Origin of the sequence: Rhodococcus sp. IEGM 27 (assembly GCF_033142305.1) — a bacterium.
In the GTDB taxonomy this organism is placed as follows: Bacteria; Actinomycetota; Actinomycetes; order Mycobacteriales; family Mycobacteriaceae; genus Rhodococcus_F; species Rhodococcus_F oxybenzonivorans.
This window is the reverse complement of the sequence record NZ_JAWLSG010000012.1, coordinates 57672-115342: the sequence shown is the minus strand read 5'-3', so window position 1 is coordinate 115342 and position 57671 is coordinate 57672. Positions and strand designations below refer to the sequence as shown.

Annotated in this window: 50 protein-coding genes, 2 tRNA genes and 1 pseudogene (2 of these 53 cut by a window edge); 18 read left to right on the top strand and 35 right to left on the bottom strand. The window is 65.4% G+C overall.

Translation table 11 applies throughout. From position 1 onward, the window contains the following. On the top strand, nucleotides 1-1038 hold the 3' portion of the coding sequence (gene pknB / locus R4P95_RS28875; protein ID WP_109325350.1) for a Stk1 family PASTA domain-containing Ser/Thr kinase. The gene continues 882 nt to the left of window position 1, outside the view; only the last 1038 of its 1920 coding nucleotides appear in the window; its start codon lies beyond the left edge, outside the window; the stop codon is at nucleotides 1036-1038. A 60-nt stretch (nucleotides 1039-1098) separates the two neighbouring features. On the opposite strand, the gene R4P95_RS28870 is transcribed toward pknB, so the two are convergent. Next, entirely contained in the window at nucleotides 1099-1752 is a 654-nt protein-coding gene (locus tag R4P95_RS28870; RefSeq protein WP_317747281.1) for an aminodeoxychorismate/anthranilate synthase component II, read from the bottom strand. 54 nt (nucleotides 1753-1806) lie between these two features. After that, complete coding sequence (locus R4P95_RS28865) at nucleotides 1807-2508, bottom strand: DUF881 domain-containing protein (RefSeq protein WP_317747280.1); 702 nt, start codon at nucleotides 2506-2508, stop codon at nucleotides 1807-1809. Between the two features lie 120 nt (nucleotides 2509-2628). Between R4P95_RS28865 and crgA the strand changes: the two genes are divergently transcribed. Both crgA and R4P95_RS28855 read left to right on the top strand, forming a co-directional pair. Then, complete coding sequence (gene crgA, locus R4P95_RS28860) at nucleotides 2629-2892, top strand: cell division protein CrgA (RefSeq protein WP_109325346.1); 264 nt, start codon at nucleotides 2629-2631, stop codon at nucleotides 2890-2892. Between the two features lie 73 nt (nucleotides 2893-2965). Next, nucleotides 2966-3421 carry a PH domain-containing protein gene (locus R4P95_RS28855; protein WP_159918462.1) on the top strand — a complete coding sequence of 152 codons (456 nt, stop codon included), beginning with the start codon at nucleotides 2966-2968 and terminating at the stop codon, nucleotides 3419-3421. Here the strand turns inward: R4P95_RS28855 and R4P95_RS28850 are convergent. Next, a complete protein-coding gene (locus R4P95_RS28850; protein WP_317747279.1) occupies nucleotides 3415-4356 on the bottom strand; it encodes a rhomboid family intramembrane serine protease in 942 nt (313 codons plus the stop codon). The genes R4P95_RS28855 and R4P95_RS28850 overlap by 7 nt on opposite strands. 12 nt (nucleotides 4357-4368) lie before the next feature. Beyond that, nucleotides 4369-4896 carry a peptidylprolyl isomerase gene (locus R4P95_RS28845; RefSeq protein WP_109325333.1) on the bottom strand — a complete coding sequence of 176 codons (528 nt, stop codon included), beginning with the start codon at nucleotides 4894-4896 and terminating at the stop codon, nucleotides 4369-4371. A gap of 102 nt (nucleotides 4897-4998) precedes the next feature. Between R4P95_RS28845 and R4P95_RS28840 the strand changes: the two genes are divergently transcribed. Beyond that, nucleotides 4999-5436: a hypothetical protein gene (locus R4P95_RS28840; RefSeq protein ID WP_317747278.1), complete on the top strand. Its 438-nt coding sequence runs from the start codon at nucleotides 4999-5001 to the stop codon at nucleotides 5434-5436. 164 nt (nucleotides 5437-5600) lie between these two features. Next, the gene (locus R4P95_RS28835; protein WP_109325329.1) at nucleotides 5601-6065 is read left to right on the top strand and encodes a hypothetical protein; all 465 of its coding nucleotides are present in this window, start codon (nucleotides 5601-5603) and stop codon (nucleotides 6063-6065) included. A 46-nt stretch (nucleotides 6066-6111) separates the two neighbouring features. Here the strand turns inward: R4P95_RS28835 and R4P95_RS28830 are convergent, their stop codons facing one another. Continuing rightward, nucleotides 6112-6693, bottom strand: a complete 582-nt coding sequence (locus tag R4P95_RS28830) for a chorismate mutase (RefSeq protein ID WP_317747276.1) — start codon at nucleotides 6691-6693, stop codon at nucleotides 6112-6114. A gap of 146 nt (nucleotides 6694-6839) precedes the next feature. Here R4P95_RS28830 and R4P95_RS28825 point away from each other — a divergent pair, with 146 nt between their 5' ends. From R4P95_RS28825 to R4P95_RS28815, 3 genes are all read left to right on the top strand, one after another. Then, nucleotides 6840-7871 carry an iron ABC transporter substrate-binding protein gene (locus R4P95_RS28825; RefSeq protein WP_317747275.1) on the top strand — a complete coding sequence of 344 codons (1032 nt, stop codon included), beginning with the start codon at nucleotides 6840-6842 and terminating at the stop codon, nucleotides 7869-7871. Nucleotides 7872-7951: 80 nt separating this feature from the next. Further along, nucleotides 7952-9460 (top strand): iron ABC transporter permease, encoded by a 1509-nt coding sequence (locus R4P95_RS28820; RefSeq protein WP_317747305.1) that lies wholly within the window; start codon nucleotides 7952-7954, stop codon nucleotides 9458-9460. Beyond that, nucleotides 9457-10497, top strand: a complete 1041-nt coding sequence (locus R4P95_RS28815) for an ABC transporter ATP-binding protein (protein ID WP_317747273.1) — start codon at nucleotides 9457-9459, stop codon at nucleotides 10495-10497. Before R4P95_RS28820 ends, R4P95_RS28815 begins: the two co-directional genes overlap by 4 nt. A 15-nt stretch (nucleotides 10498-10512) precedes the next feature. Here R4P95_RS28815 and R4P95_RS28810 read toward each other — a convergent pair whose 3' ends face one another. The 20 genes from R4P95_RS28810 to dnaA form a co-directional block, all read right to left on the bottom strand. Continuing rightward, entirely contained in the window at nucleotides 10513-13080 is a 2568-nt protein-coding gene (locus R4P95_RS28810; RefSeq protein ID WP_397517771.1) for an AMP-binding protein, read from the bottom strand. 152 nt (nucleotides 13081-13232) lie between these two features. Then, nucleotides 13233-13305: transfer RNA gene (locus R4P95_RS28805), tRNA-Ala, on the bottom strand. Nucleotides 13306-13425: 120 nt separating this feature from the next. Continuing rightward, nucleotides 13426-13499: transfer RNA gene (locus R4P95_RS28800), tRNA-Ile, on the bottom strand. A gap of 108 nt (nucleotides 13500-13607) precedes the next feature. After that, nucleotides 13608-14729, bottom strand: a complete 1122-nt coding sequence (locus R4P95_RS28795) for a DUF3566 domain-containing protein (protein WP_397517770.1) — start codon at nucleotides 14727-14729, stop codon at nucleotides 13608-13610. A 263-nt stretch (nucleotides 14730-14992) separates the two neighbouring features. Next, on the bottom strand, nucleotides 14993-17515 hold the full coding sequence (gene gyrA, locus R4P95_RS28790; protein WP_213575421.1) for a DNA gyrase subunit A: 2523 nt from the start codon (nucleotides 17513-17515) through the stop codon (nucleotides 14993-14995). 149 nt (nucleotides 17516-17664) lie between these two features. Then, entirely contained in the window at nucleotides 17665-18507 is an 843-nt protein-coding gene (locus R4P95_RS28785; RefSeq protein ID WP_317747267.1) for an MHYT domain-containing protein, read from the bottom strand. An 11-nt stretch (nucleotides 18508-18518) separates the two neighbouring features. Beyond that, nucleotides 18519-19070, bottom strand: a complete 552-nt coding sequence (locus R4P95_RS28780; protein ID WP_109334763.1) for a GTP-binding protein — start codon at nucleotides 19068-19070, stop codon at nucleotides 18519-18521. Between the two features lie 13 nt (nucleotides 19071-19083). Continuing rightward, nucleotides 19084-19458 carry a DUF742 domain-containing protein gene (locus R4P95_RS28775; protein WP_109325322.1) on the bottom strand — a complete coding sequence of 125 codons (375 nt, stop codon included), beginning with the start codon at nucleotides 19456-19458 and terminating at the stop codon, nucleotides 19084-19086. Nucleotides 19459-19465: 7 nt separating this feature from the next. After that, nucleotides 19466-19882 (bottom strand): roadblock/LC7 domain-containing protein, encoded by a 417-nt coding sequence (locus R4P95_RS28770; protein ID WP_109325319.1) that lies wholly within the window; start codon nucleotides 19880-19882, stop codon nucleotides 19466-19468. Beyond that, nucleotides 19879-22746 carry a sensor histidine kinase gene (locus tag R4P95_RS28765; RefSeq protein WP_317747266.1) on the bottom strand — a complete coding sequence of 956 codons (2868 nt, stop codon included), beginning with the start codon at nucleotides 22744-22746 and terminating at the stop codon, nucleotides 19879-19881. The genes R4P95_RS28770 and R4P95_RS28765 overlap by 4 nt, the downstream gene beginning before the upstream one ends. A gap of 416 nt (nucleotides 22747-23162) precedes the next feature. After that, nucleotides 23163-25205, bottom strand: a complete 2043-nt coding sequence (gene gyrB, locus R4P95_RS28760) for a DNA topoisomerase (ATP-hydrolyzing) subunit B (RefSeq protein WP_159918449.1) — start codon at nucleotides 25203-25205, stop codon at nucleotides 23163-23165. Between the two features lie 222 nt (nucleotides 25206-25427). Then, nucleotides 25428-26351, bottom strand: coding sequence for an alpha/beta fold hydrolase (locus tag R4P95_RS28755; RefSeq protein ID WP_213575426.1), 924 nt, complete (start codon nucleotides 26349-26351; stop codon nucleotides 25428-25430). A gap of 40 nt (nucleotides 26352-26391) precedes the next feature. Continuing rightward, complete coding sequence (locus R4P95_RS28750; RefSeq protein ID WP_317747264.1) at nucleotides 26392-27510, bottom strand: PDR/VanB family oxidoreductase; 1119 nt, start codon at nucleotides 27508-27510, stop codon at nucleotides 26392-26394. Continuing rightward, a complete protein-coding gene (locus tag R4P95_RS28745) occupies nucleotides 27507-28421 on the bottom strand; it encodes a metal-dependent hydrolase (protein WP_317747262.1) in 915 nt (304 codons plus the stop codon). Before R4P95_RS28745 ends, R4P95_RS28750 begins: the two co-directional genes overlap by 4 nt. A gap of 123 nt (nucleotides 28422-28544) precedes the next feature. Beyond that, nucleotides 28545-29105 carry a DUF721 family protein gene (locus R4P95_RS28740; protein WP_109325312.1) on the bottom strand — a complete coding sequence of 187 codons (561 nt, stop codon included), beginning with the start codon at nucleotides 29103-29105 and terminating at the stop codon, nucleotides 28545-28547. Then, nucleotides 29089-30330 carry a DNA replication/repair protein RecF gene (recF, locus tag R4P95_RS28735; RefSeq protein ID WP_213575429.1) on the bottom strand — a complete coding sequence of 414 codons (1242 nt, stop codon included), beginning with the start codon at nucleotides 30328-30330 and terminating at the stop codon, nucleotides 29089-29091. Before recF ends, R4P95_RS28740 begins: the two co-directional genes overlap by 17 nt. Further along, entirely contained in the window at nucleotides 30331-31308 is a 978-nt protein-coding gene (gene gnd, locus R4P95_RS28730; protein WP_283254081.1) for a phosphogluconate dehydrogenase (NAD(+)-dependent, decarboxylating), read from the bottom strand. Beyond that, nucleotides 31305-32489: a DNA polymerase III subunit beta gene (gene dnaN / locus R4P95_RS28725; RefSeq protein ID WP_109325305.1), complete on the bottom strand. Its 1185-nt coding sequence runs from the start codon at nucleotides 32487-32489 to the stop codon at nucleotides 31305-31307. The genes gnd and dnaN overlap by 4 nt, the downstream gene beginning before the upstream one ends. Nucleotides 32490-32838: 349 nt before the next feature. Further along, nucleotides 32839-33093, bottom strand: a complete 255-nt coding sequence (locus tag R4P95_RS28720) for a hypothetical protein (RefSeq protein ID WP_317747260.1) — start codon at nucleotides 33091-33093, stop codon at nucleotides 32839-32841. Between the two features lie 57 nt (nucleotides 33094-33150). Then, nucleotides 33151-34737, bottom strand: coding sequence for a chromosomal replication initiator protein DnaA (gene dnaA / locus R4P95_RS28715; protein WP_213575432.1), 1587 nt, complete (start codon nucleotides 34735-34737; stop codon nucleotides 33151-33153). Between the two features lie 706 nt (nucleotides 34738-35443). Here dnaA and rpmH point away from each other — a divergent pair. The 9 genes from rpmH to R4P95_RS28670 all read left to right on the top strand — a co-directional run bounded on the left by rpmH (nucleotide 35444) and on the right by R4P95_RS28670 (nucleotide 43563). Beyond that, complete coding sequence (gene rpmH, locus R4P95_RS28710) at nucleotides 35444-35587, top strand: 50S ribosomal protein L34 (protein WP_005263481.1); 144 nt, start codon at nucleotides 35444-35446, stop codon at nucleotides 35585-35587. A gap of 27 nt (nucleotides 35588-35614) precedes the next feature. Beyond that, nucleotides 35615-35980, top strand: a complete 366-nt coding sequence (rnpA, locus tag R4P95_RS28705) for a ribonuclease P protein component (RefSeq protein ID WP_213575433.1) — start codon at nucleotides 35615-35617, stop codon at nucleotides 35978-35980. 6 nt (nucleotides 35981-35986) lie between these two features. Continuing rightward, on the top strand, nucleotides 35987-36379 hold the full coding sequence (yidD, locus tag R4P95_RS28700) for a membrane protein insertion efficiency factor YidD (protein ID WP_213575434.1): 393 nt from the start codon (nucleotides 35987-35989) through the stop codon (nucleotides 36377-36379). Between the two features lie 4 nt (nucleotides 36380-36383). Beyond that, complete coding sequence (gene yidC, locus R4P95_RS28695; RefSeq protein ID WP_213575435.1) at nucleotides 36384-37493, top strand: membrane protein insertase YidC; 1110 nt, start codon at nucleotides 36384-36386, stop codon at nucleotides 37491-37493. 19 nt (nucleotides 37494-37512) lie between these two features. Beyond that, entirely contained in the window at nucleotides 37513-38067 is a 555-nt protein-coding gene (locus R4P95_RS28690; protein ID WP_109334759.1) for a protein jag, read from the top strand. A gap of 1820 nt (nucleotides 38068-39887) precedes the next feature. Beyond that, complete coding sequence (gene rsmG / locus R4P95_RS28685; protein ID WP_213575436.1) at nucleotides 39888-40571, top strand: 16S rRNA (guanine(527)-N(7))-methyltransferase RsmG; 684 nt, start codon at nucleotides 39888-39890, stop codon at nucleotides 40569-40571. A 69-nt stretch (nucleotides 40572-40640) separates the two neighbouring features. Next, a complete protein-coding gene (locus R4P95_RS28680) occupies nucleotides 40641-41654 on the top strand; it encodes a ParA family protein (protein ID WP_159926747.1) in 1014 nt (337 codons plus the stop codon). Further along, nucleotides 41651-42712, top strand: coding sequence for a ParB/RepB/Spo0J family partition protein (locus R4P95_RS28675; RefSeq protein WP_213575437.1), 1062 nt, complete (start codon nucleotides 41651-41653; stop codon nucleotides 42710-42712). The genes R4P95_RS28680 and R4P95_RS28675 overlap by 4 nt, the downstream gene beginning before the upstream one ends. A gap of 155 nt (nucleotides 42713-42867) precedes the next feature. Beyond that, on the top strand, nucleotides 42868-43563 hold the full coding sequence (locus R4P95_RS28670; protein ID WP_250774045.1) for a GNAT family N-acetyltransferase: 696 nt from the start codon (nucleotides 42868-42870) through the stop codon (nucleotides 43561-43563). A 4-nt stretch (nucleotides 43564-43567) separates the two neighbouring features. Here R4P95_RS28670 and R4P95_RS28665 read toward each other — a convergent pair whose 3' ends face one another. The 5 genes and pseudogenes from R4P95_RS28665 to R4P95_RS28645 form a co-directional block, all read right to left on the bottom strand. Beyond that, nucleotides 43568-44767 carry an N-acetylmuramoyl-L-alanine amidase gene (locus R4P95_RS28665; RefSeq protein ID WP_213575439.1) on the bottom strand — a complete coding sequence of 400 codons (1200 nt, stop codon included), beginning with the start codon at nucleotides 44765-44767 and terminating at the stop codon, nucleotides 43568-43570. Nucleotides 44768-44935: 168 nt separating this feature from the next. Further along, the gene (gene trxA / locus R4P95_RS28660; protein ID WP_109334752.1) at nucleotides 44936-45259 is read right to left on the bottom strand and encodes a thioredoxin; all 324 of its coding nucleotides are present in this window, start codon (nucleotides 45257-45259) and stop codon (nucleotides 44936-44938) included. A 48-nt stretch (nucleotides 45260-45307) separates the two neighbouring features. Continuing rightward, complete coding sequence (gene trxB / locus R4P95_RS28655) at nucleotides 45308-46291, bottom strand: thioredoxin-disulfide reductase (RefSeq protein ID WP_213575440.1); 984 nt, start codon at nucleotides 46289-46291, stop codon at nucleotides 45308-45310. A gap of 108 nt (nucleotides 46292-46399) precedes the next feature. Next, a complete protein-coding gene (nox, locus tag R4P95_RS28650) occupies nucleotides 46400-47587 on the bottom strand; it encodes a 4,4'-dithiodibutanoate disulfide reductase (RefSeq protein ID WP_213575441.1) in 1188 nt (395 codons plus the stop codon). A 36-nt stretch (nucleotides 47588-47623) separates the two neighbouring features. Beyond that, nucleotides 47624-48594 (bottom strand): annotated as a pseudogene (locus R4P95_RS28645) (NAD-dependent epimerase/dehydratase family protein). Nucleotides 48595-48682: 88 nt separating this feature from the next. Between R4P95_RS28645 and R4P95_RS28640 the strand changes: the two are divergent. Continuing rightward, complete coding sequence (locus R4P95_RS28640; protein ID WP_317747259.1) at nucleotides 48683-49240, top strand: helix-turn-helix domain-containing protein; 558 nt, start codon at nucleotides 48683-48685, stop codon at nucleotides 49238-49240. A gap of 11 nt (nucleotides 49241-49251) precedes the next feature. On the opposite strand, the gene R4P95_RS28635 is transcribed toward R4P95_RS28640, so the two are convergent. From R4P95_RS28635 to R4P95_RS28615, 5 genes are all read right to left on the bottom strand, one after another. Then, nucleotides 49252-49995, bottom strand: coding sequence for a hypothetical protein (locus tag R4P95_RS28635; protein ID WP_317747257.1), 744 nt, complete (start codon nucleotides 49993-49995; stop codon nucleotides 49252-49254). 78 nt (nucleotides 49996-50073) lie between these two features. Further along, a complete protein-coding gene (gene sigM / locus R4P95_RS28630) occupies nucleotides 50074-50655 on the bottom strand; it encodes an RNA polymerase sigma factor SigM (protein ID WP_213575445.1) in 582 nt (193 codons plus the stop codon). A gap of 47 nt (nucleotides 50656-50702) precedes the next feature. Further along, a complete protein-coding gene (locus R4P95_RS28625) occupies nucleotides 50703-54629 on the bottom strand; it encodes a lipid II flippase MurJ (RefSeq protein ID WP_317747304.1) in 3927 nt (1308 codons plus the stop codon). 113 nt (nucleotides 54630-54742) lie between these two features. Next, nucleotides 54743-57133, bottom strand: coding sequence for a DUF6049 family protein (locus R4P95_RS28620; protein WP_317747303.1), 2391 nt, complete (start codon nucleotides 57131-57133; stop codon nucleotides 54743-54745). Between the two features lie 2 nt (nucleotides 57134-57135). After that, nucleotides 57136-57671, bottom strand: partial view of an NUDIX hydrolase gene (locus R4P95_RS28615; RefSeq protein ID WP_213575446.1) — the 3' portion only. Its footprint extends 40 nt past the window's final position; only the last 536 of its 576 coding nucleotides appear in the window; its start codon lies off the right edge, out of view; the stop codon is at nucleotides 57136-57138.

The window sequence follows — 57671 nt, the reverse complement described above, 5'->3', positions numbered from 1 at the left end:
ACCATCCTCGGTGCCGTCGACACCGGCGCCGGGCACTACCGCCGCCCGCCCGCACCGGTACCGGGTCCCGCCACGAGGAGTGAGCCGGCCGAACCGGAGAAGAAGAACAACGCCCTGCGCATGGCACTGCTCGCGTTGGCCGGCCTGATCGTCGTCGGCATCGTCGGCGCCTTCCTGTGGTCCGTCGGACCGGGCTCGGAGGCCGACCAGGTGACCATGCCGGATGTGACGAACCAGAACGCGGACGAGGCGGAGACGACTCTGCAGAACCTCGGCTTCCGGGTAGCCAGGCAGCAGAAACCGGACGCTGTCGTGGCGACCGGCAACGTCATCACCACCCGTCCCGTCGGCGGCGTCCAGGTGGACGAGGGCAGCACGATCACACTCGAGGTGTCGAGCGGTCCCGAACAGGTGAAGGTGCCGCGACTCGCGGGCCTGAGCCAGCAGGAAGCGCAGCAGGAACTCAACGCGGTCGGGCTACGCCTCGATACAGCGGTAGCCCGTGCGCCGTCGTCGCCGTCGGAGATCGACACGGTGATCGACCAGAACCCGTCTTCGGGGGCGAGTATCGCACTCGACTCCGTGGTGGCCATCACCCTCGGCAGCGGGCCGGAGCAGATTCGGATTCCCGACGTGACCGGGCAGAAGGTCGAGGTGGCGCAGGCCAACATCGAGGGCGCCGGATTCACCGCGGTCATCCAGCAGATCGACTCCGGTCAGCCCAAGGGTGAAGTGGTGTCCACGGATCCCGTCGGTGGCTCGACCGCAGCCAAGGGCGACACCATCACGATTCGCGTGTCGAACGGCGACAACATCGCGATGCCCGACCTCACGGGCAAGACGGTGTCGCAGGCGCTGGCCACTCTCCGCAGTGCGGGCTGGAGCGGCTCGTCGAGCTCACTGGCCCAGACGCAGACATCGACGCTCGACCCCGACATGGTCGGGAAGGTTCTCACTCAGCAGCAGCCGCCGGGATCCGAGATCGCCAAGGACGCGGTCGTGTCCGTCGGTGTGGGCACGCTCGGCATCCCGCGGTAGGCGGCTCCGCCGCCTGTGAGTGGTTGACGAGTCTCAGCACTCGTCAACCACTCACGGGGGCTACGCCCCCAGCGCCTCCGCGACCTCGGCCTCGAGGGTGTCGACCAGCGAGTCCTGCGGGGCGTCGCCGCACACGGTGAGCCAGTTGGCCAGCATCCGGTGCCCGCCCTGCGTGAGCACGGACTCCGGGTGGAACTGCACACCGTGGATGGGAAGATCCCGGTGTCGCATAGCCATGACAATGCCGCTGTCCGTGTGGGCCGTCACCTCGAGTTCGTCCGGGATGGTGTCCTCGAGAACGGTGAGTGAGTGATAGCGCGTGGCGGTGAACGGATCGGGCAGGCCGGCCAGGACACCGCTCCCGCTGTGGTGGACGACGCTGGTCTTGCCGTGCAGCAGTTCCGGTGCCCGGTCCACGGTGGCACCGAACGCGGCTCCGATGGCTTGATGGCCGAGGCAGACTCCGAGCAGCGGGGTGCGGGAGTCGGCGCAAGCCTTCACGAGGTCCATCGTGGCGCCCGCCCGCTGCGGTGTGCCGGGTCCGGGACTGAGCAGGATGCCGTCGAAGTCGGCTGCTGCGGCCGCTATCGCCTTCGGCCCGGTGAGGTTCGGATCGTCGTTGCGCCAGACCACGGCCCGTGTTCCCAGCTGCCCGAGGTACTGGACCAGGTTGAACACGAAGCTGTCGTAGTTGTCGACGACGAGAATCCTCATGGGACCAGGGTATTCTGCGCCCTTTGTTCGGTACGCACCCGGGACCGCTGAAACTCAGTGCCCCGCGTATCCGGGCACGGTCAACTGGCCGGACGCCGTCTGCGAATAGCCGAGGCCGAACCGCGTGGCGTACTGCTTGAACACCCGGATGCCCGGCTCATTGGCCAATGCCGCCTCGAGGCGGGCCGGGTCGCCGATCGCCGACATCACGTACGGCGGACTGTAGGTGCGTCCGTGCAGCAACAGCGTGTTGCCGATACACCGCGGCGCCGACGTGTTGACGATCCGCTGGTCCTGCATGCCGACGGCCTCGGCACCGCCCACCCACAGAGCGTTCAGCACGCTCTGGACATCCTGCTGGTGCACGACGAGATCGTCCGGGGCTGCGTCCACCGGATACTTCCCGTCCGCCGCGCGGGGGGCGTCGGTGAGAGTGACGGTGACTCCAGGCCCGGTCATCGGGGTGAGCCCGGCGTCCGTGGCAAGGGCTTTGGTGTCGGCGAGCACCTGCGCGACCCCGGTGTCGGAGGCGGCGGCCTCCTGCTGCAGCGACTCCACCTCGGCTGCCAGCCGGTCGCGTGTCTCGGCCACGTCGTCCGTCTCGGCCTGGGCGTTGCGGACGAGGTCGGACAGTCGAGTGGAGTCACCGGCGCGAATCTCGTTGCCGTGCGACACCTCCCTGGTGGTGGCCACCAGCAATCCGGCCACCAGACACACCACCAGCACGGCGATCCGCCACAAGTTGGACCTGGTCACCGGTTTTTACGTCCCCTCGTCCTCGCCCTGTGAATCGCGGCTACGTTAGCGTGTACAGCAACGCAGGTAGTTCGAATCTACCTGCACACATTCCTGTAGAACCGCACGAACGAGGACGTCATGCCGAAGTCGAAGGTCCGGAAGAAGACCGATTACACGATCAACCCTGCGAGCCGCACACCGGTGAAGGTGAAGGCAGGTCCGTCGAGCACGCTGTACGTCTCGGTGATGCTGGGCTTCATGCTGGTCGGGCTGGTCTGGCTGCTGGTCTACTACCTGGCCGCCGATCAGCTCACCTGGATGAACGACCTCGGGGCCTACAACTTCCTCATCGGGTTCGGCTTCATGGTGGTGGGTTTGATCATGACGATGCGCTGGCGCTGAGACAGCCAATTACACCGATGTCATTCATCCCCAATGTGGACAACCCCTGTGGATAACCGCAGGTCGGCCGACCATGACTGAAGACGCGCCGCTGCAGTGGTCCACTCCGCTCAGCGCTGTTGCCGCCCTCGCGATCGGCGGAGTGGTGCTGGGCGCCGCGGGCCTGTTGGTGTCGACGGAACCGGCGGGGCGACTTCTCGTGTCCGTGGCCGCCCTCGGCCTACTTCTGACGGCGGCGTCTGCGGGACGTCAGCGCCCCCGGCTCGCGGTGGATCGGAACGCGGGACGCATCGTGGTGGGCCGCTTGAGCGGTCGCCGCACGTACCACCGGTCTGACATCGAGCGCGCGCGAATCGTCCGCTACCCGCGGCTGGGACGCCGGGTGCCGATGCTCGAGATCGACGTTCGGGCCCCCGACGGCACCGAACGCCTGCTGATCTTCGGGCGGTGGGATCTGGGTACCAATCCGGAAGATGTGTTCGATGCCCTTTCCGTTCACCGCCTGGTAGGCCCGGAGTCCCGTCAGTAGCCGAGTTGGGCGCGCAGCTGCACGATGCGCACGGCGATCACGCCCAGCGTCGCAATAAGAACCGCGCCGAGGCAGAGCCAGCCGACGGTGACGGCGCGCTCCCGGTTGTTGCCGACACCGAGCACCTGAGGACCGTAGAGAATTCCGGCGGTGGCGAGAGCGCCGGCGACCAGGCCGCCGAGGTGCCCCCAGAACGAGATTCCGGGGATCGACAGGCTGATGATCACGTTGATGGCGATCACCGACACGATCGGGGCGGGGCTGCGACGCAAGCGGAGCAAGATGATGGCCTGGGCACCCATCAGGCCGAAGATTGCGCCCGATGCGCCGGCAGTCCAACTCAATCCGCCACCCGAAGAGAAGACGGATTGAAACGCCATCACGGACGCCGACCCGCCCAGAAGCGACACGAGGTACACCGCCGTGTAGCGGGCGCGACCGAGGATCAGTTCGGTATCGCGGCCCAATATGTAGAGGGCGAACATATTGACGGCCAGATGGATCAGACCGAAATGAAGGAAGCCGCTGCCGAGCAACCGGATCCACTGGCCGTCGGCCACCAACCCGGGATTGAGCGCCCAGTCGGAGAACAGCGGCGACGGACTCTCGTTGTGCAGGATGCTGCGTGACTGCGCCGCAGTTGCGAGGAAAGCGAGAACGTTGAGGCCCATCAGCGTGTACGTGACGATCGGCGTCACACGGCCGGGCACCACCGTGTTCCCGGCGACACCCCGCACGGGCCGGACGTCGCGCCGGCCGGCGGCGACACAGTCGACGCAGTGATAACCGACCGAGGCCTCACGCAGACAGTCGGGGCACGACGGGCGGCCACACCGATTGCAGGACAACGCGGTGGGACGGTCGGGATGCCGGACGCACCGCGGCTGGGGCGGCGTGCCCTCGTTCGCAGCACCGCCCCAGCCGGGGTTGGTCATGTCTGGTGTTCCTTACGCGATCGAAACGCTGTTGATCACGACCGGCTCCAACGGGCGGTCGGACCGGTCGGTGGCGGTGGAGGAGATGGCGTCGACGACCTTCTTCGACTCCTCGTCCACAACCTCACCGAAGATGGTGTGACGACGGTTGAGGTGCGGCGTCGGGCCGGTGGTGATGAAGAACTGCGAGCCGTTGGTGCCCGGGCCCGCGTTGGCCATGGCCAGCAGGTAGGCGCGGTCGAACTGCAGCTCGGGGTGGAACTCGTCACCGAACTTGTAGCCCGGACCACCGGCGCCGGTGCCCGTGGGGTCACCGCCCTGGATCATGAAGCCGTCGATGACGCGGTGGAAGACGGCGCCGTCGTAGAACGGGCCGGAGTTGGTGCCGCCTGCGTTGGCGGTGGTGTACTCCTTCGACCCCTGCGCGAGGCCGACGAAGTTCTCGACGGTCTTCGGAGCGTGGTTGCCGAAGAGCGCGATCTTGATGTCGCCGCGGTTGGTGTGCAGCGTTGCGGTTGCGGTCTGATGTGGTGAAGTCACCCCACCATCGTGCCATTGTGCGGTTGCCGGTGGTTCCTCCGCGGTGGGATCGGGCGCCTTTCGATCCGTTCGCGAGCCCCCGTCTTGTGACAAAGTGGGGACATGACACGAGCGACGGAGTACTCGACGAAATCAGAGGCTGTCGATCAGGCCCTGCGTGTGGCACGTTCGGCCGCTCTCACTGCGGCCACCGGAACCGGATCGGCCGGCCTGTTCCTGGGCCGCCAGGGTGTTTCGTTGGCGAAGAAGGGCTACACCCGCGCGCGAACCACCCCGGTGAAGAAGGCAGCGCAGGGCGTCGTGGGGTCGCTGACCCCCGGAGACTCGACGGCGACGCGAACGAAGTCGGCGCGGGGACGCCGCCTCGCGATCGGTGTCCTCATCGGTTCCCTCATCGCAGGCGGCGCCGTGCTGTTCAAGATCAGCCGCCGTGAACATCCCCCGATCGCTACCGCTCCGCCGCGCCTCGAGGATCTCGAAGAGCAGAACTCGGCCAAGCTCGCCTCCCCCGACATCACGTCGGCACCCACCACGAACTGACGCGTCACTCGCCGACCACCACCGCGCGTATCCGGTGGAGGTCGGCGGGACTCCAGTCGGACGGCTGAAGGATCGGACCACCCTTTCGGGCAACCCTGTTTCATGCGTTGTACCAGGGGTATCCCCAAGCGAATCATCCGCGAGGACCGTTCCGAGGAGTCGTCATGACCGTCGCACGTTTCGTCCACCGCATCGCCGCCATCACCTTTCCGGTCGCCGCCTGCGCCACCGTGTTGTCCGCCGGCACCGCTGCGGCCGACCCGCCTCATCCGTTCGGTGGTCCGGCCCTCACCATCGGGTGTCCGAACCAGGGCAGCTTGATGTCGCTGACGGCGCTCACGGGGCAGTCCGGACCGGAGGCGTCGCCGCCGATCGCCGACGGCGACATCCGTTTCGAATCGCGCCCCGCCGCTCCGCCGATTCCCGCCGCCGCGCAGATCACCGTCGCCTGGGTGAACACGGACAACGGCCGCTCCGGGATCGTCGATCTGCGTGGCGTGTACCCGTTCCTGTCGGCCACGGTGAACACCGGCGTGGGCAACGTGATCGCGACGGCATTCGGCTCGATCAACTTCGGTAGCAGCCCGATCTGTCAGGCGAATCCGGCGATCGGAACGTTCATCGCGTGACGGGCTGACGGGCGTCGATCTCTCGAAACGGTTGTGTAGGACCCAGTTACGGTGCGACCGGACCGCAGAGGGAGACGAGTGCACGCGCCAACGTCGCTTGGTGCAGCGGGCCGAGAGTCTGCCCGACTGCACCAGCGGCGTCGAGAAGTGCGGGTAGACAGCCGGTTCCGGCCAGCACTGCCTTTTGCTCCTGCATCTGATCGAGAATCCGAGTGTTCTGCCGGTCGATCACCGGACGCACCTGCGACAGGTCGGGGCCGATCGCGGGCGCGGAACCGGGTGAGACACTCCACCACGCGAACAGAGCCCGCTGCACGTCCTTGTTGGCCTCTATCTGGTCCCGGAATATCTGGTGCACTCGGGCTGCGTCGAGACCCTCGTCGAGAGCCTGGGCCGTGACCGACGCAAGGACCTGTTCCTCGCGGGCCGGATCGTCGATGGGTGCATTGCTTCGCCACTTGGACGCGGCCACCGTGTCTGCTGTCGTCAGACGCAGAGCAACGGCCTCCACGATCGGCTGGAGCGGACGGCCCTCCTGCTCGGCGCTCGCGGCGGGACCGCCGATCCCGGCAACGACACCACAGAATGCGAGGACGACAGCGGCGCGGCGCAGGACGCGGAACGGCATGACTCAATGTATCGACCGAATCCACCGCACGCTGCCGAAAGATGCCGGAAGCAGGTTCCCAATCCCCTTAGGATTGGCAAGCCTGACAGTACGATCATCGCGAGGGCCAGGCGCGGTCCGGCGTACACACAGGACGGATGGATGTCATGAGAAAGCAGATCCGACTGATGGCGGGGATCGCATTCGCCACCGCCGCGATGATGGCAGTGTCAGCGTGCTCTGGTTCCGGCTCGGAGTCCTCGTCCGACGCCGACACGCTCACTGTCTACAACGCGCAGCACGAGTCGCTGACTCAGGAATGGGCTGACGCGTTCACGGCCGAGACCGGCATCGAGGTGGAACTCCGCAACGGGAGCGACACCGAACTCGGCAACCAGCTGGTCGCGGAGGGGGACCAATCGCCGGCCGACGTGTTCCTCACCGAGAACTCACCGGCAATGACCCTCGTGGAGAATGCCGGCCTGTTCGCCGACGTGAACCAGGATGTCCTCGATCAGGTGCCCAGCCAGTACCGGCCGTCGAGCGGTGCCTGGACCGGTATCGCCGCGCGGTCCACCGTCTTCGCGTACAACAAGGACCAACTGCCCCAGGACCAGCTCCCGAAGTCGCTGCTCGACCTGCAGGACCCAGCGTGGAAAGACCGCTGGGCGGCGTCGCCGTCGGGGGCCGACTTCCAGGCCATCGTCAGTGCGCTGCTCGAACTGAGGGGCGAGGATGCGACCCGTCAGTGGCTCGCCGGGATGAAGGAGAACGTCCGCACCTACAAGGGCAACAACACGGTGATGAAGGCTGTCAATGCCGGAGAAGTCCCGGGCGGAGTGATCTACCACTACTACTGGTTCGGCGACCAGGCCAAGACCGGGGAGAACAGCAACAACGTCGCTCTGCACTACTTCAGGAATCAGGATCCGGGTGCATTCGTCAGCGTCTCGGGCGGTGGAGTTCTGAAGTCCAGCTCGAATCAGGATGCCGCGCAGCAGTTCTTGAAGTTCGTCACGGGTAAGTCGGGACAGGAAGTTCTGCAAACCGGAACTTCGTTCGAGTACACGGTGGCCAGTGACGTGCCCGCCAACCCCGAGCTGGTTCCATTGGCAGACCTGCAGGCCCCGCCGGTCGATCCCGCGAAGCTCAACAGCCCGCAGGTCACCGAACTGATGACGGAAGCCGGTCTGCTCTGAACCTTGCACCGATCGGCAGAGCGCGGGCGGGAGACCCGGACACGAGGCGCCGCCCGACTGCCCGCTCCGGCCGTCCCCCGATCCCCCTCGCCCTCGCCGCTGTCGTCGTCGTCGCCGTGTCGCTCATCCCGCTCGGCTACGTGGTCGCGCAGAGCATCGACACCGGTTGGGCGACCGCGTCGGCACTGCTGTTTCGACCCCGGGTACGCGAATTGCTCGGGAACACCGTGCTTCTGGTCTTGGTGACGGTGCCGATCTGCATCGCCGTCGGCGTCGTCGCCGCGTGGCTCGTCGAGCGCACGCGGGTGTCGGGGGCGAAGGTGTGGGCAGTGCTCCTCGCGGCACCGCTGGCAGTTCCGGCTTTCGTCAACAGCTACTCGTGGGTGACGGCAATTCCGTCGCTCGGCGGGCTACCCGGCGGCGTTCTCATCGCGACCCTGTCCTATTTTCCGTTGGTCTACATCCCTACTGCGGCGATCCTCCGCAGGCTGGACCCCGCCGTCGAGGAGTCCGCGCGTGCACTCGGGCTCGGACCGTGGGCGGTGTTCTTCCGAGTGGTGGTGCCGCAGCTGCGACTGGCCATCGCGGGTGGAGCGCTCCTGGTGTCCCTGCACCTGCTCGCCGAGTACGGCGCCTTCGTCTTCATTCGGTTCGACACCTTCACGACGGCCATCTTCGAGCAGTACCAATCGACCTTCAACGGAGCCGCGGCGACGATGCTGGCGGGGGTTCTCGTGTTGCTCTGCCTCACGTTGCTGGTAATCGAAGCGGTCGTGCGGGGCAGCGCCCGATACGCCCGGGTGGGAGCGGGCGCGCCGCGGGCAGTGGTGCCCGCCGACCTCGGCTTCCGCTACGAGCCCCTTGCCCTGTTGTTTCTCGGAATGGTGATCGCACTGTCTCTGGGAGTGCCCGTCATCAGTGTCGTGCGATGGCTCGTCGTCGGCGGGACTGCCGTCTGGGAGCTGGACGCCGTCGCGTCGGCGCTGGCGCAGACGCTCGCCTTCGGGGTGACCGGTGCCGTCGTCACGTGCGTGCTCGCCTTTCCCATCGCCTGGATCTCGATTCGCCACCGCGGACGGTTCAGCAGATTCCTCGAGGGCACGACGTACATTTCCAGTTCCCTGCCGGGCATCGTGGTGGCGCTGGCGTTCGTCACGATCGCGATCCACTATTTCCGTCCTCTGTACCAAACCGTGGCAGTCGTGATCGCGGCGTACACGCTGTTGTTCCTGCCGCGCGCCCTGGTCAATGTGCGGGCGGGCCTCGCCCAGGCCCCGGTCGGGCTCGAGGAGGCATCACGGTCTTTGGGCGTCTCGCCGTTGTGGACATTCCTGCGCGTGACGTTGCGGCTGGCCGCGCCGGCAACCGCCGCGGGCGGGGCACTGGTGTTTCTCGGTGTGGTGAACGAGCTGACGGCCACTCTCCTGCTCGCGCCCACCGGAACTCGCACCCTGTCCATGCAGTTCTGGTCGCTGAGCAGTGAGATCGACTATGCGGGCGCGGCTCCGTACGCGCTACTCATGATCGTTCTGTCGCTGCCCGTGACGTATGTGCTCTTCACTCAGTCGAAAAAGGTTGCCGGGCTATGACATACGCGCTCGAGGTAAACGGACTCGACAAGTCGTTCGGCACCACGAACGTCCTTCGGCACATCGCCTTTTCGGTGGAGGCAGGATCTACGACGGCAATCGTGGGCCCGTCCGGCTGCGGTAAGACCACGTTGCTCCGCCTCGTCGCGGGGTTCGAAAGACCCGATGCCGGCACCATCACACTGGGCGGCCGGGTTGTTGCGGGCGGCGAGTGGATTCCCGCGCATCGACGGTCGGTCGGGTACGTGGCCCAGGACGGCGCACTGTTCCCGCACGCCACGGTGGCCGCGAATGTCGGGTTCGGGTTGCCCCGGCGGTCGCGCACCCGAGCCAGAATCACCGAATTGCTCGAGATGGTGTCACTGGACTACTCGTACGCAACCCGGCGCCCCGACCAGCTGTCCGGCGGGCAACAGCAACGGGTGGCGCTCGCGCGGGCATTGGCACGCGAACCGGAGCTCATGCTGCTCGACGAGCCGTTCTCCGCGCTCGATGCCGGCCTGCGCGCAAATACCCGGAGGATCGTCGCCGATGTGCTCGCCAAGGCAGGCATCACCACCATCCTCGTCACCCACGACCAGCCCGAGGCGCTCTCGTTCGCCGACCGAGTGGCGGTGATGAGCGACGGCCGGCTCGCGCAGGTGGGTACTCCCCGGGAAATCTATTCCGCGCCGATCGACGTTCCCACCGCCGAGTTCATCGGTGACGCCGTCGTCTTGTCCGCGCACGTCGAGGGCGAGCGTGCCCGGTGCGCGCTGGGTGACGTGGCCGTGATCGCGAACGGTGTACAGGGTGAGGCTCGCGTCATGTTGCGGCCGGAGCAGATCGAAGTGACCGCGGACGGTGCCGGCGTGGCCGGGACGGTCGTCGATGTGGAGTATCTGGGCTCGGAGATGCTGCTCGGTATCCGCCTCGACACCGCGGATGGCGTCGTCTCCGAACGGGTCACGGTGCGCCGCTTCGGTGCCACCGCGCTCACGCCCGGCGAGCGCGTCGGAATACGGGTTCTCGGTACGGGAGTGGCCTACCAGCAGTGAAAATGGCCGAGCCTTCTATCGAGCCGTGTTCGGCGTCGGAATCGGTGGTCTCTCCCAGGGCAGTACCCGACGTGCTGCCGACCAGAGGGCGGCGCGGCGGTCCCGCTGAAGCACGAAGGTAACCGCCTGCCAGTACAGGACGCCGACGAGCAGCGAGAGCGCCAGCGCCGGCCAGGGGTGGTCGTCGCGAAGCGGGAGGTACACCTGGAAGTGCGTCACGTAGATGTAGAGGGAGGCGCTCGCCAGCACCCCGGCCACTCGGCTCAGCACTGTCGGGCAGCGCACAGACCTCAGCCACACCAGCAGGCACAGCCCGCCGATGACGATGATCTCGCGGCTGGTGTCGCCGAAGAAGAATCCGGGCACCGTTGCCACGATCGCCGCGGTGACGCAGATGCGGTGCCACATGGTCGTCGCCTTGGCGGCAGCCCAGCCCAGCGCGAAGAACCAGAAAACGACCGAAGCGGTGAGGATGCGGTTGCGCGTGTCGTCGATGTCGATCACCCCGTACCTGGTGAGCAGGCCGACCGCGACGAGTCCCATCGGAAAGAGGAACGGATAGGTGCGCTCAGTGCGGTCCACCAACGGAATACAGAGCAGCACGACGACGGCGAGGAGGATGTACACGATTGCCTCGACGAACCAGTATCGCCACTCGATCGTCCAGCCGGGCGGACCGAGAATTCCATTGAGCAAGAATGCACTGGTGATCCGGTATTCCCCTGTCAGGGCTATGACACACCCGAGCCACACCATGCTCGGAACGGCGATCCGGCCGACGCTCACGAGAGTATGGCGTAGCCGCTCGTTACGCCCCGCCGAACTCAGGTGGAACCGGGCGAAGTTGTAACCGGCAACGCCGAGGAGCACGTGCGCCCCACCGAGAAGCGTGAACAGATGAATATGCGAGCCGGCGATGAGAACGATCGCGACCGCGCGGAGCAGAACATTGGTCTCCACTGACGGTCGTCGGCGTCCGCGGCGCGGTGTGAAGTCGCGAATCCGTGTGGTGTGCCAGTTCTCGGGTAGGTAGCCGAGCAACTGCTCGAGCCGCAACGACATACGGACGTAGGAGAGCGAGTCTCCACCCAAGCTGACGAACGAGCTGTCATCCGTGACGTTCGGGCAGCCGAGGACTTCGGCATACAGCGCGCGCAGTGCGTCCGCATCGGCGCGCTCTTCCCGGCAGGCACGCTGCGCCGGCTCCGGCCGCCCCGCCAGCGCGGTCACCGCCGAATAGTCGGGCTTGCCCGTGGCGGTCCGCGGCAGCTCGTCGACGGCGCACACACGGACCGCTCCGATCGGCAGCCCGGCGGCCCGCGCAGCGACCTGCCTTGCGCCCTCCAGATCACTACCGGATTCGACGGCCGCGATCAGTTCCTCCGCCCCGCCGACACAGCACGAGCGGTGGCCGTGCTCGGCCAGCGTCGACTCGACCAATGCAAGATCGATCCGCAGCCCGTAGACCTTGGCGAAGCGGCTGCGTCGCCCGACCACCTCGTACAACCCATCTCGGCGACAGCGGGCGAGGTCACCCGTGCGTAGTTCGCCACCCAGAACGTCACCGAGACGTAAGTCCTCGGGACCCTCGGCATAACCGAGCATCACGTTGGGACCCGAATAGACAAGCTCGCCGATGTCTTCGGGGGCGTCGGTGACGGCCTCGATCCGAAAGAATCCGCCGGGGATCGCCCGGCCGATGGTGTGCGGGTGCCTCGTGGCGAGCTCCGGCGGCAGATACGCCATCCGGGCAGTCGCCTCCGTCTGCCCGTACATGACGAAGAACTCCCAGCCGCGGCGCCGACCCAATTCGGCATACTTCCGCACGCGGTCCGGCGCGAGGCGTCCACCGGCCTGCGTCACATATCGTAGGCCGGGCAGATCCAGTCCGTCGAACCCGACACGGTCCAGCAGGTCGAAGGTGTAGGGCACGCCCGCGAAACTCGTGCCGCCGTGCGCGCGGAACAGCTCCCAGAAATCGGCGTCGGCCACCGACAGCGACGTCAATACCAGGGCCGCACCGCTCAGCAGATGACTGTGAATGACCGACAGGCCGTAGCAATAGTGCATAGGAAGGGTTGTCGCCGCCCGATCGCTCGACCTGATGTCGAGATACTCGGCGATCGACTCCGCATTGCTCTGCACATTGCTATGGGAAAGGCGGACGAGTTTCGGCGACCCGGTCGAACCGGAGGTGCTCAGCAACAACGCGAGGTCGGGGTGCATCACGTGCGCGGACCCAGCATGCAGTTCCTCGACAGCCATCCGACCGCTGGGGTCCCTGCGTACGACGACGTCGGGTCGGTAGGTGGCGATCAACGCGTCGGCGCCGGCCGCTTTGTCGCCCGGCGCGAGCAGGACGGGATGGCCTGCTGCCAAGGACGCGAGGTAGGTGGCAATCGTTTCGACGTCGTTGGCACCGCAGATCAACACCAGGCGCCGGATGCCGCCCAGCTGACGAGCCCGGGCTTCGACCCGCGCGGCGAGCTCGCTGTACGTGACCGTGCCGTCCGGCGTGATCAGTGCCGGGGCGTCGCCGTACTCGTCCAGGCGACGCGCGAAGGGCACGCCGGGACGTTCCATACGGTCGAACGGACGCGGCACCGACCCAGTGTAGAAGCGCTGCCCTGCCTCACCCGTGAAGAGGTACGCAGCAGGCGGGACCCGGGGCAGGTCAGTGAAGCACGAAAGCCACCTACCCGAATTCGGGAGGTGGCTTTACGTGCATTCTTCTGTGGAGCCTAGGAGATTCGAACTCCTGACATCTGCCTTGCAAAGGCAGCGCTCTACCAACTGAGCTAAGGCCCCGTTACCTCGTGCCACACCTCGTTGCTGCGCAGCAACTTGGTGAGTCCTATCGTCACCAGCACTCCGGCTCCCACGATCAGGAGGACCTTCATGCGTATGACCTTTCACCGGCACCAGGAGTGGGCCTAGGAGGACTTGAACCTCCGACCTCTTCGTTATCAGCGAAGCGCTCTAACCGCCTGAGCTATAGGCCCCTGAAGTCTGGAAACCAGTCTTGCGCAGTTCCCTGAACCGAGTCGGAAGATTACCCCACCGGACCGGCAGATACCAAAACCGGTCCGGTGAGACTGCCTTTTCCCAGTTCAGTCTCGATCGGCGAGCGTCACTTCGACACCGCCGACGAGGTCGGAACAGAGGTTGTAGATGAACGCCCCGATGGTGGCGAGCGCCGTGAACAACACCATGTTCGCGAGTCCGATGACGGCGGCATAACCGAAGACCTGGCCGGCCGTCACGAGCCCCTCCGAGCTCGACTCCGCCACGATGTCGGTGAACGCGTTGTTCAGCCGGTCCCAGACGCCCATACCGTCCAGCACGACGTACAGCAGGCCGACCGCGACCATCCACACGAAGAACAGCGACACCGAGATGACCGAGGAAATCTTCAGCGTCGACCACGGGTCGACCTTGCGGATCTGCACCGTCGCCCGCAGAGCCTCGCCCTCTCCGACGCGCTGGGGGGCGGCGGCCACCTTCGGCTGCTGCCCGGTGGCCGCTGACGCAGGCAGTGGGTGCTTCGCCTCGGAGAGGTCGGGCATGTCCTTGGGGAGCACGTCACGATTGATGTGCCGGGTGGGCCCGTCGATCGCGGACGCCTTGGCCTTGGCCGATTCCCGCTGCGACACCGCGGCCGCAGCAGCGGTACCGGTGACACCGCCGGCGGCAGCGGCAGCAGCGCTGGACGGCCGCCCCTGGGCGGGAGCGGGCTGCCCCTTCGGCGCGGCCGGGGGTCCCTTCTGGACGGGAACGGCCTGAGTCGGTGCCCCCGGCGGCGTGGTGGGCGCCGCCGTGGACGGCTTCTGTGCACCCGGCGCGCTCGGCGCCCCTGCTGCGGCAGCAGCGGTGCCCGCACCAGCCGTAGCGGACGACGGGGAGTCGGGACGCGGGCGCTGCTGGGAGCCGGGCTGCCCCGGCTGTCCCTGCAGCGGCCGCTTCAGGTTGGTCTGTGGCTCTCGTTGCATCCCCCGCTGCCACGGCGGTGCCTGACTTCCCCGAACGGGCTGTGCACCGTCGACGGGAGCGCCGGACGCAGGTGCCCGGTTGCCTGCCGGATCGGCCGGAGCCGTACTACCGGGAGCAGGGTTGCCGGGCGGTTGGCTGCGGGCGGGCGCCTGGTTGCCGGCGGCACGGTCGGCAGGCGCCTGTTGGGGCGGTCCCTGACGGCCGGGAGCACCCTCAGCGGGCCGTCCCTGCTGAGGCGGCAAGGGCCGACCCTGGGGGGCCTGCGTGTGGGGAGCCTGGGTACGAGGCCCCTGATGTTGCGGCGGCGCGGCGCCGGGCCGGGCAGCGGGACCTGCCGCGGGGCCGGGCCCACGACCCGCAGGCGCCTGACCGGGGGTCGAACCCGAGGTGGGGTTCGACCGGGCAGAGCCGTTCTCGGGCGTGCGGGTGGTGTGCTGCTCGGAGGCCGCCGACCCGGCAGAACCCGCGCTCGGCTTGTCACCGCCTGGCTGGTTGGGAGTGCTCACTAGGACTCCTTAGCTCCTTTGCCGCTGCTCTCGGCGTTGTCTTCGGGCTCGTCGGGTTCGTCGGCGTTGCGCGCGATCGCGAGCAGGGTGTCGCCTTCCCCGAGGTTCATCAACCGAACGCCCTTGGTCTGCCGACCGGCCCTGCGGACTTGCTTGGCGGCGGTGCGGATGACGCCACCGCCCGAGGTGATCGCGTAGAGCTCGTCGTCATCGTTCACGATGAGCGCTCCGACCAGGGTGCCACGTTTCGGGTCGTACTGGATCGTGAGTACGCCCTTTCCGCCTCGTCCCTGTGGCACGTAATCCTCGATCGGAGTGCGCTTGCTGTACCCGCCCGACGTCGCGACCAGCAGATAGGTGCCTTCGCGCACGACGTTGAGCGACAGCAGCTCGTCGTCCTCGTTGAACCGCATGCCCTGGACACCGGACGTGGCGCGGCCCATCGGGCGCAGCACCTCGTCGGTGGCCGAGAAACGGATCGACTGCCCCTTCGCCGACACCAGCAGAAGGTCTTCATGGGCGGAACACAGCACGGCGCCCACCAGTTCGTCCTCACCGCGCAGGTTGACGGCGACGATGCCGCCGGACCGGTTGGAGTCGAAATCGGTGAGCTTCGACTTCTTGACCAGGCCGTTGCGGGTGGCGAGGACGAGATACGGCGCGTCCTCGTAGGTCTTGATCTTGATGACGCTCTGGATCCGCTCGTCCGGCTGGAAGGCCAGCAGGTTGGCCACGTGCTGGCCGCGCGCCGTGCGGCTCGCCTCCGGAAGCTCGTAGGCCTTGGCCCGGTACACGCGGCCCTTCGTCGTGAAGAACAGCAGCCAGTCGTGCGTGGAGCTGACGAAGAAGTGCGACACGATGTCGTCCTGCTTGAGGCCGGCGCCCTGCACACCCTTGCCGCCGCGCTTCTGCGAGCGGTAGAGGTCGGTCTTGGTGCGCTTGGCGTAGCCGGTCTCGGTGATGGTGACGACGACGTCTTCGCGGGCGATGAGGTCTTCGTCGGCCACGTCACCGTCGGCCGCGACGATGCGGGTGCGTCGATCGTCGCCGTGCTTGTCGACGATCTCCTTCAGCTCGTCCCGCACGATCGCACGCTGGCGTTCGGGCTTGGCGAGGATGTCCTGCAGGTCGGCGATCTCGCGTTCGATCTCGGCGAGTTCGTCGACGATCTTCTGACGCTCGAGTGCCGCGAGACGACGCAGCTGCATGGCGAGGATCGCATCGGCCTGGATCTCGTCGACGTCGAGGAGTTCCATCAGGCCGGCGCGAGCGATGTCGACCGTCTGCGAGGCGCGGATCAGGGCGATGACCTCGTCGAGGGCGTCGAGCGCCTTGACGAGTCCGCGCAGGATGTGCGCGCGTTCTTCGGCCTTGCGGAGCAGGTACTCGGTACGACGGCGGATGACCTCGACCTGGTGGACGACGTAGTGCCGGATCATCTGGTCCAGGCGCAGCGTGCGAGGCACACCGTCGACGATGGACAGCATGTTGCACCCGAAGCTGGTCTGCAGCTGAGTGTGCTTGTACAGGTTGTTGAGAACGACCTTCGCGACCGCGTCACGCTTGACGGTGACGACGATGCGCATACCCGCACGGTCCGAGGACTCGTCGTGGATGTCGGAGATGCCGGCGATCTTGGCATCGCGGACCTGTTCGGCGATCGACGTGATCAGGTTGTCGGGGTTGACCTGGAACGGCAGTTCGGTGATGACGATCGTGGTGCGCCCCTTGGCGTCTTCCTCGATCTCCACCACACCGCGCATCCGCACCGATCCGCGACCCGTGGTGTACGCGTCATGGATGCCCTGACCACCGACGATCAGGCCGTGTGTCGGGAAGTCGGGTCCCTTGACCCGTTCCATGACGGCCGTGAGGGTGGACTCCTCGTCGGCCTCCCAGTTCTCCAGAGCCCAGTAGATCGCCTCGGCTACCTCGCGGAGGTTGTGCGGCGGGATGTTGGTGGCCATACCGACGGCGATGCCACCGGAACCATTGATCAACAGGTTGGGGATACGGCTGGGGAGAACTGTCGGCTCTTGCGTCCGGCCGTCGTAGTTCGGAGCGAAATCGACCGTTTCGTGGTCGATCTCACGCAGCATTTCCATGGCCAGCGGAGTCAGGCGGCACTCCGTGTATCGCATGGCTGCGGCGCCGTCGTTACCGCGGGAACCGAAGTTGCCCTGACCGTCGACGAGCGGGTAGCGCAGCGACCACGGCTGCGCCATGCGCACGAGGGTGTCGTAGATGGAAGCGTCACCGTGGGGGTGGTAGTTACCCATGGTCTCGGCCACCGGTCGCGCAGACTTCACATAACCGCGGTCGGGCCGGTAACCGTTGTCGTACATTGCGTACAGGACACGCCGGTGCACCGGCTTGAGGCCGTCCCGCACGTCGGGCAGCGCGCGACCCACGATCACGCTCATGGCGTAATCGATGTAGCTGCTCTGCATCTCCTGCTGAATGTCGACGGGCTCGATGCGGTCGTGCCCCGGTCCCTCCGGCGGCAACGTTGTGTCAGTCATGAGCTCCTTCTTCTACTCGGCTTGACGTCTCCTCGCGGACGAGTGGTCCTGCACGACGTCACGCAACCACCCGAGTCTATAGGTGCAGGTCAGCTGGAACGGTGAAGGACTCGGATGCACTCCTGAACAGGGCGGGTTCCGCGTGTCCGCTACCGGAGTTCCAGTTCCCTACCGCGGCTTTCGGCCGCGACCGATTCGGCGGCCAGCATGTCGGCCTCGAGTTCGAGTTCGGCAGCCACCCGGTCGGGCGCCATCAGCAGCGCCGTGATCGGGATCGTCACTACCAGCATGCCCAGCACGAAGACGGGGAACAGGATTGAAAACACCTCGAGACCGTCGGGGCGCGGAGCCTCCGGATCGACCGTCACGCTCACACCGAACACACCCGTGTAGTGCATGGCCACCAGGGCGGCCGCCAGCACCAGCGCCGCAACCAGACGCAGGGCCCGCGAATCGAGAATCGAGATCGACCACATGATCGCAGCACCGATGACCAGGCCTGTTACCGCTGCGGCGCCCGTCAGTATCGGGTCGAAGCTCACGGATCCCTGGATCACGAGCGAGGAGACGATAGCCACGTGCATGCCGGCGAGCCCGACACCGAGGATCACGGCAGCTGCGGCCAGCCGGCTGATCTCCACCGAGGTGGTCGGCCGCCGATGCTTACTCGGCGGCGGACTGACGATCAGCAACGCCACGCCGGCTGCGAGCACCGGTACCGCGAACGACACCGCGATCCACAGTGCGTCGTAACGCAGGGTGGTACCCGCGACCTCGAGCCCGACCATTGCGACGTAGTGCGGCAGCCACGCCCCGATGCCACCGATCGACAACGCGCCCCACGCCAGCCAGAGGTAGCGCTGGCGCGGACTCGTCGCCGTCATCGCCTTGCGGCCACTGGCGATACCGACGAAGAGGCCGATGAACGCGGTGACCACGGCAAGACCGACCACCCACGTGCCCATGGAGAACTGCTGTAACTCGTCCGACATTGTTCGAATCCTCAGTACACGGCCGTGTGAAGCTTGGTCAGTGCATATTCGGTGATCGCCACGAGCGCCTGCTTCGCCGACTCCCGATCGCGGGCATCGATGGGAATGATCGGCACATCCTCCGAAATCGCGAGCGCCGCCCGGATGTCCTCGATCGGATAACGCGGCGCGTCGTCGAACTCGTTGATCGCGACCAGGAACGGCAGGCGACGGGCCTCGAAGAAATCGACCGCCGCGAAGCTCTCGTCCAGGCGGCGGGTGTCGATCAGGACGATCGCCCCGATCGCGCCGCGGATGAGGTCGTCCCACATGAACCAGAACCGGTGCTGACCCGGCGTTCCGAACAAGTACAGGACCAGGTCGTCGGCCAGGCTGATGCGACCGAAGTCCATCGCGACCGTGGTCGTGCCCTTCTGCGGGGTGGCAGCCAGGTTGTCGACGCCGTCGCTCGCGTTGGTGACGAGCGCCTCGGTCCGCAGGGGGACGATCTCGGAGACAGCACCGACCAGCGTGGTCTTGCCGACGCCGAACCCACCGGCGATCACGATCTTGGTCGAGGTCACCCGGTTGCGGGGTTCAGATTTCGCGAAGTCCACTGAGGACCCTTTCGATGAGTTCACGACGTTCGGAGTCGGTCGAATCTTCCTTCAGGGTTGCCAGGATCTGCAGATGACCAGCCTCGACGAGGTCGGCCACCAGGACGCGGGCCACCCCCAAGGGCACCCCGACCCGAGCGGCGATCTCGGCGACCGAAGGCGACTGCTGACACAACGCGACGATGGCCGCGTTGACGTCGTCGAGTTCCCACTGCCGGTCCACCGACTGTGGCAACGCCTGGATCAATGCTTCGAGAGCGAGCTCGACCGCCGGCCGGGTTCGCCCCGACGTCAGCGAGTACGGGCGAACGATATTCGGTCCCGGATGCTCGAAGTGCTGGTCGTCCATGGCCATCTCGGAGTCAGAGGCCCTGCGGAGTGCGCGGCGTCGCCTCGACCGACGCGCCGACGCGATCGACGAGGATGGCCATCTCGTACCCGACCTGCCCGATGTCGCATTCGGCATCCGTGAGGGTGGCGAGATGAGATCCGTCACCGACGCTCATCAACAGCAGGTAGCCGTGCTGCATCTCCACCACCGACTGAAGCACTCCACCACCTTCGAAGAGGCGTGACACCCCCGCCGACAGGCTGGCGAGCCCCGAGGTCACCGCGGCGAGCTGCTCGGCCCGGTCGATCGGCAGGTGGGCACTGGCCGCCATGAGGAGGCCGTCCGCCGACACGAGCACGGCATGGGAGACGCCGGGTACGTCGCTGGCGAAGTTGGACACCAACCAGTCGAGAGGTCGCGTGACGTCGGATCCATGAGCGGTGTTCATCGGTCTCCTTCAATACTGTTGCGTTCCGCAAGACTGTCGCGTTGCGCGAGCCTCGTGGCCCTGCCGTTTCGGACGCCCTGTTGGTGACGGCTGAGATTCGCGCGAATTGTCTCAGGATCGCGCACGCGTCGCAGCGTCCCCGTATTGTGCGCGCCCTCGACCGTGCCGGGAAGCAGGCGTTCGCCGGGCCGACGTTTCGGCAGGCCGATCTCGGGGTCCACCTCGACGGGGGCCGACGTGACCCGCTCGACGGCGGACCAGCCCGCGTCACCGGCGGACTGCCAGACACCGGGGGCGCCTTCGTCTCCCGTCGGATCGGTGAGCCAGTCGGACACCATGTCGGCGAAGATCGGAGTACCTCCGCCGGGCCGCTGCACCGCCTCCGCCGGAGGCGGATCGATCCGGGACTGGAAGAACGACGCCGTCTTGGCCGGGTCGGTGCGGTAGCGGTGCCGCACGGGTGCCTGATCACCGGATGCGGGGGGCGTCGTCGTAGACGCCGAACGATCCGGCACGGGCCGGTCTTCGCGCCGCGGGAGCTGCGGCAATCGAGGTCCGGCAGCCGGCGTTTCGGGGGCAGCCGGCGTTTCGGGGGCAGCCGGCGTTGTGGGGGTAGCCGCCTGCGGTCGTCGCACGGGCAGTTTCGGCATGGCGCCGGTTCCGCGGACGTTCATGGTGTCCGGCGACTGACCGTTCGATACCGCGGCCGGCGTACCTGAGTCGCCGGCGATACCGCTCGCGCCGGGCTGACGACGAGGCAGGCTCGTCCCCAACGCCGTGGTGACGGCGGGTGCGGCGGTGGTGGGCGTCGGATCCGGCCGAGACTGCGGCGTGCGGGTGGGCAGAGCGCCCCGGGTAGAGGGCTGCTGCGCGTTGTCCCGCCGAGGCGCGGGCGCTGCGATGGCCGCCCGGACGGGCGCCTGGTTGATCTTGCGCTGTGAGCCGGTGTCCTGACGAGCCGCCTGCGAAACGATCAGTGCGTTGGGAATGTGAATACTCACGGTCACGCCGGGGTTCCGTGCGGTGTCGAAAGTGGACCGCAGCCGCACCGTGAGACCGTGCCGCTTGGCGAGCCGGCTCACCACGAACAGACCCATGTGGCGTGCCGTCTCCGGACCGACCTCGCCGCCGGATGCGAGCCGCTCGTTGATGTCCCGCATGTCGTCGGCCGGGATACCGATGCCGCGGTCGGCGATCTCGAGGAGCACCCCGCCGTCGACCGCCCGGGCGAAGCTGAACGTGACCACCGTGTCGGGGGGTGAGGCCCGCAGCGAGTTGTCGACGAGTTCGGCGAGAAGGTGGACGACGTCGGTGACGACTGCACCACTGAGGGCACCTTCCGGTGTCGCTCCCATCTGGACGCGCTGATAGTCCTCCACCTCGGAGATCGCGGCACGCAGAACGTCGCCGAGAGCAATGGGCGCCGCCTGGGAACGACGCACCCGGGTACCGGCCAGGATGAGGAGGTTCTCGCCGTTTCGGCGCATACGCGCTGCCAGGTGGTCGAGCCGGAAAAGGCTCTCGAGTCGCTTCGGGTCCTTTTCCTCGAACTCGAGGTTTTCGATGAGTCCGAGCTGCTGGTCGACCAGCGACTTGCTTCGGCGGGCGAGGGTTTCGAACATGTCGTTGATCTGGAGGCGCAGTTGCGCCTGCTCACCGGCGAGTTTGAGGGCCTGACCGTGGATGTCGTCGACGGCGCGGGCGAGCTGTCCGATCTCCTCCGTCGAGTGCACGGCCACCGGATCGAATGACAGATCTCTCGGATCGTCGCTGGACTTGATCTGCTCGATCGCATCCGGCAGGTCGCGGCGGGCCGCCTTCAGGGCGCCGTACCGCAGTCGTCGAATCGGGCCGATCAGCGACCGCGACACGAGGAGTGCCAGGACGAGAGCGGCGAGCAGTGTGCCGAGGACGATGGCGGTATCGCGCAGCGCGGCGGACCGAGTCTCTGCTGCCCGCGTCTGCACCGTGGCGGCGATGTCCTGCGCAGCCTCGCTCGTCAGCTCCTGGTAGACGTCACGGCTGCCGATCAGCGAGGAACGCAGCTGCAAGATGGGGAGGACCCCGCCCCGCGCTGCATCGGCAAGACCCTGATCGATGAGCGTGTTGCGGGCCGCGGTGTTGTCGCGCAGGGTCGTGAGCCGAGCATCGTCCTTCGGGTAGTACCTGTTCAGAACGTCGAGAAGGCTGGTTTCGGCACCGGCCGCGGCGACCACGGACGACATGGGAAGGTCGCCGTTTCGCGCCTTCTCCCGGCCCTGCGGGCCCGCGTAGGCGTCCTTGACCGCGATGAGACCCATAGCCTGATCGAACAACCTGCGCTGCGCCTGCCACGCGCTGGACAGCAGGTATCCCTTGTCGACCACTTCACTGTCGTCAATCGGCCGCACGATGTTGTCCACTACACCAATGAAATCCTTTGCGAACACTTGGTTTCGTTCCGCGATCAGGTCAGCGCTGACCCCTGGGGAGTCCATCAGGTTCAGAAGTGCACGCCCATCCGACACCGTCTGGCGGATCGACGAGGCAACGTTCGGTTGAAGCTCTGGGTTGCGGGCCTGCTCGGACACCTCAGCCATCAGTGTCTCCGTGATTTCCCGGTCTTCCTTGGTGAGCGTGCCGGATGCATAACCGCTGGCGACGGTGCCCATCGCTGCCTCGAGGGCCACGATGTCGGGGACGCCGACGATCTGGTCGGCAGCCTCGGTGAAGTGAACGGCGTTGCTCAGTTCGCTCTGCACTCGGAGCCCACCGAGCACCATGGCGACCGTGACGGGGACCGCGAGGACTGCAGTGACCTTCCATCGCAGCCCCCAGCCCTCGATATCCCAGAACCTTGCCCGGGGCGGCGAATCGTCGCTCATCCCACGCTTCCTTTCCACCCATTCATCGATCGCGGGTCGGTGTTCGAAACCACGCCCGCGGCAGCAGACGGTCGGCCGCGATGACACGTGACGACGGAGGGAAGTGATCGATCAGTTGCGCCGTGCGGCGCTGCCCGGCGCACCCATCTCCGAATGTAACGAGTTCATCACGTCCCTACGGGGACCGTTTTACCACAGAACTTCACCGACTCTTACTTTCGAGTAACATGCGCACCACTGATCTCGTACGTTCCCGTTTCTGCGGGTTGATCAGCGGCCCAGGCTACACAGAACCGCGCGGCGCAGTCGAGATCGTCGCGGAGTCGAGGCATCGGTCACCCCGTATACGGCGCAGCCACCGGGGGCTCTGCCCGCCGGTGGCTGCAACGACTTCGGTGTGGATCTACGCCCGATACCTACACGTCGAGGAAGCGAACGTCCTTGGCGTTACGGGTGATGAAGCTTCGCCGGGCCTCCACGTCCTCGCCCATGAGGACGCTGAACAGTTCATCGGCGGCGGCGGCGTCGTCGAGGGTGACGAGACGCAGAACACGCACCGACGGATCCATGGTGGTCTCCCACAGTTCCTTGGCGTTCATCTCGCCGAGGCCCTTGTACCGCTGGATGCCGTCATCCTTGTTGATCTTCTTGCCCGCCTCGAGACCGGCCTTGACCAGGACGTCGCGTTCACGATCGGAGTACGCGAACTCCGGGTCGCTGCGCTGCCACTTGAGCTTGTAGAGCGGCGGTTGCGCGAGGTAGACGTGCCCGTGCTCGACCAGCGGCCGCATGAATCGGAACAGCAGTGTGAGCAGCAGCGTTGCAATGTGCTGGCCGTCGACGTCGGCGTCGGCCATCAGCACGATTTTGTGGTACCGGAGCTTGGCGATATCGAACTCGTCGTGAATTCCGGTGCCGAACGCGGTGATGATCGACTGGACTTCGGTGTTCTTCAGGACACGGTCGATGCGCGCCTTCTCGACGTTGATGATCTTTCCGCGCAGCGGCAAGATCGCCTGGTACATCGAGTCACGCCCCGACTTGGCCGAGCCGCCTGCGGAGTCACCCTCCACGATGTAGATCTCCGACTTGCTGGGGTCGTTGGACCGGCAGTCGGCGAGCTTGCCCGGTAGACCACCGAGGTCGGTGGCGCTCTTGCGACGCACGAGCTCGCGTGCCTTACGTGCCGCCACGCGCGCCTGCGCCGAGGACACCGCCTTGTTGACGATGGTCTTCGCGTCCGCGGGGTTGGCCTCGAACCAGTGCGACAGGTGCTCGTTACACGCCTTCTGCACGAAGGACCTGACCTCGGTGTTGCCGAGCTTGGTCTTGGTCTGTCCTTCGAACTGCGGCTCGGACACCTTCACCGAGATGATGGCCGCGAGACCCTCACGAATGTCGTCACCGGTCAGCTTGGGGTCTTTCTCCTTGAGGAGCTTCTTGTCGAGCGCATACTTGTTGACCGTTGCGGTCAGCGCCGACCGGAAACCCTCCTCATGGGTGCCGCCCTCGTGGGTGTTGATCGTGTTGGCGAACGTGTGCACCGACTCCGAGTAACCGGAGTTCCACTGCATTGCCACCTCGAGCTCGTGGCCGGTGCCCTTCGCGGTGAACCCGACGACGGAGTTGTGGATCGGCTGCTTCGTGCGGTTGATGTGCCGCACGTAGTCCTCGAGACCGCCCGGGTAGTGGTAGATGCGGGTCTTGACCTTGTGGACGGCGGGGGACTGCGCCTCGGCCGACTCGTCCTCCGCGGTCTTCGGCGCTTCCGCGACCTGGCTGACGACCTCCTCGGTGACCTCGGCGTCGCTGACGCGCTCGTCGGTGAGCGTGATCGTCAGGCCCTTGTTCAGGAATGCCATTTCCTGCAGGCGCCGCGCAACCGTCTCGAAGCTGTAGGTCGTGGTCTCGAAGATGTTCGAATCGGCCCAGAACCGGACGGTCGTTCCTGTTTCCTTGGTGGGCTCGCCCTTGACGAGTTCACCGGGCTTGGAATCCGTGTAAGTCTGGGTCCAGCGGAAGCCGTCGCGCTTGATGTCGACCTCGAGGGTGGTGGACAGCGCGTTCACCACGGAGATACCGACACCGTGCAGACCACCGGAGACGGCGTACGAGTCGGAGTCGAACTTTCCGCCGGCGTGCAGCTGGGTGAGGACCACCTCGACGGTGGGAACTCCGGACGCGTGCATTCCGACCGGAATGCCACGACCGTCGTCGACGACCTGGACCCCGCCGTCCTCGAGAAGGGTGATCTCGACCTTGCTGGCGTAGCCGGCCATGGCCTCGTCGACCGAGTTGTCGACGACTTCCCAGATCAGGTGGTGCAGACCGCGTTCACCGGTGGAACCGATGTACATACCCGGTCGCTTACGAACTGCTTCGAGTCCTTCGAGGACGGTGATGGAAGAAGCGCCGTAGTCCTTGCTGGAGGTGCTTTTGTCTGACTTCTGGGCAGCCACGGGTGGGTAGCTCTCCTTCTCCGTCCACTACCCGGCACACGCGTCCGCCGCCCTGTCCGGGCCTGCGGAGAACGAGAGTCGGGAATCTTGCCGCTAGTTACCTCGGCCATCATACTGGTACGCCACGGCCACAAGAGGGCTATGACACCCCTGAGCGGCCCGTAGGCGAATTTTCAGGATGGTTCGGGGGTGAAAACCTAGGCCGAACGGCCCTGAGATTCGTCAGGCGCCGCGCTCCCCGACATCGCGGAACGCCCGCTCGTCGAGATCGAGGACGAACTCCGCCGTGAGCTGGGCAATGTCCTCCGCGTGCGAGATCGGTGACCAATGTCCGGCGTCGATGTGACGACGTCGCAGGTCGGGTGCCCATTTCTCGGTGTCCTCGTAGCCCACCGGGCGCACTGCCTTGTCTCTGGCGTTGAGAATCAGCTGAACGGGCACGTCCGTGTAGCGGTCGCGAGGCCTGCCGAGACACGTCCTGATATTCGCCCGGTAGAGCTTCAGACCATTCACCATGTCGTCCGCCAGCGTCGGGCCGGGCCGCACGAGCGCGGGGTCCAGTCCGTCGAAGAATTTCAGGAATGCCGGCCAGTGCCGCGAGAACCACAACCGAAGCGGCAGTGTGGCAAGCCCGGGAATCTGGAACAGAACCGTGTAGGCCGACGCCACCGCCTGGGCGAGCGGTCCACCGAAGCTGCGGTCCGATATCCGGCGGCGCATCCACTTGCCCAGGTGATCGAGGTTGGGCCCGGACACCGACGTGAAGGACGCGATCCGCTCGGCGGCCCCCTGCTCACAGACGGCTTCCCACGCCTCCACAGACCCCCAGTCGTGGGCGAGGACATGAACCGGCTTCCCCGGGCTCACCGCATCGATGACCGCGAACAGGTCACCCGCCAGCTCGGGCAGTCGATAGTCCGCGACGCGGGTGGGCACGGTGCTGTCCCCTGCCCCGCGACTGTCGTAGCTGATCACCCGGAAACGCTCCGCCAAGAAGGGCACCACGCGTTGCCACAACTCGTGGGTGTCCGGCCAGCCGTGTACCAGGACAATCGTGTCGCCGGCAGGATTGCCCTGTTCGAACACCGCTAGTTCCACGGGTCCGTGGGAAATCCGCACGGCAGTACCGGGGATGTGTGCACTCATGAAGGGTCCTCGACTCTTTCGAAGCTTCGGTGTCGTCGGTTCACAGGTCGAGGACGAGACGACCGCCCTCGGAACGGGAGACACAGATGAGCATTTCGTCCTGTTGCTCGGCGTCGGTGAGCCGGTTTTCACGGTGTTCCGCTTTGCCCGCCAGTACCTTTACCCGGCAGGTACCGCAGAAACCCTGCTGGCACGAATATCCGACACCGGGCAGCCTGTCTTTGATCACGCTCAGCGCCGACTCGTCGGCGGGAACGGTCAGCACTTCGCCGGTGCTTACCAGTTGCACTTCGAACTCGCGGCCGTCGAGTACCGGTGGTGCACCGAAACGTTCGAAATGCAGCGCCGTGGCAGGACTGTTCGCGAATCCGCGCCGTACCGATTCGAGCATCGGGGTGGGCCCGCAACAGTAGACCGCGCCGCCGGGGGCGGCACGCTCGAGCAGGTCGGTCGAGCTCGGCAGTCCGAACTCGTCGTCGGGACGGATGAACACCCGTGCGGAGTCGAAGGTTTCGATCTCGTCGAGAAACGGCATCGATTCACGCGAACGCCCGGAATACACGAACTGCCAATCCATTCCGAGTTCGCGAGCCGCCCTCACCATCGCCAGGATGGGAGTGATTCCGATACCGCCTGCGACGAACAGCGCGCTGCCCTCACCGACGAACGGAAACCCGTTACGGGGACCGCGGACCGTCACCGAGGACCCGGGCTCGAGCGCGTGCATCTCGACGGAGCCGCCGCCCCCGTCCGGGATTCGCCGGACGGCGACACTGTAGCCGTGTCGATCGGACGGATCGCCGCACAACGAGTACTGGCGCCGAAGACCGGAGGGCAGGTGAAAGTCGAGATGCGACCCGGGGTGCCACTCGGGAAGTGCCGCACCGTCTTCCGACTCGAACCGGAGCAACACCACGTTGGCGTCGCGGGCCACGACCTGACGGTGCGACACGACGAGCGTCATCGCGCTGTCGGGATTGTGCCCGGCAACCACCGGGTTGTACTCGTAGGCCGTGAGCACCCGAAGGTACTTCTCGGCGACGGCCTCGGTGATACGCATGGCGCGGTCCGGTCGTTCTCGACCCTTGATGTCCGGCGGTGCGTCGTAGCGAGTCAGCCCCTTGGCTTTCAAAACGTTTCGCATGGAAGCGAGTTTCATCGTTGCGCCGCCTGTGCCGCCGGCGACGACGCCAGGTACTTCACCGCCTGCGCCGTGGACCCCTCGTTCGAGGGGTGGTACGACCGAGTGAAATACGTCGACATTCTTTTCGTCAGCTCCCATGCCGTGGGCAAGGTTCCCCGCTTACCCGCCGCGAAGAAGTCGGACAGATGCGGCTTACGCCGATGTTCCGACCACGGGGCGAGTTCAGGATCGTTACGCATGAGGAAACGGGTTCCCCGCACCCACAGCCATACGATCACCGGCGTCACGATCAGCTGGGTACGAATGCGCCGGGATTCACGCTTGTCGAAGTACCGCATGACGTCATAGGCGACGGAGCGATGTTCTACCTCCTCGGCACCGTGCCACCGCAGCAGGTCGAGCATGGTCGGGTGCACTCCCGCGCGATCGAGACCCTCGGCATTGAGCACCCAGTCACCGAGAAATGCGGTGATGTGCTCGATGGCGGCGATGACGGCGAGGCGCTCGATCAAGTGGTTCTTTTCCCGCAACCCGGTGAGTGGACGCGGTCCCAGAATCTTCTTGAAGGTCCATTCCATCTGGTCGGTGAAGGGCGTGGGATCGAGGCCCTTCTCCTTCAGATGAATCAACACCCCCGAGTGGGCGTTGGAGTGCATTGCCTCCTGGCCGATGAAGCCCACGACGTCGTCACGCAGTTGCTCGTCCTCGATCAGGGGCAGCGCCTGCTTGAACGTGTCGACGAACCACTCCTCTCCTGCGGGGAGGAGAAGGTGCAGAACGTTCAGAACATGCGTGCTGAACGGATCGCCCGGGATCCAGTGCATCGGGAGGTTCGACCAGTCGAACTCGACGTTTCTGGCCTGCAACAGAATGTGATCCGGTTCCGGGATCGCCGTTCGGTTACGCGGTGCAGTCGGGGCGGACATTCGGTTACTCCTTCGTGCCGACCACTGAGCCACGCGGATTCGATGTGGCACAGTTCACTCAACAACTCGAGATAACTGTAACATCGGGTATCAGATACGGCCAGCGCCTGTCACCGAATCAGCTCAGCCGTAGGTGTCCCTCGGCCCGCGACCGCGCACGTGTCGCTCCCCCTTTCGCCAGCTCGGAGCAGAGGGACCGGTGATACGGAGCGACTTCACGACACCGTCACCAACGGCCGCGGCAATTTTCGCGAGTATCTGTGATTGCATCATTCGCAGCTGGGTAGCCCACGCAGTCGACTCCGCGGACACACTCAAGATTCCGTCGCGAAGTCCGGTCGGCTCGGCGTGCGAGGCAATGTCCTCACCGACAACCTGCGTCCACCGACCCAGAACCGTCCCCTCGGACACCTTGGGTGCCCAGCCTCGTTGTTTCGCGAGTGCGCTCGTCAGCGCACCGAACGGCTGCGGATCACGATCGTCGGGCCCCGGACCCGACCACCCACGCCGGCGACGGGCACGCAGGCTCCGAACCCCCGTTCCGGAACGCCGACCCTGGCCGACCGATTTACCGCTCGCCTTTGCGGCGGCCCGTGCCTCCTCGAGGGCGCGCCGGGCGAGGTCGACTCCCTTCAACTCCGGTTCCGGAGTCTCCGCGGGGGTGGGGTCATGACCCTCCGTCATCAGGCAACTCCTTACTCTTGTCCGTAATCTGCGAGATGCGTCCTCGATCCGTGTCGCGGGCCTCCACACCGAACCGGACGGCATCGAGTTCTACGGGAACGTCCTCCGGCACCGCAGCGGTAATGAGTACCTGTTCGGCGTCCACGGCGACGCGGGCGAGCGCACTGCGACGACGCCGGTCCAGCTCGGCGAACACGTCGTCCAGCATCAGAACCGGATCACTGCCATCTGCTCGCAGCAACGCGAACGCCCCCAGTCGCAGAGACAAGGCGAACGACCAGGACTCCCCGTGGCTCGCGAATCCCTTGGCAGGTGTGTCGCCGAGTTGCAATTCGAGATCGTCGCGATGAGGTCCGACCAGGCACACCCCCCGCTCGATCTCCTTCGACCGCATGACCGACAACTCGTGGAGGAATCGCTCCTCGAGAAAGGCGATGTCATCAGGCGCGGGATTCCGCGATGGGTCGGTGAATTCCGGCGGGAGGGACGAGCCGAGGCTCGAGCGGTAACGGATACTCGCCGGTCTGGATTCGGGAGCGAGTGATCGGTACGACTCCGCCAGATGGGGGGCGAGGTCGTGGACGAGTTGTAGCCTTCCGGCGAGCAGTTGGGCTCCGTGCGCGGCCAGATGCCCATCCCACACCTCCAGGGTCGCCAGAGCGCTTGCGCCGTCCTCACTAGGGGAAGAACCGCTGCGCGAGACCCGCCGCAACGCACCGCCGGCCGTCTTCAGCAGTGCCGACCGCTGCCGTAGGACACGGTCGTAGTCCGCACGCACTGCGGCCATCCGCGGGATCCGGGAAGTGAGGAGTTCATCGAGGTAGCGCCGCCGATCTCCCGGGTCGCCGCGAACCAAGGACAGATCCTCGGGGGCGAACAACACCGTCTGCAAGATCCCCAGAATTTCGCGCGGACGACGAGTCGGCGATCGATTGATCCGGGCCTTGTTGGACTTACCCTCGATCAGTTCGACGTCCACCGTCAGTTCCCGACCGGCGTTGACGACGGTCGCGCCCGCGAAGGCCTGTCCGGTACCCGTCCTGATCAGCGGAGCATCCGAGCTGACTCGATGCGACGACAGCGTGGACAGATAGCCGAGCGCCTCGAGCACGTTCGTCTTGCCGTGTCCGTTGGGACCGACGAACACGGTGCACCCCGGACGCAGGTCAAGGCTCAGTGCGTCCCAGGACCGAAAGTCTCTGAGCGAGAATGCGCGGACGAACACCTATGTTCCAGAGCCGGTTTCCGGCTCGCCCGCGGCCTTCTTCACAGCGTGTCCACCGAACTGGTTACGTAGCGCGGACACCGCCTTCATGGCCGGGGAATCTTCCTGCCGCGAGGCGAAACGCGCGAACAGCGCCGCCGAGATCACGGGCGCCGGAACAGCATGGTTGATCGCTTCCTGCACCGTCCAGCGGCCCTCACCGGAATCCTCTGTGTACCCGGAGATTTCCGCGAAATCTGGGTCGTCACCCAGCGCCTTGACCAGAAGTTCGAGCAGCCACGACCGCACGACGGTGCCCTTGGTCCAGGCGCGCAGAACACCGTGAACGTCGGTGACGAGCTCTTCGGCCTCGAGTAATTCGTATCCCTCGGCGTACGCCTGCATCAGGCCGTATTCGATGCCGTTGTGAATCATCTTCGCGTAGTGGCCGGCTCCGATCGGACCTGCGTGGACGAAGCCGTCCGCCCGCTCTCCTTCGGGGCGAAGCGCATCGAAGATCGGAAGTGCCCGTGCGACATCGGCTTCCGCGCCACCGACCATCAGCCCGTAACCGTTCTCGAGTCCCCAGACTCCGCCGGACACACCACAGTCCAGGTAACCGATGCTCCGGGACGCCAGCATCTCGCCGTGCACACGGTCGTCGGTATATCTCGAGTTTCCACCGTCGATGACCAGGTCCCCGGACTCGAGCACGGTCGACAGCTCCGACACGGTGTCCTGGGTGATCTTCCCCGCCGGAACCATCACCCACACGACTCGCGGAGACTCGAGTCGCTGCGCGAGTTCCGCCAGGGATGCCACGTCGGTGACCTCGGGACGAGGGTCGTAGCCGACGACCTCGTGACCGTGCGCGCGCAGACGCTCGCGCATGTTGAATCCCATTTTCCCGAGTCCGACCAACCCGACCTGCATCGTGATCTCCGTCCGCTCGTGAGATTTCTTCCGACAGTGACCCTTTCGCTCCTCGCGAGGCGTCAGCCGGGGAGGCGGACCGGCATCAGCAGGTAGGTGTACGCACTCTCGGGTGCCGAGAAGTTGCCGGAATCGTCAGGCTCGATCTCTTCTTCGGTGGCGGGGCGCAGCACGGCTGGACGGCTGGGGGTGGTGAAACCGAACAGCACCTCCTCGCTGTGGAGCGAGGAGAGTCCGTCGATCAGATAACCCGGGTTGAAGGCAATGGTCAGAGGCTCGCCGCGGAACACCGCGTTGAGGCCTTCCTCGGCCCGGCCCGCGTCGTCACCCCCGGCCGAGAGGAGGAGTCCCTCGGCAGAGAACTGGAGGCGGACCTGTGCGCCCCGCTCCGCGACCAGCGCCACACGCTTGATGGCCTCGATGAGCGGGGCAATCGGGGCAGTCGCCATGGCGGTGTGCTCGGACGGCAGGAGCTGGCGGAACTTCGGGAACTCGGCGTCGAGGAGTCGGGTGGTGGTGCGGCGGCCGTCGTTGACGATGCCGAGAAGGCCGTCGTTGCCGACGGCGGAGCCGGAACCCAGAGCGAGCTCGACGGGCGAAGTGGCATCTCCGGCAAGAGTTTTAGCCGACTCGGACAAGGTCTTGGCAGGGATGAGGACGGCAGCCGACGTGTCGGGATTGGTGGGCGACCACTCGAGTTGACGCACGGCGAGACGGAACCTGTCGGTAGCGGCTAGCACGATCGTGCTCTTCTCGATCTCGACACGAATGCCCGTCAGCATCGGCAGAGTGTCGTCTCGGCCGGCAGCGACCGCCACCTGGCTGATTGCCTCGGAGAACAGGTCCGCGGGGATCGAACCAGTTTGCTGGGGCAGCTGCGGTAGCTGGGGGTAGTCCTCGACCGGCATGGTGGGCAGCGAGAACTTGGCACTTCCACAGGCGATCAGAACGCGTGTGCCTTCGAGGGTCACATCGACCGGCTTGTTCGGGAGCGCCTTCGTGATGTCAGCCAGCAACTTGCCGGACACCAGGACCTGTCCCGTACTGCCGACCTCTGCCGCAACCCGCACCTGGGCCGACACCTCGTAGTCGAATCCGGAAACCGTCAACCCTTGTTCGGTTGCGTCAAGGAGAACCCCGCCGAGAACCGGGACAGGGGGTCGCGACGGCAGACTGCGGGCGACCCATGCCACTGAATCAGCGAATTCTTCCCGGGAGACGCGAAACTTCAGGCTTCCAAGCTCCATCGCCGGGTTGTTCCTCTCGGTAGCACGGTTGGTCGGCACGGTCGAGCCGTGACCACTGGCACTGCAGTCTTTCACAGAGCGGCGATGCATAACCGTAAGCCCTCGAGGACGAACTTGAAAGCGGAACGCCCCGGTCCTCGAGTCCCCGGCGGAGGCCTGTGAACCGACTCGATCCCCAAGCCTGTTTTGAAAGAGTTTCTTAGAAGAAATATTCAGAAGTACTATTAGGTCCTGTGGAATCTGTGGACGAACGGCCTTAGGCGCTGGTCGGTCCGCCCGCCCGCATGGGGAATTCTCGAGGACAAACTCGAGGACCAATCAGGCACCCGTGTGGACTACTCGAGGTTGTTCAAAGTTCTACACGTTCTGTCCACAGAGATTCCCCGTCATCCCCACACTTATCCACAGGTGTGAATGCTTTTCCCCAGGTCTCGGCGTCGGCGTGTTGCACCGGTGTGTCGCGCCCCCGCTCGGTGCGCCCACCCTCGAGTACCCCCTCGAGCCGACGCTCGAGCCACCCCTCGAGGGTGACCTCGAGGAAGGGCTCGAGGAGGCCCTCGAGGGACGGCTCGAGCCACCCCTCACTCGCCGGCCCCACCCTCACGACGACTCGTGCCCCGGCAATCGAACTACCGGGGCACGAGGAGGGCAGGGCGAAGATCTACCGCTTGGAGCGCTGCTTGATGCGGGCTGTGAGCTCCTGGACCTGGTCGTACACCTTCCGGCGTTCCGTCATCTCCTTGCGGATCTTCTTGTCCGCGTACATGACGGTGGTGTGGTCGCGGCCGAATGTTTGACCGATCTTCGGCAACGAGAGGTCTGTCAGCTCGCGGCACAGGTACATGGAGATCTGCCGTGCCTGCGCCAGCGGACGGGCCTTGCCCGGGCCACACAGGTCGTCGATCGACATGTTGAAGTACTCAGCCGTCACGGCCATGATCGTGGCGGCATTGATCTCGAGACTCGACGAATCCGGCATCAGATCACGCAAGACTACTTCGGCCAGCGTGAGGTCCAGGGGCTGCCTGTTCAGGGACGCGAAAGCGGTCACGCGGATGAGTGCCCCCTCGAGTTCCCGGATGTTCCGCTCGATCCGGCTGGCAATCAACTCGAGGACGTCGTCCGGCACCTCGAGCCGGTCCATGCGGGCCTTCTTGCTGAGGATCGCGATGCGGGTCTCGAGTTCGGGCGGCTGGACGTCGGTGATCAGGCCCCATTCGAAGCGGGTGCGGAGGCGTTCCTCCAGCGTGGCGAGCTGCTTCGGCGGTCGGTCGGAAGACACCACGATCTGCTTGTTCGCATTGTGAAGCGTATTGAAGGTGTGGAAGAACTCCTCCTGGATACCCTCTTTACCCTCGATGAACTGAATGTCGTCGACCAGCAGCACGTCGGTCTCACGGTAGCGACGCTTGAACGCCACTTTCCGGTCGTCGCGGAGGCTGTTGATGAAGTCGTTGGTGAACTCTTCGGTGGAAACGTACTTCACCCGCATCCCCGGGAAGAGACGTTGCGCATAGTGACCGGCCGCATGTAACAGGTGGGTCTTGCCGAGGCCCGACGCGCCCCACACGAACAGCGGGTTGTAGGCGCGGGCAGGAGCCTCGGCGATGGCGACGGCGGCCGCGTGTGCGAAGCGGTTGGACGAGCCGATGACGAAAGTGTCGAAGGTGTACTTCGCGTTCAGGCTGTTGCCACCCGTCGCTGTGGGCGCCGGGCCGGCCGGTGGTTTCGTGAAGTACGACGGCCACGATTCGTGGACACTCGCGAGCGCCTCACTGTCGTCGTCGACCTCTTCGAAGTCTGTGGTGTCGGAGTAGGGCTGGTCTTCACCGGAACCGAATCGGCGACGGCGATAGGTGCCCGCGCTGGTGGCCGAAGGCTCGAGATGCCGGGGAGTGTGCCGGTGGTCCGGTTCGGGTCGGTGGTCCCGGGGAGGAGGATCGGAATCGGGTTCGTTGTCGACCGGGGCTGCGATCCGAACGCCGAGACCCTCCACTTGTTCACCGAGGTGCCGGCCCAGCGCGTGGAGGATCGGTTCACGAAGGTCCCGCTCGATCGCTTCCTGCGCGAACGGCGACGGAACCGAAAGTAGAGCGAAACCCTGGGCGAGTGTCAAAGGTTTGACGAGTGCCAACCATGCCTTCTGGCCACGCGTCAACGGTGGCAGATCGCCACCGGGTGAATCTGACGTGAGGTCAGCGACGACGTCGATCCAGATCCGTGCGAGTGCATTCGGATCCTCGTTCACGTGGTTCCTCCCCAGTTTGTCGAGATGTCGGTGCCGTCGCCGAGGTGGAATTGGGCGTTCCCCGACCTGAGGATGGACCCCGTACGGACCTACGAATATGCCATCTGAACTGTGTTTCCACACAATTATCCACAGATGTGGACAAAGCATGGAGGACCGGTGTGAAGACGTCGTTACGAGGCGGAAATTCCAGATTTACCGCCCTGAGCTGCGGTTTTGCGCAGGACGTCCGAATGAGGGGGGTGGACCGACCAGGGATGTGACGTGCGTCAGCAACCCTCGGGGTGACCGAAGGCGGGACACCATCTGTGCCCTGTGGATGAATTGTGGTGAATGTGCAGATGAGAACGGTGAAGTCGAGAGCTGGGCACTCGATCAGGGTTCATCGGCGAGACCATGTTTCAACGCTAGCAACAGTGTCGGCAACCTCACAGCGGTTTGGCACATCGGAAGTTGGGGTGCAAGCATTTATCAAACCTCGGCGTGTCGGTCATCCCGTTCGCAGAGGAAGCGCAGGTGAGCGAGTTTGACCTGACCGGGAGTCATCAGTACTCTCGAACAGTCACCCTGTGGTGAGGTGGCGGTATCGTGCTGGATTCAGTCCAGCGGCGATGTCGTGTGTCACTGCTGGTTGACCACCTGAGTTTTCGACCATGTTAGATCCAGGACGCCGGGAGGCGTCGATGAATTTCGAGGAGTGTTGACCGTGGCCAAGGGCAAGCGGACGTTCCAGCCGAACAACCGACGCCGCGCGCGCGTTCACGGCTTCCGTCTTCGTATGCGCACCCGTGCGGGTCGTGCAATCGTTTCGGCGCGTCGCCGTAAGGGCCGCGAATCCCTCACCGCCTGATCCCGATACTGGGTTCAGGAGCTCGGGGTGTTGCCTGAGCCGTACCGATTGCGTCGTCATTCAGACTTTTCGTTGACTGTACGACGCGGTCGCCGGATGGGAAGACGCGATCTGGTTGTCCACGCATTCGACCGTGGACAGACAGATGAGCTGGTGAGTAGCGGCGGTCCACGATTTGGACTGGTTGTGAGTAAGGCTGTCGGGCCGGCGGTGATTCGACATCGAGTCGCACGCCGGCTTCGTCATATCTGCATCGACCTGGTGGGTGCTGTTCCAGTCACCACCGATGTGGTGATTCGGGCTCTTCCGGGAGCCGCGACTGCAAGTAGCCGGGATCTGGACAAGCAACTTCGTGCAGGTCTCTCCCGATTGGATCTTCTTGCGCATGAGTAACTTCGCATGAAAAGCGCACTCGACGAGTCGCGCGCCGCCGTGGCGGGTGCCGATACCCCGACGACGTCCACGTGGGCGACCATCCGTGCCCTCCCGGCGCGAATCCTTATCTTTCTGATCGAGTTGTACCGGACATATGTGTCGCCCCTGAGGTTGCCGACCTGCCGGTTCACACCCACCTGTAGCGAGTACGCAGTCGAATCCCTGCGCACCCACGGGGTTCTCAAAGGTCTTGTCTTGACGGTGGTCCGGCTGGCGAAATGTGCGCCCTGGCACCCTGGTGGGTGGGATCCCGTGCCCGGTGGGCCGGATTCGATCCCTCACCAACATGCGGGTAGCCGTCATCCGGGTAGCCGTCACCACTGTCCGGTGAACGTGGACGAACAGAGGAGTACATAGAGCCGTGCTCGACTTCATTTACTATCCGGTGTCCGGGATCCTGTGGGTCTGGCACAAGGTTTTCGGGGCGATTCCCTTCCTGGGACCGGACAGTGGCTTCACGTGGGCCCTCTCCGTGGTGTTCCTCGTTTTCACCTTGCGCGCCATCCTGTACAAGCCTTTCGTCAAGCAGGTGCGTACCACGCGCCAGATGCAGGAACTGCAACCGCAGATCAAGGCACTGCAGAAGAAGTACGCAGGTGACCGCCAGCGGCAGGCCGTCGAGATGCAGAAGCTCCAGAAGGAGCACGGATTCAACCCGATCATGGGCTGTCTACCCGTGCTTGCTCAGGCGCCTGTGTTCATCGGTCTGTTCCACGTTCTTCGGTCGTTCAACCGCACCGGCACCGGTTTCGGCCAGCTCGGCATGTCGGTCGAGGACAACGCGAACACGCCGAACTACTTCTTCAGCGTCGAGGACGTCCAGTCCTTCCTGAGTGCCCGACTTTTCGGTGCACCGATTTCGGCTGCGATCACCACCCCGTCGGATCAGCTCGAGGCGTTCGCGATCTACGGTCCGGTCCCGACCATGCTGAACATTGCAGCGGTCGCTATCCCGCTCATGGTCATCGCGAGCGTTGCGACGCACTTCAACTCCCGCGCCTCCGTCGCTCGACAGAGCCCTGAGGCCGCCGCGAACCCGCAGTCCGCGATCATGAACAAGCTTGCGCTGTGGATTTTCCCACTGGGCGTCCTTGTCGGTGGCCCCTTCCTCCCCATCGCAATCCTTCTCTACTGGGTCAGTAACAACATCTGGACCTACGCACAGCAGCACATCGTCTTCCGGAAGATCGATGCGGAAGAGGAAGAGAAGAAGCAGGCAGCGCTGGCTCGTCGAGCGGAGAACGCCCCGAAGCCCGGTGCACGCCCCAATCTTTCGAAGAAGAAGAAGGCTGCGGTAGACGGAGCCCCGGGCGAACCAGAGGTCGTCGACGGAGTGGTGGAAGACGACGCCTCCGAACAGCCGACGGGAACTGTGAGCGGTGACGGTTCACCGACGGGTACGTCGAAGCCGAAACCCGGTGCCCGACCTCAGACGAACCGCGGAAAGTCCCCTAAGCGCAAGCGGCGCTGATTCAGAAAAGAGAACGAGTATGGCTACTGAGCCTGACATCGCAGTGGACGGAGATGAGACAGACGTGACTGCTCCGACGCAGAACCCGGACACCGAGGTTGACTCCGATTCTGACGACTACCTCATCGAGGAAGGCGAGATCGCCGGCGACTACCTCGAGCAGCTCCTCGACGTGCTCGATTTCGATGGTGATATCGATCTGGACGTCGAAGGCGATCGAGCAGTCGTCAGTATCGACGGGGGTGACGATCTCACCAAGTTGGTCGGCCGCAAAGGTGAGGTACTCGACGCACTCCAGGAACTCACACGCCTTGCTGTGCAGCAGGCAACGGGTGAACGCAGCCGACTGATGCTGGACATCGCTGGTTGGCGTGCCGGGCGTCGCGCGGAACTCACCGAGTTGGGTGCGTCCGCAGCACGCCGCGTGCTCGAGACCGGCGAACGGGAGGAGCTCACTCCGATGACCCCGTTTGAGCGGAAGATCGTGCACGACGCTGTTGCCAAGGTCGCTGGGGTCTCCAGCGAGAGTGAGGGCGCCGAGCCGTCGCGTCGCGTAGTCGTGATCAAGGACTGACTCAGCACACCACATTTCGAAGGCGGGCCCAGGGATACCTTGGGCCCGCCTTCTCCGTTCCGGCAACGGTGGTCGGTATCTCTCGTTTCACGTGAAACACACCAGCCCCTCCCCTCCCCGGCCTGAGTCGTCGGCCGGACGGCAATGTGCCACAGTCACTCACTGCAAGACATGGTGATGATCCACGGCCCTCGCGCGTGCACTGGACGTGATGGCCTGGACGGCCGTCCGGACGGCTCGGTGGGAGGGAGGCGTCCGCGACTGCCGATTCTGCGAACTCCTCCTGGACCGGAACCGGTGAATCGTCCATTCGTCGAGTCGGCGTGTGTGGTCATGGCTCGACGAAGGATTGGTGCCACGCGCGTTAGGGCCTGGGGCCGAGCGACGTCGGTGGCGATACCGGCGAGAGACAGGCGTTCCGGTCGATTGAGTTTCGCTGCAGCGAGCTCGGCTACTTGCGCCGTGCCACACTTCCACCGAGGATGCCGACTGCGCACGACCGCGTGATCGTGATGCTCGTTTCGATCGAAGCGCGCGAAGGTGTGCCTGGACCGTCGGAGGAGGCTGGTTTCGGTGCTGGCCTTTGGACCCAGCGGCAAGCGGTCGGCGGTCCGGGATTCCTTCGGTTCAGGTGAGACGGGCGGTGCCATTACGAAAATTGGCGAAATTTGGGGTCGGTTTCCGGCTATCCAACCACCCCTCGGAGTTTCGTCACTGTGATGATTCAGAGTCGTCCCTGTCGACGCGCCGCAATGGGCGCATCTCGGGATTCGTCAGGCAATCGGAGATGCAGCGATAGTGGCGGCAGCAGCGGCAGGATTGGATGGCGACGATATGACCCCTGTGTCGGCGGTCTCGTCAGCCGATCGGTTTAAAATGTATGTCGGCACCCGGGAGCGATGTTTCACGTGGAACCACCGATGGTGGCCGTTGATGATTCTCGGACTGACGCCGCACCAAGGGAGTTGCCCAACGGCCGCGTTCGAGAACGAGACCTCGGCCGACCCCCACACGTCGGCCGCCCTGTGGTGAATGCCTGAACTCGGGGCCACCTGCGCCGGCACAGAGGCGGGCGAGCTTCTTCGCGGTAGCTTCCAGGCCGCCGAACGGGTACACCGGTTCCCGGCAGCGCGCCCAGCGTCTCCTGTACCGCATACCGTCGCACTACCCACTGATTGTCGACGACAGGCGGTGCGGGTTCACCGACGCCGAGCTGAAGTTGAGGATGCGCCCAAATCGGGTGAAACCCTCACAGTTCGGAACGCAAGGTCCGTCACAGCTAGTCAATGTTTCACGTGGAACCGGCGTCACTGCGGGTCCATCTGCGTCGAGGGCTTATGTTCGACGCAGAGATGGCGCCTTAAGTCCTAATGGACTTCGCTAGGCCGGGCCGGGCGTGCGTATCCGCAGTGAAGTCGGCGACGATCCCGAGAGCGTGTCCGCATGTTGCACGTGAAACACGAGCCGAGATATGGCCCGTTGGAGAAGCATGAAAGGGGGTCCGACGTGTGTCCGAGCGCCGGACACAACCCTCGGCAAGAAACCGCATCCCGAGCGCACACGGAAGCGGATGCCTCGCAAGAGGTCAACCTCTCGATCGTGGGGCAAGGCGGGAGCGCACGTTTCATTGCGTGCCCGCTGATCGTCTGTTGTCCGTCCGGTGGCGGGGTTTCGCCGACGGTGCCCCTCCCCTCCCCCACCGAGGGTGTGGCGGTCTAAACACTGTTCGGCGTTGCGGGTGGGTGTTAGGGGACGCAGTCGGGAATCAGGGCGGATAATGGAGAGGCTGAGTTTGTAGAAGATGAGCTCTTCGCGGGAGGATGTTTCACGTGGAACCGAATGGTGAGAAGCCGGCCGACTGGGACGAACAAGCGGCGGCTCGCCAGGTGTTCGGTGAACGATTCGACATCGCGGAGCGGTACTACAAGTCTCTGGCAAGTGACGGTGTAGAGCGTGGCCTGATCGGGCCACGAGAGGTTCCTCGGCTGTGGGAACGGCACCTTCTCAACTGTGCAGTGATCGGTGAGTTGATCGCTGAGGGCGAGTCCGTGGTGGATGTCGGGAGCGGAGCGGGATTGCCCGGTATTCCGTTGGCAATTGCCCGCCCTGACTTGCGGATCACATTGGTCGAGCCGCTGTTGCGACGGTCGGTGTATCTTGCGGAGTTCGTCGAATCCAACGGTCTGGATGTGTTGGTTGTCCGTGGTCGTGCGGAAGAGTCTGGCGTGGTGAAAGAAGCCGGTGGCGCGGATGTCGTCACATCGCGGGCAGTGGCACCGTTGGAGAAGTTGGCCAAGTGGTCGCTGCCGTTGATCCACGAGCATGGGAGAATGCTTGCACTGAAGGGTTCGAGCGCGGCCGACGAGATCGACCGCGACCGTGCCGCTTTGACTCGGCTGGGTGCTGGCAAGCTGGACATCGTGGAATGTGGAGTGGGTCTTCTTCCGGTTCCTACCGTGGTGGTTCGGGCAGAGCGTGTACCGAAACGCCGTCAACGCCGATGAGACACTCGGGCGACGGATGCGGAGTGAGTATGTCGAGTAACGAGCGATTCCCAATCGAAGGAGTAATCAATGTCGGGTGGGCCTGAATCCGCCGTTTCACGTGAAACAGTTTCACGTGAAACCGAACATCGATCCGACCACGCGACGAGCTCGGGAAACGGAGACGACGGATTCACGGCTCCGTATAACGGCATCTCCGCCGAGGAGACTCCCATTGGCGCGGCCGCGCATAGAGCCAGTCAGGTACTCCACCCCCACTCCGTGACGCTACCCAAACCGCCGGAGCGCCGGATTCTCACAATCGCCAATCAGAAGGGCGGGGTCGGCAAGACCACCAGTGCGGTCAACCTCGCCTCCGCTCTCGCAGTGCAGGGCCTGACGGTCCTCGTGATCGACCTCGACCCCCAGGGCAACGCCAGCACCGCCCTCGGAGTGGCCCACCATTCGGGTATCCCGTCGAGCTACGAACTGCTCCTGGGTGAGGTGACCGCCGCCGAGGCGATCCAAACGAGCCCCCACAACGAGCGGCTCTTCTGCATCCCGGCGACCATCGACCTCGCCGGCGCCGAGATCGAGCTGGTGTCGATGGTGGCCCGCGAGGGACGGCTGAAGGGGGCGCTGTCGGAAAAAGCGCTCCGAGATATCGACGCCGACTTCATCCTCATCGACTGCCCTCCATCGCTCGGCTTGCTGACGGTGAACGCGATGGTCGCGGCCAAGGAAGTTCTGATTCCGATCCAATGCGAGTACTACGCGCTCGAAGGCGTCGGTCAATTGCTGCGGAACATCGAGTTGGTGCAAGCCCACCTCAACCCGGACCTGCATGTCTCGACCGTGCTACTGACGATGTATGACGGACGAACGAAGCTCGCCGACCAGGTGGCAGCGGAAGTCCGGTCCCACTTCGGAGACGCCGTCCTCCGCGCGGTCATCCCTCGAAGTGTGAAAGTCTCCGAAGCGCCCGGATACGGGATGACCGTGTTGGACTACGACCCCGGTTCACGTGGCGCGATGAGCTACCTCGACGCGGGACGTGAACTCGCAGCGCGCACAGCACAGATCACGAAGCAGGAGCAGAGATGAGTCAGACGCGTAAGGGTGGACTCGGCCGTGGATTGGCGGCGCTGATTCCGACCGGTCCCACGACGGCACCCGGACTGGGCACTGCTGCCGCCGATGTAGTGATCGGCACGGACAAGCGTCACATCCCCGCCCAGCCCACCCCGAACTCGTCGACATCACCTTCCGACAGCGACCGAGCCCCTGCATCCACGGGAAACAACGGCGATGGAGAGGTTACGAATGGGGCTGAACCCCTCCCCTCCCCCACCGGGGCGGTGTACCGGGAAATCGCCCCGAACCTGATCGTGCGCAACCCGAAGCAGCCGCGACAGGTCTTCGATGACGAGGCGCTGGCGGAACTGGTGCACTCCATCCGCGAGTTCGGTTTGATGCAGCCGATCGTGGTGCGCCCAGTCGAAGACGGCAAGTTTCAACTGGTCATGGGTGAGCGCCGCTGGCGGGCCGGCCAGGAAGCCGGACTCGACACGATCCCGGCCATCGTCCGTGAGACGGGTGACGACGCGATGCTCCGCGACGCCCTCCTCGAGAACATTCATCGGGTGCAGCTCAACCCGCTCGAAGAGGCGGCCGCCTATCAGCAGCTGCTCGAAGAGTTCGAGGTGACTCACGAGGAACTGGCCGCGAAGATCGGTCGGTCCCGCCCCGTGGTGACCAACATGATCCGCCTCCTCAAGCTTCCGATTCCCGTCCAGCGCCGCGTGGCCGCGGGAGTGCTGTCCGCAGGACACGCCCGTGCACTGCTGTCCCTCGAGGCCGGTGCCGACGCACAAGAGGTGATGGCTGCTCGAATCGTGGCGGAGGGCATGTCCGTCCGCGCCACGGAAGAGGCGGTCACCCTGGCGAACCGCAACGACGATCAGATCACGCCTCCGCAACGCCGGAAGCCGATCCAGATGCCCGGGCTTCAGGACGTGGCCGAGCGGCTGTCGGACTCCTTCGATACCAGGGTGACCGTCAGCCTCGGTAAGCGCAAAGGCAAGATCGTCGTCGAGTTCGGTTCGGTTGACGATCTGCAGCGAATTGTCGGAATGATGGAGGCGCAACGAGCCGATTCATGACCGTCCGGGCGAGGTAGAAGCACCCGCGGGTAATCCGTCACTGTGACAGCACCGGTGACAGCATCTCGAGGGCAGATCAGCGGGGACAACGAGCAGTGAAGATCAGAGGACAACACATGACTTGTAGTAGTGACATTTGGAGGCTGATCTAGCCAGTGTCGACTCACGTCACGTCGCTCACCCTCGACGGCCTGGACAAGCTCTCCGCCCACGCTCGTCGTTGCGTCTTCTGGGAGATGGATCCCGCGGCCATCCATAGTTCGCGTGGATTCTGCGACCAGGAATTCGAGAAGGAAGCCTGGCTGTCGATGGTCATGCTCGAGTGGGGTTCCTGCGGTCAGGTCGCCGTCATGGATGGAAAACCGGTCGGCAGCGCGCTATACGCTCCCCCACGCACCGTGCCTCGGGCGCAGCTTCTGCCGACTGCTCCGGTGGGTGCCGATGCCGTCCTTCTCACCAGCTTGCGACTCGAGCCCGCCGGGGAAGAACAAAATCTGGGTGCCACCCTCATTCAGGCGGTGGTCGCTGATCTGGTGAGGCGCGGTGTCCGCGCCCTGGAAGCCTTCGGTATTCGAGACGGTGGGTCGAGCGATACCGACCACTCCGGCATCGCATCGGCGACCGCGGCCATGGAATGCTCCCCCGAGGAATGCATGATTCCCGCGGAGTTTCTCGAAGACAATGGGTTCGAGATCGTCGCTCCACACCACCGGTTCCCTCGGCTGAGGCTCGAGTTGAATCGTGACCACGGGTGGAAGGAAGACGTGGAGGCTGCTCTGGAACGCCTGTTGCATACGGCATCGGTGAGCATGGTCGACATCGGTGAGCGCACCCCGGTCGGAGTGCGCTGACGGGTCAGGACCGTTCAGAAGAGGACAGTTCCTCGGCGAGCAGCTCGGCGAAGGTGAACGTACCGGTGGGCTGATCGTCCTGCCCGAGCAGGTACAGACGCTTCACCGAAATGAGGATGGCCTCCGCGATCGCGTCACGTGCCCGCGGATTGGACAGGACAGCAGCGTCGGACCGGTTGGTGAGATAGCCGAGATCGATCTGCACGGTCGGCATCTTGGTCAGGCGGAGCAGATCCCAGGTGCGTCCGTGCGTCCGGCAGTCCTGCAATGGGGTGCGCGCCACGATCTCCCGCTGGATGAAGCCCGTGAGAACCTGGCCGATCATCGACGTCGAACCGTGCGAGTTGCCGAAGTGGAAGCTTGCAACGCCGTTGGCAGCGGGGCTGGAGTTGCTGTCGCATCGCAGGGAGATCATGAGGTCGGCGTCGAAGGCATTCGACGTGGACGCGCGTTGGATGTCCGAAGGGTTCGCGTGATGCGGTCGGGACAGGAAGGTTTCCATCCCTGTCGCCGCCATCCGGCCTTCGAGCCGGCTGGCGAGATCCCAGAGGATGTCCGACTCCGAGATGGTGCCATACGGAGAATGGACGATCGTGCCGTAGGTGTCCCCACCGAGACCGGGGTCGATCACGATGCGCTTGCCGCTGAGCTGTGGACCGGAGCTGCGGACCATTTCTTCTTCGCTCATCGCGTGGGGCGAACCACCGGTGACCCGGGTACCGAGCAACTCGAGGGAACGGAGGGTGGCAGGGCCGCAGATTCCGTCGGCGGCGATCCCGATCTCCCGCTGGAACGACGACAGCGATTCGTGTGTCTGCGGTCCGAAGAATCCGTCGACCCGGCCGACGTAGAACCCGAGGTCCTGCAGCCGTGTCTGCAAGGTGGCGACATCGTCCCCGTACAGGGGTGCAGACAGTTGGTAGATCAGTGTGCGTGCGCCCAGGCGGTAGGACGCCTCTTTCATGGACCGATAGGTGGCCGGACCCACGACTCCGTCTACGAGGAGCCCACGTTGCTGCTGGAAGGCCCGTACGGCGCTGTCGAGGTGGTGGTCGAAGACGGCGTCGGGCGCAATCCAGTGCGAACCATTGTTGGTGTCGCGGCGAGTGTCGGCGATACCGTCGTGGAGGAACCCGAGACCGGCGAGAGTGCCCCGAATCTCAGCGACGGCCGGACCATGGTCGCCGTGACGGAGTCGGTGCATGTTCGGGCCTCTCAGTCTGATTCCACGGCCGTGTGTATCACTACAGCACAGCTCTCTACAAACGAGTCGATCGATGTGTCCCGTTCGCGGATGCGACAGGAGCACATCGATCGATTGTCTCAGAGATTCCCACAAAATCGGGAATCGGGCAGGCTGTTCAGGTGTCGATCAGAGAACGTCGGCCAGCTCTTTCAGCAGCGCAGCCTTGCCCTTCGTGCCGACGATGGTGTTGATCGGCTTGCCGTCCTTGAACAGGATCAGCGTGGGGATCGACATCACCTGGAAGTCGCGGGCGGCACCCGGGTTCGCGTCGATGTCGAGCTTGGCGATCGTCAGCTTGTCGCTGTGCTCGCCGGCGATTTCCTCCAGCACCGGAGCGATCATCTTGCATGGGCCGCACCAGGTAGCCCAGAAATCGACGAGCACAGGCTTGTCGCTGCCCAGCACATCCTGTTGGAACGAATCATCGGTGATGGTGACGGTGTTCGACACGGGAAATCCCCTTACTCGACGGATAAAACTTGGACGATCGTGTACAACTCAGGCGTCGACCGGTGCACCGGCGGCCGCGATGGTGTTCGCGGTGATGTCGCCGCGCTCGGCGAGCCAACGCTCGGCGTCGATGGCCGCGGAACATCCGGTGCCGGCTGCGGTGATCGCCTGACGGTAGGTGTGGTCCACCAGGTCACCGGCAGCGAAGACGCCGTCCAGCGAGGTGGCGGTGGTCGGCGTCTGCACCCGTACGTAACCGGCCTCGTCGACGTCGACCTGACCCTTGACGAGTTCGCTGCGCGGGTCGTGGCCGATGGCCACGAACATTCCGGTGACGGGAAGCGTGGACTGCTCACCGGTGACGGTGTCGCGCACGACCAGACCGGTGACGCTGTTCTCGCCGAGCACCTCGATCGGTTCTGCGTTGGTGACGAACCGGATCTTCTCGTTCGACTTGGCGCGCTCGAGCATGATGCGGGAGGCCCGGAACTCCTCACGGCGGTGGACCACCGTGACACTGCGGGCGAACCTGGTGAGGAAGGTCGCTTCTTCCATTGCGGAGTCGCCACCACCGACGACCACGATGTCTTGGTCCTTGAAGAAGAAGCCATCACAGGTGGCGCAGGCGCTGACGCCGCGGCCCAGGAGCTTCTCCTCGCCGGGGATGCCGAGGTATCGGGCAGCCGCGCCCATTGCGAGTACGACCGCGTGTGCCTGGTAGGTCTCGCCACCGACGACGACCTTCTTGATCGGCCCGGTCAGATCGAGTTCCTCGACGTCCTCGGTACGGATGTCGGCGCCGAAGCGCTTGGCCTGCTCGCGCATCTCGTCCATCAGGTCGGGGCCCATGATTCCTTGCCGGAATCCGGGGAAGTTCTCGACCTCGGTCGTCGTCATCAGAGCACCGCCGAACTGGGTGCCCTCGAAGAGCAGCGGTTCGAGTTCCGCCCGCGCCGCGTAGACGGCTGCGGTATATCCGGCAGGTCCCGAACCAACGATGATGAGTTCATGAACCGTCGATGGAGTGGTCATGCGGGCCTTCCGATAGGGAGCGTGCACAGTCGAATTGATCAACACCAGACTAAAGGGTGTTGTTCCCGGACTGTAGGTGATACCTATCGCTCCCCCACGGGCCTCTGATCAGCGAAGAGTCTCCCGGATGACACAGCGGGTGCCGGTGTAGATGGTGGGCATGCATTTGTTGCAGTGAATGCACAGGCCTTCCGCTACGTGCTGATCGCGGAACTTGTTGACGAGGTCCGGGTCGCGGAGCAGTGCGCGGGCCATCGCTACGAACTCGAACCCTTCACCCAGTGCGGTGTCGATGGAGTCGAGTCTGTTGATTCCCCCGAGAAGAATCAAAGGCATGGACAGCGCTTCGCGGAACTGGCGAGCCATCGGCAGGAAGAACGCTTCTTCGAACGGGTAGGTCGGGAAGATGCGGGGTCCGTAGAGCTTCAGACCGTACCCGACCAATTTCGGTTGTGATGCAACGAATTCGGCCATCGGCACCTCTCCGCGGAAGAAGTACATTCCGTTGAGGAGGGAACTGCCGCCGGTGAGTTGCAGCGCGTCGAGATGCCCGTCCCGTTCGAGGAGTCGAGCGATGCGGAGGCTCTCGTCGAGCCACAATCCCTTGGGAACACCGTCCGTCATGTTGAACTTCGCGGTGACGGCGATCGTGTCGCCGACGGCGCGGCGTATCCGCTCGACCACGCGGCGTGGGAAGGCTGCCCGCCTTTCGGGGCTGCCCCCGTATTCGTCGGTTCGCTTGTTCAGGTTGGGGCTCATGAAGGAACTGAGCAGGTAATTGTGGCCGAGATGAACCTCGATGGCGTCGAAGCCGGCGTCGACGGCCGCCCGTGCAGCGTTCTCGAAGTCCGCGACGACCTGATCCAATTCGGTATGGGTGGCACCACGCACCAGTCCCATGGCGGGCGGACTCAGGCGCGTGGACGGGGCCAGCGTCTTCGTGCGGTTCGAGAGCGTGTTCGCGACCAGCCCGGCGTGCCCGATCTGCGCCGACACCAGCGCTCCTTCGGCATGGACGGCATCGGTGAGCCGCCGAAGTCCGGGAACAGTGGCCTTGTCGAGGACCAGGGTGTTGGCGTGAACCCGTCCGCCGGGTGAGACGGCGCAGTAGGCAACGGTGGTGAGCGCGGCGCCGCCACGGGCCACTTCGGCGTGGAATTCGACGAGCTTGTCGGTGACCTGCCCGCGAGGCATGACTCCTTCGAAGGTGGCGGCTTTCATGATGCGGTTGCGCAGGGTCAGGGGGCCGAGACGGGCGGGTTCCCAGATCGTGCGCCGGTCGGTCGGAGTGGTCATTGTGTCTGCCTTCGGGCGAGGAGGTGAGGGCTGCGATCAGGCGAACGTCGAGGCGAGGGCGTCTCGGGGCGGACGCCAATTCAGACCCAGTTCGTCGCGCGTGCGGCAGTCGTCGGTGGGAGTGGCCGAGTGAGCAGCCAGGCGGCCTCGTAACTGAAGCCTCTGCTGACCGCGGTGTATTTGCCGACGGCATCGGCGAGCCGTCCCAGGAACCGCACAACTCCCCCGGGCAGCGGGATCCGGCGCAGTCGTCGTCCCGATGAATGTTCGAGGATGTCGATGAGGTGATTGAACTCGATCAGCTCGCCGCCGCAGACGTAACGCCGAGGTCCGCGGCCGGGCTGCATTACGGCGGCATGGACAGCGGCAACATCGCGCACGTCGATCATCTGCATGCCGCCGCTGAACCGCGGAGCTACCCCGCTGCCCAGTAGGACGGCCCAACCCTGTTCGGTAACACCTTTGGTGCCTTCGAGGCCGGGACCGACCACACTGGTGGGATAGGTGATGACGACCGGTGCTCCGGCGTCCTGCAGAGCACGGGCGACGCGATCGGCGGCCGCCTTCGTCCGCCCGTACGCGCTGCGTCCCGCCGCGGTGGGACTGTCGGGCCCGATCACGGGATCAGGGGACGGAAACAGCGCGCTGAAACTCGCGACATGCACGATCGGATCGAGACCGAGGAAGGCGGCTCGGACGAGAATGGCGGCGGTGGCCTGAGCGTTGACCTCCCACATCAGTTGCTCACGCCGGTCGTCCGTGCCGACGACCCCTGCACCGTGCAGAAGTGCGTCACACCCGTCGAGCAGCTGCCCGATGGACGTTCGGTCGCGGAGGTCCCCGACTACGACTTCGATCCGAGCCGAGGCGTCCCCCGCCGACGTCACCACAGCGTCGATCGACTCGTGTGGAAGGACGAGCAGGCGGACGGTGTGGCCGTCGGCGAGCAGCGCCAGGGTCGTGTGAGCGCCCACGTAACCGGTGCCGCCCGTGACCGCAATCTTCATGTGCCCGTCCTGTCGAATTACGATGCCAGTGGTCTCGTATTAGGTACGATATAGCGAGGACGGCGCTTTTGTCCCACAATTCGAGCTGATGAATGCCACCGGAACAGGACGACCCCGTGACCCGCGCATCGACACCGACGTGCTGGCCGTGGCCCGCGCGATGCTCGTCGAGTCCGGGTGGGAGCAACTGAGCATGCGGGCGATCGCCACCCGTTCCGGGGTGAGCAGGGCGTCGATTACCAGGCGGTGGCCGTCCAAGGCGCATCTCGTGCTCGACGCCATTCTCGGTGCCACCCCCGACCTGACGCCGTTCGAGGGCACCGATCGGGAAGGCTGGATTCGGTGGGTTGTGACCGGCAGTGCCGAGCTGTTCGCACGGCCTGAGGTTCGCGCGGCAACTCCCGGCCTCCTCGCCGCGATCCGGGATCACGCCGAACTGCGTAATGCCTTGTGGCAGGGGTTCAGCGGGCCCAGCACCCGCCTGTTCGACGGTGATCAGGCTGAGGCGAGCACCGCAAAGGCCCTTCTCGTCCTCGCTGCTGGTGCCGCGATGTTCGCGAGTCTGATCGCCGTGGAGGACGACACGCCCGAGTTGCGTGCCAAAATTCTCGAGCTACTCGTTCCGTCTGCGCACGGCACGACCTGATGCGTTGTCGCTCAACCGATATCGGTGACCGACATGGTGGCCGGATTCGTGGCACTGCAACTGTTTCCCACAACCAGAGCGGTGATCTGCGGTGGCTGAGGCCCGGCAAGAAGGAGGAGTACTCCGGGGGCGCCGTCGAGCCGCACTTCCCCCGACCCCAGGAGCGTACGAGACGGCTCGATTCCGTTCGCGCGCAAGCACTCTGCGAGGACTTCCGGGTTCTCGAGCGCGCCCAGTCGGCGGGATCCGATCACGGTGAGGAGACGCGCGGCGTCGAGGTCGGCGTCCAGCTCGAGAACCGCTGGACCAGACGAAGTTTCGGAGGTGCTCGGAGAAGCAATCGGCGGATCGGTGGGATTGCTCGTCGGCGTGACGACAGCGACCGCCACCACGACCGCAGCGGCCGCGGCCAGTGCGCCGCCCGCCACAGCCGCCCACCTTCTGCGCCGCGCGAGGGGCACCACTCGAGAGACCGAGGACTCCCCTTCCTCCGCGAGTGCCCGAGTGATGCGGTCGGCCACGTCGTCGGGAATCGGTGACGCGACGGAATGGTCGCGGCCCAGTGCCCCTAGCTGCTCGGTGACCCTGTCGAGCGCGGAAATGACCTCCATAGCTTGTGGATCGTTCCGCACCAGGGGCCAGAGGCGCTCACTCACGGACTCGGGCAGCACTCCGGCGTGAAGATCGGACAGCAGATCGGCGGAGTACGGCGGAGCCGGCAACTCACCCGAAGAGCCGACATCATCAGTGGCCATGACACCTCCTCACCGATTCCGCTCGGTCCCGACCGGCCGGACAGTCCTGCGCTCCTATAAGAGTTTGACGCCACAGGATCATGATCGGTTCCCCTCGTCCCGGAAATATTCGAGAGAAGCGGCCAGCTTCTTGCGGCCACGCGCGCATCGACTCTTCACCGTGCCCTCCGGAACACCGAGCAGCCTGGCGGCTTCACTGGTCGAGTGACCCTCGAGGTCTACCGCCACGATCGCGGTCCGCTGGTCCGGCGGCAGCTGCGCCAATGCACGATCGACTACCAGGCTCATCTCGAGCTCGGCGACCCGATCGCGGACGTCCCGGGGCTCGTCGTCCTCGTCGGCCGACAGTGACACCGCAGGGCGGGCCTTGTTCCGGCGGATGCGGTCGAGGCAGGCATTGACGACGATCGTGTGCAACCAGCTCCGGACCGCGGCATCGCGTCGGAAGGAGCCCGCATTGCGGTGTGCCGACAGCAATGCCTCCTGTAGTGCGTCCGCGGCATCCTCGCGCGTGTAGCTGGTGCGCGTCGCGACGTGCCACAGGTGGTCGTAATGGCGACCGAGCAACGTCGCAAAGGCGTGTGGATCACCGGCGACATGCGCAGCGAGCAACTCGACATCCGAGGGTCCGCCCTCGGCGACCCCCCGGAAGATGCGCACCGGCGGATGTTAGCTCAGAACGCCGGGCCACGAGCAGCGGGAGCCGATTACGTCGTGGCGTTGAATCCCACGTCTGCGATGGAGGATTGGTTCTTGCCCCCGGAAGTGCTGAGGCCGGTGATCCAGACCAGGACGTTGGTGGTGGGCGCCTCCGATGTCACGGGGATTTCGGTGACACCGCTACCGAGCACCTGCGAGCCGATGACCTGGGTCTGGTCAAGGGTGGGCTCCTCCGAGGGGGCGCTCCGAATCTCGACCTTGGTGCCGGGCGTCGGCGAGTTGATCCACACGCTGGACAGGTTGGCCGGCTCGTCCAAGGTGATCATCAGGCCGACACCGTTCTTCAGTGCCGGGAACGGCTGGAAGTAGGAGTCGGTACTCCACACGGTGGCGGTGTTGCCGTCGATGGCGAGCCGGGCATTGGCAGCGGAGTCGGGTGTGCCCTGCGGCGAGAACACGGTGGCCGACGCGGGGGTGACCGGTGCGACGTTGGCCGGCGGTGCCGGTGCAGCGGGAGCGGCGGCGCCCGGAGGCGGCTCGGCGGAGGTGGTGAGGCCGAAGTCCTGCTCGGTGAGCGGAGCATCCGAACTGCTTCCGGTCAAGAACGTGGCAAGCCAGAAACCGAGCAGAGCCAACACGATGATGGTCACGACCCCGAGTCCGACGAGGGCGGCGAGCATCCTGTTGGACTTCTTCTTCTCCGCCTCGATGGCTTCGGGGTCGGCGAGCTCATGCCCGGATACGCCGGGCGTGCGCTGTCCGAGCCGCAGGGCGGGGATCAGTTCGGTTTTCTCGTTGATGACCGACGCCTGGTCGAGAATGTGCTGGACCGTGGCGGCTGTGCGGATACCCCCGTTCGGCTCCAGCGAGCGCAGCGCGACCGCCGAGATTTCGAAGGGGACTTCCGGGCGAATGACCCGGGGGCCGATGGGTTGGCCGTTGGAGTCGCGGTCGGCCAGCCGCATGCCACCGACACTCCCCGGCCGATGGGTGGTGTCGCCTGCCGGTGCGGAGGGATCGCCGAGAGGCCAGCGGGCGGTGATGAGCGCGTAGAGCATGGCGCCCAGACCGCGTACGTCGGAACTGGAGTCGGAATCGGCGAGGGTGGCCGGGAAGGCCAGGACGGCGTCGCCGTTGATGCTGATCCGGATGCGGTCGGGGTGATCGATGGAGAGCGCCCCACCGGCACGATGCGCCGTCTCCGCTGCTGCGGCGAGTGCCCGGATTGCTTTGGCGGCGCCGATCGGAGAGGGCTTGGTGTCGGCCATCTCCCGCAACGAACGTCCGGGCGTCCACTCGGCGACGACGATGCCGCCCGAGCTGCCACGCACCACGTCGAGAACCCGGGCGAGGCCGGGCGAGTTGATGCGACCCAGGCGCAGCGTGCGGGACAGGATCGCTTGCGGTCCTTCGGGTCCGGCCGAGGTGGAACGCTGTTCGGCGTCGACGAAGGTGAGAGCGACCTCACGGTCGAGCTTGACGTCGAGGGCCTGCCAGAACTGCAGGCCCCGGGACCCACCGTGCGGTGTGAGCAGGCGGTAACGACCACCGGCGACGGAGGCGCCCGGAATCAGCTTGGGGCCGCGGGGAATAGGACGCAGGCCGGCGCCTCGATCACGACCGGGTCCGGGAGTGATCGGAATCACGCCGGTGTCGAAACTGGTGTCTTGGCCCGCTGCTGAACCCGTCGGCCGGGGGTCCTTGCGCGCGGGACCGCCTGCATCGAAGGAGGCAGTCTCGGCCGGAACGGCAGTCTTATCCGGAACGGCAGTCTTATCCGGAACGGCAGTCTTATCCGGAACGGCAGTCTTATCCGGAACGGCAGTGTCGGCCGACGCAGCAGAGCCGGCGACGTTCGGCCCAGCCGTGCCGTTCGCCGGTGGCGTCGTGGAGCCGGCGTCGGCGGTGGTCGCCTGGTCCGACTTGGTCTTCGGATTGCCGGAAGTTGCGGGCTCCGATTCGATTCGGGTGGTCGGGGCGTCGACGCCATTCGACGAAGCAGCCGAATTCCGTTCGGACGCTTGCACCGTAGAACCTCCGGCTCGCTTGCTGCCGGCCACGTCGTCGTCGCTCACCCTCACTCCTTCATTTTCGAATGCCCAACTCCGACCCGTACCGGGCGGCGATCCGACCCGCTCGTGTCCAGGGTACGGGAGACCACCGGGTCGTTCGATACCACGCGGGCGACCACCGCAGTCGCGCGGTGTGGCGCGGACCACGGGAATCAGTTCTGTTTGGGCGTCGGCGAGCGGGTCGGGCTCGGGTTCCGGTTCACCGCCGCGACCGCGCAATGCCCGGATCTTGCGTGTGACGGCGACCGTGATCGACATGATTTCGGGGACCTTCGCGAACCAGAGAATGACGAAGGTGACACCGAGCATCAAGATCCCGCTGATCGCGACTCGGGCCATGGAACCCGGGCCGCCGAACAATGTGGTGAGACGGTCCAGTTGCAGGAGGCGTTCGGCGCCGAGCATGGCGAGTGCGCCCGCGAGGGAGGCGAGCACCACCACCCACACGGTTTTCCCGACGTTGGCCATTTGGAGGTTTCCGAGGCTGCGGTGCAGGAGATACCCACCGATGAGTGCACCGGTGATGTACCCGATGCCGTTCGCGGCGCCCAGCAGGATCACCACCTGGTCGTCGCTCGAGGCGATGAGGGGGGTGAGTGCGGAGAGTGCGATCTTCACCGCAGTGATGCCGAGGACGATCCAGGTGGGAGTCCAGGCGCGTTCACGGGCGTAGAAGACGCGGAGCTGGATGAGGACGAGGGAGTACGGGATGAGTGTGAAGGCGGACCAACTGACGGCCTGGCCGAGACGCCCTGCGTCACCCGTACCGAAGTTGCCGTACCCGTACAGGGCCTGCCCGACCTCGGGTCCCGCGAAGGTGAGGAAGGTGATGATCGGGACCAGCGAGATCATCGTCAGACGCGTCGCCACCGAGAGGTCGTCGACGACGGCGGGGGTGTCGTCGGCGGCGGCGTTGCGGCTGAGCCGCGGCATGATCGCGGTGAGCACGGTGACACCGAGCACGCCGTACGGCAGCTGCAGCAGGAGCCACGCGTTGTTGTAGATCGCGGGACCCGACGCGTCCGCGTGGGACGAAATGCGGGTGGCGACGATCATGCCCGCCTGGCTGATCAGCACGTACAGGATGATGGCGACGGCCATCCCACCGAACTGCTTGAGTCGGTCGTCGAGGCCCCACAGCGGCTTCAACGAGATGCCTTCGCGCCGGATCGCAGGCACGAGGCTGGCGGCCTGCACCACGACACCGAGGGTGACACCTACGCCGAGGACCAGCAGTTTCGGGTCGCTCATCCGCACCGGGTCGAGGGTGATTTCGCCTGGCATCGCGTAGTAGATCACCAGCACGGTGAGCATCACGACGTTGTTGAGCACCGGGGCCCAAGCGCCGGGTTTGAACACCTGCCTGGTGTTGAGAATTGCGGTGAGCAGGGCAGAGAGCCCGTAGAAGAGAATCGCCGGCAGGAGGAGAAACGACAGAGCTGTGGTGAGGGACGTGTTGACCTTGCCGTCGTCGGACAGGAACACGTGGGTGGTGAGCACCGGGGCGGCCGCGGTGGCGAGCAACGCTGCCGTTCCGAGGAGCACACAGGTGGCCGTGAACAGGCGGCGCACGAAGGCGGCACCGTTGTCCGGGTCCTCACGTTCCGCGCGGACCAGCACGGGCACGACGATGGCGGTCAGCACCGCGCCGAGCACCAGCTCGGAAATCATGTTCGGGATCTGGCTGGCGACGGTGAACGAGCTGGCCACCGAGCCGCCGAGCAACGTCAGGACCAGCAGTTGCTTGGCGAATCCGGTGATGCGGCTGACGAGCGTCGCCACCGCGATCGAGCCGGTGGATGCGAGGAGGCGGGAGTTGCTCTGTTTCTGCGGTGCCGTCGACGGTCCCGAGTCCCGGACCGGCGGCGGCGGGGGGTCGACCCGGATGGCCGCGAACTGCACCGTCGGTGCCTCGTCCGGTCGAATCTCCCGTGCCCAGTGGTCCCGCTCCCACGGTGCGACCCGGGGATGCGAGCGATCGGGAAGCCTCTGGCCCCGGTCGGGCAAGTTCCCGGTCATGAACGTTCGTACCCTTCGTCAGCTGGATCCGGCTGGCCGCGGAATCGGTGCCACAGCCGGCGGCCGGCGAGGAACAGCAGCAGAGTGCCCGCACACGCTGTCAGGATCGCCAAGGCCTGCCCGTACGCGTTGGACCGTACCGTCACGCTGGTCGGCTCACCGAGTTGCTGCCCATCGGCCGTGGTCAGCGAGAAGGTGACGACGAGCTTGCGGGAGTCGTTGGCCTCGGTGGGCACGGTCAGCGTCCGGCTGCCCCGCGGCGGCAGTGGCGTCGGCCCGATGTCGGTAATGGTCATCCCCGACGGCGCGGCTACCTGCAGCTGGACAGTGATGCCCACGGGCAGGTCGTTCCGTGCGACGAGCAAAAGGGGGCTCTGTTCCGACGCCAGGGTGTAGACACCGCCGGGGGACACGACGGTGACGGCTCCGAACAGGTCGTTCATGGTGTCGGCCACCTGCTCGGTGCGCAGGTCGGATGCCTCGCTCGCCGAGTCGTGCTCCTCGTCACGGCGATGGGCGAGGCTCATCGAACGCAGCAGATCTTCGCGGAGCGGTGCGGTGAACCGCTCCGGGGTCAGCGTGGCCTGCGGGTCGTCGATCAGCGCCGTGTTCAGTGTCTCGATGCGGGGTATCTGCTCGGCGACGGCGTCGCGGTGGTGGGCGGGAATCCCGTCCTTGTTGGCCTGGTCCGGGTAGTCCAGTGACGACAGCTCCGGTGATCCGGGTTGGCGACCCAGCAGAGTGGGAAGTGGCCGGGGGGTGGCGAGACCGGTCCGGATCATCGACGACACCGTCGACAGAATCGTCTCGGCGTCGTCCTCGCCGGCGGTCCACAGTTGGGGCGGCACCACCATGAGGGAGCGCGGTGTCCCGGAACTGCGGGCGACGGCCGGTTCGAGTGCAGACCAGGACACGGCACCCAGGGCGTCTTGCAACCGGGCTGCCTGCGAGTCGTCGGTGAGGTCGAACCGGGCCCGCGCGGGGGTGTACGAGGGAGTCTGCGGCGTGGTGCCGGTCGCGGCCAGTGCAGCGCCGACCGCAGGATCGAACAGCAGCGCGTCGAGGCTGCCGGTGGGCGCGGATGTCCCGGTGGCCGCGGGGGTCGTTTCACCGTTCCCGGGCACCGGCGCCTGCGCCGGACTGGCCTCGATGACGTGGGCGCTGTCCCTCGGTGCGTCGGTGTCGACGGCGTTGGCGGCGAGCAGGGTGGTGGTGGGCTGATCGCGGCGTAACAGCTGTGCCGTGTCGTCGTCGAGGACTCCGGCGTCGCCCCACACGAAGTTCCGCAGCGAGGTGACCCCGAGGATGTTGTCGACGATGTCGGCGGGAGCCTCGAGAGCGGCGGCAGTGAGCTCGGTGTTCCCCACGGCACTGATCGCGGACAGATCGGCCTGGGCGAACGGCACCGACGTGGTGCACATCGATGCGGCGAGCGACCGGGCTCGCTCGAGCCAGTCCGCCGCGGCCTCCCGGCCGGTACCCGCGTGCGCAGGCCCGGTGGGGTCGGACGGATCGTCCACCACCAGATAATCGCGGGTCATGTTCTCGACCGTGATGAGCAGGTCGGGGTCGACGGCCAGACACATGCTGTCGCGAAGTGCATGATCTCGATCCACAGCGTCACCGGTGGCGAACTCCGCGGACGCCAGCAATTCGTGGAGGCGTCCGCCGTCAGCAAGGGAGGTCGCGAGCTCGTCGTCGACGAGACGAACCGGGTCGGTGACCGAGCCCGGCACCCCGGCGGCGAGTCGCGGCCGGTCGGCGAGCGGCCACAACATGGTGACCGCGACGGGGCTGGAAATGTCGGGTGGAATTGCCGGCGTACCGGGCACCCCGAACACGGGGAGCAGGAAGCGGGCATCGTCCAGGCGCGCGGCGCCACCGTACTCGGGGGTGCCGTTGACGTTGACCAGCATGGGGTAGACGCCGGGTTCGGTGATGTCGAGTGCGGGATCGGTGTCCGACCGCAGTGGCAGGGACAACGTGAACTGCTTGCTCTGGCCTTCGTCGAGGCTCTCGGCGACCGTGTCGAACATGCCGACCGTGTCGAACCGCGACTGGTCGAGTGTGAGGGAGGTTCGAAGGGCATCGCTGCTCGCGACGGCGGGGGCCCGTTGCAGGCGCACGCTGACGTCGCTGACCGTGCGGTCGCCGATGTTCTTCACCGATCCCGACACCGTGACGAAGGGATCGCTGGTGGTGGTGACCGTGTTGGGGGTGACCTTGTCGATGTGCAGCTCGAGAAACTCCGGATCCTCGTCGACGGTCTGGCTCCCGGCGCTCACCGGCGGAACGGGATCCTGGGCAACAGCCACTCCGGTGCCGATGGGAGCGAGAGCAACCACGAGTGCGGTCGATGCCGCTGCCCCGATCCGGCGAAAAGCCATTCTCATCCGGCGTCGTGCCCCTTCTGGAGCTTCAGATCGGGGTCGGGAAGAGTGGTTGTCATCTTGGAGATCAATTCACCGGCGATTTCTGCGAGTTTCCGTTCGTCTGCGTAGGCCAGGCGTGACCCCAGCTCGGCGAGCGGCACCCACGCTACCTCGGTGACTTCCACGTCTTCGTCGGACAGTTCCCCGCCGAGGAAACGGAGCAGATAATGATGCACCGTCTTGTGGACACGCCTGCCCTCGGTGACGAACCAGTAGTCGATGCTGCCCAGTGAAGCCAGGACCGTGCCCTGGATGCCTGTCTCCTCTTCGACCTCACGCATGGCGGTCTGCTCGGCCGTCTCCCCTTGCTCGATGTGCCCCTTGGGCAGCGACCACAGCAGACGGCCGCGCCGATCGGTCCGCCCGATGAGCGCCGCGCACAGGTTCTCCCCGGGTCCGTCGAGACCGTTGACCACCAGACCACCCGCCGAGGTTTCCCGAACCGTCCTCATGTGGGGTTTCGCGGGTTTGCCGACGGCGCCGCGCCGCCGCG

Bases quoted from the DNA above. Each gene is read 5' to 3' on its own strand.
- R4P95_RS28870 (WP_317747281.1), bottom strand. From the start codon at position 1,752: ATGAGGATTCTCGTCGTCGACAACTACGACAGCTTCGTGTTCAACCTG.
- crgA (WP_109325346.1), top strand. From the start codon at position 2,629: ATGCCGAAGTCGAAGGTCCGGAAGAAGACCGATTACACGATCAACCCT.
- R4P95_RS28855 (WP_159918462.1), top strand. From the start codon at position 2,966: ATGACTGAAGACGCGCCGCTGCAGTGGTCCACTCCGCTCAGCGCTGTT.
- R4P95_RS28850 (WP_317747279.1), bottom strand. From the start codon at position 4,356: ATGACCAACCCCGGCTGGGGCGGTGCTGCGAACGAGGGCACGCCGCCC.
- R4P95_RS28840 (WP_317747278.1), top strand. From the start codon at position 4,999: ATGACACGAGCGACGGAGTACTCGACGAAATCAGAGGCTGTCGATCAG.
- R4P95_RS28835 (WP_109325329.1), top strand. From the start codon at position 5,601: ATGACCGTCGCACGTTTCGTCCACCGCATCGCCGCCATCACCTTTCCG.
- R4P95_RS28830 (WP_317747276.1), bottom strand. From the start codon at position 6,693: ATGCCGTTCCGCGTCCTGCGCCGCGCCGCTGTCGTCCTCGCATTCTGT.
- R4P95_RS28825 (WP_317747275.1), top strand. From the start codon at position 6,840: ATGAGAAAGCAGATCCGACTGATGGCGGGGATCGCATTCGCCACCGCC.
- R4P95_RS28815 (WP_317747273.1), top strand. From the start codon at position 9,457: ATGACATACGCGCTCGAGGTAAACGGACTCGACAAGTCGTTCGGCACC.
- R4P95_RS28810 (WP_397517771.1), bottom strand. From the start codon at position 13,080: ATGGAACGTCCCGGCGTGCCCTTCGCGCGTCGCCTGGACGAGTACGGC.
- gyrA (WP_213575421.1), bottom strand. From the start codon at position 17,515: ATGACTGACACAACGTTGCCGCCGGAGGGACCGGGGCACGACCGCATC.
- R4P95_RS28785 (WP_317747267.1), bottom strand. From the start codon at position 18,507: ATGTCGGACGAGTTACAGCAGTTCTCCATGGGCACGTGGGTGGTCGGT.
- R4P95_RS28775 (WP_109325322.1), bottom strand. From the start codon at position 19,458: ATGGCCATGGACGACCAGCACTTCGAGCATCCGGGACCGAATATCGTT.
- R4P95_RS28770 (WP_109325319.1), bottom strand. From the start codon at position 19,882: ATGAACACCGCTCATGGATCCGACGTCACGCGACCTCTCGACTGGTTG.
- R4P95_RS28765 (WP_317747266.1), bottom strand. From the start codon at position 22,746: ATGAGCGACGATTCGCCGCCCCGGGCAAGGTTCTGGGATATCGAGGGC.
- R4P95_RS28755 (WP_213575426.1), bottom strand. From the start codon at position 26,351: ATGAGTGCACACATCCCCGGTACTGCCGTGCGGATTTCCCACGGACCC.
- R4P95_RS28750 (WP_317747264.1), bottom strand. From the start codon at position 27,510: ATGAAACTCGCTTCCATGCGAAACGTTTTGAAAGCCAAGGGGCTGACT.
- R4P95_RS28745 (WP_317747262.1), bottom strand. From the start codon at position 28,421: ATGTCCGCCCCGACTGCACCGCGTAACCGAACGGCGATCCCGGAACCG.
- R4P95_RS28740 (WP_109325312.1), bottom strand. From the start codon at position 29,105: ATGACGGAGGGTCATGACCCCACCCCCGCGGAGACTCCGGAACCGGAG.
- dnaN (WP_109325305.1), bottom strand. From the start codon at position 32,489: ATGGAGCTTGGAAGCCTGAAGTTTCGCGTCTCCCGGGAAGAATTCGCT.
- yidD (WP_213575434.1), top strand. From the start codon at position 35,987: ATGAAAAGCGCACTCGACGAGTCGCGCGCCGCCGTGGCGGGTGCCGAT.
- R4P95_RS28690 (WP_109334759.1), top strand. From the start codon at position 37,513: ATGGCTACTGAGCCTGACATCGCAGTGGACGGAGATGAGACAGACGTG.
- rsmG (WP_213575436.1), top strand. From the start codon at position 39,888: ATGTTTCACGTGGAACCGAATGGTGAGAAGCCGGCCGACTGGGACGAA.
- R4P95_RS28680 (WP_159926747.1), top strand. From the start codon at position 40,641: ATGTCGGGTGGGCCTGAATCCGCCGTTTCACGTGAAACAGTTTCACGT.
- R4P95_RS28675 (WP_213575437.1), top strand. From the start codon at position 41,651: ATGAGTCAGACGCGTAAGGGTGGACTCGGCCGTGGATTGGCGGCGCTG.
- R4P95_RS28665 (WP_213575439.1), bottom strand. From the start codon at position 44,767: ATGCACCGACTCCGTCACGGCGACCATGGTCCGGCCGTCGCTGAGATT.
- trxB (WP_213575440.1), bottom strand. From the start codon at position 46,291: ATGACCACTCCATCGACGGTTCATGAACTCATCATCGTTGGTTCGGGA.
- nox (WP_213575441.1), bottom strand. From the start codon at position 47,587: ATGACCACTCCGACCGACCGGCGCACGATCTGGGAACCCGCCCGTCTC.
- R4P95_RS28640 (WP_317747259.1), top strand. From the start codon at position 48,683: ATGAATGCCACCGGAACAGGACGACCCCGTGACCCGCGCATCGACACC.
- R4P95_RS28635 (WP_317747257.1), bottom strand. From the start codon at position 49,995: ATGGCCACTGATGATGTCGGCTCTTCGGGTGAGTTGCCGGCTCCGCCG.
- R4P95_RS28620 (WP_317747303.1), bottom strand. From the start codon at position 57,133: ATGGCTTTTCGCCGGATCGGGGCAGCGGCATCGACCGCACTCGTGGTT.